We start from the raw sequence: 45,208 nt of genomic DNA, 5'->3' as shown, positions 1-45,208 counted from the left end.
TACAAAAACAAAGCAAAGGAAAATAAAATACTATTTTTTTATTTTCAAAACGAAATAAAAATGCCCTGAAAGCCAGTAAAATACTGGGGTTCAAGGGCATTTTAACTTTTGAAACTGTCAAAGACAGGATTATAGTCCAAATTTTACACTTTTACAAGACCTAAAATGGAAAAAGAAATTAATTAACAGGGGACATAAAATAATTTTAAAATAATATTTAAAATTCGCTTGACATATAAAAATAAGTCTGTTATAGTACGTGTATAACAAAGATAACAAAGGTGGTGATTTAATGAATATAAGCAAATTTACACAAAAGTCAATTGAAGCTGTCCAAAACATGGAAAAGGTGGCGGCTACTCATGGCAATCAGCAAATAGAACAAATACATTTGTTGGCATCACTATTAGATATAGATGGTTCATTGATAGTTAATCTTATAAAAAAGATGGGTATCAATGAAAATGAATTTAGAAACGAAGTGGAATCCGCTATAGAAAAACTTCCGAAGGTAAGCGGCGGAAATGCCTATATCAGTAATGATTTAAATAATGTGCTTATTACTGCAGAGGATGTAGCAAAAGGCATGGGAGATGAATATGTTTCAGTAGAGCATATTTTCCTAAATCTTTTGGAAAATCCGTCTTCTAATGTGGCACAGATTTTCAGAATGTATGGAATAAACAAAAATAAGTTTTTACAGGTACTCTCCGAGGTAAGAGGTAACCAAAGAGTGGTTTCTGATAATCCCGAAGCTACTTATGATACTTTAAATAAATACGGATATGACCTTGTTGAGCGTGCAAGGCAGCAAAAACTTGATCCTGTTATCGGAAGAGACAGTGAGATAAGAAATGTTATAAGGATATTAAGCCGTAAGACAAAGAACAATCCTGTACTTATAGGTGAGCCGGGTGTAGGTAAAACTGCAGTAGTAGAGGGACTTGCAGGAAGAATTGTGGCAGGAGATGTTCCGAATAATCTTAAAGATAAGAAACTCTTTGCCCTTGATATGGGTGCGCTTATAGCAGGTGCGAAGTATAGAGGTGAGTTTGAAGAAAGATTAAAGGCGGTTTTGGATGAGGTGAGAAAGTCCGAAGGTGAGATTATTCTTTTCATAGATGAGCTTCATACAATAGTAGGTGCAGGTAAAACAGAGGGCAGTATGGATGCCGGAAATATGTTAAAGCCTATGCTTGCAAGAGGTGAATTGCATTGTATCGGTGCTACAACTCTTGATGAGTATAGAAAGTACATTGAAAAGGACCCTGCACTTGAGAGAAGATTCCAGCCTGTTCTTGTAGAGGAACCTACAATAGAGGATACAATATCAATACTTCGTGGTTTGAAGGACAGATATGAGGCATATCACGGAGTTAAAATAACTGACGGTGCTTTGGTAAGTGCAGCTGTACTTTCAGACAGATATATAAGTGACAGATTCCTTCCTGATAAGGCCATCGACCTTGTAGATGAAGCCTGTGCTCTTATAAAGACTGAGCTTAATTCGGTGCCTACAGAGATTGATGAACTCTCAAGACGACAGATGCAGCTTCAGATTGAAGAAACCGCACTTAAGAAAGAAAACGATAATCTTTCAAAGGAAAGACTTGAAGCTTTGCAAAAAGAACTTGCAGAGGTTAATGATGAGTTAAATGAAGCAAAGTCAAAATGGGAAAATGAGAAAAAGAGTGTTGAAGGTCTTGCAAAACTCAGAGGTGAGATTGATGAGGTCAACAGACAGATAAATGCCGCAAAGCAAAGCTATGACCTTAACAGAGCTGCAGAGCTCCAATACGGAAAGTTGCCTGAGCTGCAAAAACAGCTTCAGATTGAAGAGGAAAAGGTTAAAAAAGAAGACCTCAGACTTCTTCGTGAGTCTGTAACAGATGAAGAAATTGCAAGAATTATCTCAAGATGGACAAATATTCCTGTATCAAAACTAAGTGAGAGTGAAAGAGAAAAGACTCTTCACCTTGGAGACACTCTCCATGAGAGAGTAATCGGACAGGATGAGGCTGTTGAGAAGGTTACCGATGCTATAATCCGTTCAAGAGCCGGTATTAAAGATCCTTCAAAGCCTATAGGTTCATTCCTTTTCCTTGGACCTACCGGTGTAGGTAAGACTGAGCTTGCAAAATCTCTGGCAAAGTCTCTGTTTGATGATGAAAACAATATGATAAGAATCGATATGAGTGAGTACATGGAGAAATTCTCCGTGAGCAGACTTATAGGAGCTCCTCCGGGATATGTAGGATATGATGAGGGCGGACAGCTTACAGAAGCTGTAAGAAGAAAGCCATATTCAGTAGTGCTCTTTGATGAGATAGAAAAGGCACATCCTGATGTATTTAACGTACTTTTACAGGTGCTTGATGACGGTAGAGTAACCGATTCACTTGGAAAGACTGTAGACTTTAAGAATACCATCATAATAATGACATCAAACTTAGGCTCCGCATACTTACTTGACGGTATCAATACATATGGTGATATCAGCGAAGAAGCAAGAAATAAAGTAATGGATGAGCTTAGAAACAGCTTCAGACCTGAGTTCTTAAACAGACTTGATGAAATCATTATGTTTAAGCCGCTTACAAAGGATAATATCGGAAATATTATAAATCTGTTAATGGATGAGCTCAATGAGAGACTTGAAAGTAAGGAACTTAAAGTTGAACTTAGCGATGCGGCAAAGAACTATATCATTGATAACGGATATGACCCTGCATATGGTGCAAGACCGCTAAAGAGATATCTGCAAAAGAATGTCGAGACCATGGTTGCAAAGCTTATCCTTTCAGACAGCGAGTTGAAAGCGAAAGATATAATATATATCGACTTGGATCCTTATAATGAGCTGACTGCAGTTGTACAAAAATAAATATTAAAGAGTCGGGCAACCGGCTCTTTTTTATTTAATGTAAAAAAACAATATTAGTGGTATAATAGACAGGATTATAGAAATTTTCAGAGCTATAGTAACGGATATTACTATAGTATACTGCTTATTGTGATAGAATTAATTGAACAGGAGTTTTATGTTTAATTTTTTGACTTCAAGTCATTTTGGATTTGTACATTTATTTTACCTGAATTTGATACTTTCGCTGATAATTGTTTTTTTTCAAAGAAGAGATCCCAGAACGGTTTGGACATGGATTTTAGTACTTAATTTTCTGCCGATTATAGGAATAATACTGTATTTATTTATAGGTCAGGATTACAGAAAATCCAGAATGTTTAAATTAAAAAGTGTTGAGGACAGCATAAGGAGAGCCACCATCAGGCAGGAAAAATTCTTCACAAAAAGTGAAATGATGAAGAATGATTTGTATGCCAAAGAATATCACAGATTGATGCAGTACAACCTGATGTCCGGAGGCTCACTTTTGACAATGAAAAATTCTTTGGATATATTCACGGACGGAAATAATAAATTTGATGCACTGATTGAAGATATTAAGAATGCTGAAAAATATATACATTTGGAATATTATATTATAAAGCAGGACTATCTTTTCCTTAATATAGCCAAGGAGCTTATAAAAAAAGCTGATGAAGGTATTGAGATAAGGATTATGTTTGACGGAATGGGCGGAAGGTTTATGTCAAAGAAGATTTTAGAAAATTTAAAATCTCACGGCATAAAGTTGGGCGTATTTTTCCCTGCAACTTTGGGAAGAATCAACTTCCGTATAAACTACAGAAACCACAGGAAAATAGCCGTAATTGACGGCAAAATCGGTTATGTAGGGGGCTTTAACATAGGAAAAGAATATGTTGACGGCTCAAAGAAATTCGGACACTGGAGAGATACACATCTTAGAATAGTAGGAGAGGCTGTAAACGGACTTGAACTTAGATTCGGACTGGACTGGAAGTACGCGACAAAAGAAGACATTTTCTTAAATGACAAATATTTTACTCAGTTGGATGATATGGATTTTGTACCTGAGGAAGGTGACAATATTCTTAGAATGCAGATAATTTCAAGCGGACCCGATTCCGAGACTAAACTTATACGAGATAATTACATAGAGATTATAAATCATGCAAAGGATCATGTGTATATTCACACGCCTTATTTTATACCTGATGAGGCTTTTATAAGTGCGCTCAATATTGCGGCAAGATCAGGAGTTGATGTAAGGCTTATGATTCCATGTATGCCGGATCATCCGTTTGTATACTCCGCTACACTCAGCTGGGCGGGAACTCTTCTTGAAGCGGGTGGAAAGGTATATACTTATGAGAAGGGATTCTTACATGCAAAGTCCGTAATGGCTGACGGCAAGGTAGCCTGTGTGGGCACGGCAAATATGGATATAAGAAGCTTTGAGCTTAATTTTGAGGTCAATGCAATGATTTACGATGAGGATATTGCAATAGAACTTGAAGACAATTTTATGAGAGATATTTATGATTCAAAGGAGTATACGCTTTCCATGTATAAGAATCGTTCACTTATTCAAAGAGTTAAAGAACAGGTGAGCAGACTCCTTAGTCCATTATTATAACGAGAGGTTTTTTCAAATGATTAGATTTATTTTGGTAGCACTGTGTCTACTTTTATACCTGGTACTTTTTATACCGACAATGCTTGTTTTACTTATAGTAAAAAGGTTTAAACCTGTTACTTCTTCCGCTATTGCACAAACAATGGTGCGTATAACTTTCAGAATCTTACTTTTTTTGGCAGGTGCAAAAGTGGAAGTAAGGGGGAGTGAAAATATTCCAAAAGACGGTGGAGTTTTATTTGTAAGTAATCATAGAAGTTATTTTGATATACTTGCAGGATATGCATATACTCATAAACCGCTCGGTTTTGTTGCAAAGTATGAAATGATAAATGTTCCGCTTCTTAAACAGTGGATGGATTTGCTCAATTGCCTTTTCTTAAACAGGAAAGATATAAAACAGGGACTTAAGACAATATTACAGGGTGTAGAAAAGGTTAAATCAGGTGTTTCGATATGGATTTGTCCTGAGGGAACAAGAAACTTAAATGATGATGTCACAAATGTAAAGGATTTTAAAGAAGGCTCATTGAAGATAGCCGAAAAAGGAAAGGTTCCTGTTATACCTGTAGCTATTTACGGTACATATGAGATATGGGAACAGCATTTACCTTTTATGAAAAAGAGCAATGTAATAATTGAGTATGGTGAGCCGATAATAATATCGGAATTGTCTGATGAGGAGAAGAAAAAGCTTGGTGCATATGCAAGAAATAAAATTGTAAATATGCTTGAAAACATGGTGAAAGAAAAAAGATAAAACTGTGGGAGTACTATGCAAAGACTTGAGGAAATTAAATTTAACGATATGCCAAGCGGATTTAAATGCAAAGAATATACGGATTCCGATATAAAAAAAATAGTGTATCAGGGTGTGGAAGGTGCATATTCACATATAGTAACACAGACATTATTTCCGGATGCAGATACAGAGAATGTAAATACTTTTGAAGATGCTATAAATTCCGTTTTAAACGGTGAAGCGTCATACTGTGTTGTACCGATCGAGAATTCATCTGCCGGGATTGTTACAGATATTTTCGATTTGCTTTTAAAAAAAGATGTAGTAATTGTAGCGGAATATGATTTACATATCAGTCACTGTCTTTTGGGTATAAAGGGGGCAAAATTTTCTGATATTAAAAGAATATATTCGCATCCCCAGGCCTTAATGCAATGTGCTTCTTATTTGAAAGAACATCCTGAATGGAGTCAGATCAGTCTTTTAAACACTGCCGTGTCTGCAAAAAAAGTAAAAAATGAAGGCAATATCGAGCAGGCGGCAATTGCTTCTGAGCTTTCAGCAAAGCTTTACGGTCTGGATATTTTAGACATGGGAATTAACAGAAATTCCAATAATACAACAAGATTTGTAGTACTAAGTAAGGAAAAGATTTTTTCGAAAGGCTCAAATAAACTCAGCCTTATATTGGAACTTCCACATGAAAAAGGTATGCTGTATAATATTCTCGGAATATTTGTCTTAAACGGATTGAATCTTTTAAAGATAGAATCAAGACCTATACCCGAGAAAACATTTGAGTACAGATTTTTTATAGATATTGAGGCGAATCTAAACTCGGAAAATGTTTCAAACGTACTTGAAACACTTAAAAATAAAGTACTTTTTTTAAAGATTTTGGGAAACTATTGTTCAAATAATTAATGTAGCCTAAGGAGGAAATATGTACAGTATAAAAGCATGCAAAGATTCAAAGATAGACGATTTGATATTATACAGAGACTTGAAGTTTGAAGACACAATAAGAATGTTTTGTGCTTTGGATAAGAACAGCACCAATGTAAGTAAAACCATATCAAAGATGCTTGAAGTTGCCGGTGAGTACGGTCTTCACGGAAATCTTTGGGCTAATATACTTGCATTGGCACTTGCATATAATGAGAATGTATACTCAAAAGCTACAGAGATTGTAGGTGAAACTTCAGGAAGTATAAATACGTTTGCAATACATGATTTTAAAATATTAAGAGAGTTGATTCAATTTGTACCTAATATTAACGGCGATTTGTTAAGAGAGATATATCATTATGAAGGTAACGGAAGAGATTCAAAGCTTGTAAACACCAGAGTAAGAGACAGAATTCTAAGACTTTCAAAGCAACTTATTGAGGCGGGCTCAGACAATGAGTTTAAAGATATAATAACTGAATTTTATAAGGAGTATGGTGTAGGGAAGTTTGGTTTAAATAAAGCTTTTCGTATAGAAGAAGGTACTGATTTAAAGACTGCAAATATAATACCGATAACCAGAGTCGAGCATGTGTATTTGAATGATATAATCGGTTATGATCTTCAAAAGAAAAAACTCACAGACAATACAGAGAGTTTTATAAACGGTAAACCTGCAAATAACTGTTTATTGTACGGTGATGCCGGAACCGGAAAATCTTCAAGTGTAAAAGCTATTGTAAATGAGTACTATGATAAAGGGCTTAGGATTATTGAAATCTATAAGCATCAATTCAGATATTTATCCGATATACTTGAACAGCTTAAAGACAGGAATTACAAGTTTATAATATATATGGATGATTTAAGCTTTGAAGAGTCGGAGCTTGAATATAAATATTTAAAGGCGATTCTGGAAGGAGGATTTGGAAGAAGACCTGAGAATGTATTGATATATGCTACAAGCAACAGAAGACATCTTATCAGAGAAAGTTTCAGAGATAAGACTGAAACAGATGAAGAACTTCATACAAGAGATACTGTTGAGGAGAAGCTTTCATTATCTGCAAGATTCGGTGAAAAAATCTATTACGGTTCACCTGATAAAAGAGAGTTTAACTCTATTGTACTTTCTTTGGCAAAGAAGCATAATATAGATATGGATGAGGGTGAAATACTTTCAAAAGCCAATATGTGGGAATTGTCTCACGGAGGTATGTCAGGAAGAAGTGCAACACAATTTATAACTTATTTACAGAGTCAATAGACTTGGAGAGCGTATGGAAAAGAGTGGGATAAAATATTTTGCAGCAATTGATGTAGGCTCATTTGAGCTTGAACTTGGAATTTATGAGATATCAAGTAAATCAGGAATAAAGAGAATTGATTATGTCAAGCATACTATTGCGCTTGGGAGCGACACCTATAAATTCGGAAAAATCAGTTATGAAATGATAGATGAGCTATGTGATATTTTATCGGATTTTAAGAAAATAATGCATAGCTATAAGGTGGATGCGTATAAGGCATATGCAACCAGCGCCATGAGAGAAGCCTCAAACAATATGCAGGTGCTTGACCAGATAAAGGTAAGAGCAGGGATTGATATAAGTATAATATCAAACTCCGAGCAAAGATTTATCAATTATATGTCTATCGATTCAAAAGGTGAGCTGTTTGAGAAATATATAAGGAGCGGTACCGCTATTGCCGATGTCGGATTTGGAAGTATGCAGCTTACTCTTTACGATAACGGTGCAATACAGAGCACACAAAATTTATCACTTGGAGTTTTAAGACTTCGAGAGATGGTGGAAGAGATTGATAATATCAACGAAAAAAAGCATAATGTACTTACAGAGCTTATAGATAACGACCTTAATACATTTAAGAAGATTTATCTTAAGAATAAAAAGGTAAAGACTATAATCGGTATCGGAGAACCTCTTATGCATGTATTCAGATATATGGATCATGAATCCACAGATATGATAATAGATTATGAGAGATTTATTAAATTATTCGATAGAATACGCGGAAAGAGTGTTGAGGAAATAGAGAATATACTTGGTGTAAGTAAAAATTATGCAAAGATGATTTTGCCTAGTGTGCTTATTTTTCAAAGAATTTTTGATCTGTTTAATGCTAAGGAAATATGGATGCCGGGTACGCTTTTAATAGACGGTATTGCGGCGGAGTATGCAAAGAAAACCGGAATCATAAGTGTAGGTCATAATTTTGAAGAAGATATAATTGCGGCATCAAAAAATCTTGCCAAAAGATACAGAGGAAACAGCAAACATACCGGTGCGGTGGAAAAGAATGCTCTTCTTATATTTGATGCCATAAAAGAGGTCAGCGGCTTAACGGAAAGAGACAGACTCTTGGTACAAATAGCCGCCATACTTCATAATATCGGTAAGTTTATAAATATGAAAAACAGTGATACAGCCACATACAATATCATATCATCAGGAGAGATTATAGGTATATCTCATGATGAGAGAATGCTTATGGCGGAAATATCAAATATTGATAATGAAGAAAATATTTATAATAAAAGAGATATCAGGCTTGCAAAATTAAGTGCAATACTGCAAATGGCAAATGCACTTGACAGATCTCATAAGCAGAAAATAAAGAATTTTATATTGAAATTAGATGAAAATAAGCTGAAACTGGAAGTGAATTACATGGGTGATTTGAGTCTTGAAATATTAAGCTTTAATTCTCACAGAGATTTTTTCAGAGAAATCTTCGGAATAGAATTTATTTTGAAGCAGATAAGAACTTTTTGATAGGAAGGAGTGGCTATTATGGAAAAGTTTGATAATGTAGAATATTTTACAAACAGGGAGCTGTCCTGGCTGAAGTTCAATATCAGAGTTTTAAATGAAGCTGAGGATGATGATGTTAAACTTTTTGAAAGATTGAAATTTTTAAGTATAACATCTTCAAACCTTGACGAGTTCTTTATGGTAAGGATTGCTTCATTAAAGGATATGGTGGATGCTGATTATAAGAAAAAAGATATCTCGGGAATGAGTGCGGAAAAGCAACTTGGTATACTGACTAAGGAGACTCACGATTTTGTTAAAAAGCAGTATGAGGTTTATAACAAATCTTTGGTTCCGCTTTTAAAGAAGGAAAATCTGCATATAATAAGTCATGGTGATGAACTTGATGCAAATGAAAAGAAATTTATAGATGAATATTTTGATGAATTTGTATATCCGGTACTTACACCTATGGCAGTGGATGCTTCAAGACCTTTCCCGCTTGTCAGAAATAAGACTTTAAATATTGCAGCCCTTATAAGAAAGAGAAAAGAAGAAAACTCTAAAAAGAAAAAGAAGGATGTGTATCTTGGAAATGTAGATGCCGATCTTGATTTTGCTATGGTGCAGGTACCGTCTGTACTACCAAGAATTGTAGAGATCCCTTGTGAGTCTGAGGAGAGAAAGATAATCTATCTAGAAGATATCATAGAGAAAAATATTGATAAACTTTTCTTAAACTATGAAGTAATATCCGCAGCAACATTCAGAGTAATGAGAAATGCGGAGTTTAAGCTTGATGAGGATGATGCATCGGATCTGTTAGAGGAAATAAAGAAAAAACTTAAGAAGAGACAGTGGGGAGAGGCTATCAGACTTGAAGCCGAAGAAAGAATGGATGCAAGCCTTTTAAATTTCCTGAAGAGTGAGCTGAATGTTGATGAAGAGGATATATTTAAGATAAACGGACCTCTGGATTTGACAGTTCTGATGAAAATATATTCTCTCGAAGGTTTTGAGAGGCTAAAGGATAAAAAGCATGTTCCTGTAATGAACCAAAGGCTTATAGACTGTGAAGATATATTTGAGGAGATAAAAAAGAAGGATATTTTGCTTTCACATCCATATGAGAGCTTTGATCCGGTAATAGATTTTGTTTCAAAGGCGGCGGCAGATAAAAATGTTCTTGCTATAAAGCAGACTTTATACAGAGTCAGCGGAAACTCGCCTATTATTAAGGCGCTTGCAAATGCTGCTGATAACGGTAAGCAGGTTACAGTTTTGGTGGAGCTTAAGGCAAGATTTGATGAGGAGAATAATATCAACTGGGCAAGGATGCTTGAAAAAGCAGGTTGTCATGTAATCTACGGACTTGTAGGATTAAAGACGCACTCAAAGATAACTCTTGTAGTGAGAAGAGAAGAAGACGGTATCAGAAGATATGTACATCTTGGCACCGGAAACTATAATGATTCTACTGCAAAGCTTTATACAGACCTTGGTATGTTTACAGCAAGAGAAAGCTATGGTGAGGATGCTACGGCAGTCTTTAATATGTTAAGCGGATATTCAGAACCTCCGTTTTGGAAAAGATATGTGGTTGCACCGCTTTGGATGAAGGATATATTCTTAAAGAAGATAAGCCAATGTGAAGAGGCGGCCGGAAGAGGATCCGAGGTAAGAATCATAGCAAAGATGAACTCGCTTTCAGATAAGGATATTATATGCGCGCTGTATTCGGCAAGCTGTGCAGGAGTAAAGATAGATTTAATTGTCAGAGGCATATGCTGTCTTAAGGTAGGAATAAAAGGAGTGTCTGAAAATATTACGGTCAGATCGATTGTCGGAACATTCCTTGAACATGCCAGAATATTTGATTTCCGTATAGACGGTGAAGAGGAGATTTTCCTTGGCAGTGCCGACTGGATGAACAGAAATCTTGAAAAGAGAGTAGAGATAGTATTCCCTGTAGCCGATGAGGATATCATAAAGAGTATAAAGCATTATTTGGATGTGGAACTTGAGGATAATGTAAAGGCATCCATCCTCTTACCTGACGGAAGATATGAGAAGATAAGAAGAGCAGGAAGTGAAAAGAAAAACTCACAGGAAATTTTTATTAAAGAGGCAAAGGCTGAATATGAGAGTACCATAAAGGCCGGAAAAACTGAAGACGGCAGAACTTTTATACCTTTAAAAGGAGAATAGAATAAAAACAGCCACTGCATAAGCAGTGGCTAAAACTTTATAAAAAATTAGTTGTTGATAAGCTTCTCATCATCATTGTTCCAGCTGTAAAGCTTTCTAATCTCTGCACCAACCTTCTCTGAAGGATGCTCAGCTGCAAGCTTTCTCATAGCCTTGAAATGAACCTGGCGACCTGCATTAGACATATCAAGTAAGAAGTCCTTGGCAAATGTACCGTCCTGGATATCTGTAAGAATCTGCTTCATAGCCTTCTTTGTATCCTCTGTAATAATCTTAGGACCTGTGATATAGTCACCGTACTCGGCTGTATTTGATATAGAATATCTCATTCCCTCAAATCCTGACTGATATATAAGATCTACAATAAGCTTCATCTCATGGATACACTCAAAGTATGCATTTCTTGGGTCATAGCCTGCCTCACAAAGAGTCTCAAAACCTGCCTGCATAAGTGCACAAACACCGCCGCAAAGAACAGCCTGCTCACCGAAAAGGTCAGTCTCAGTCTCTGTACGGAATGTTGTCTCAAGAAGACCTGCTCTGGCACCACCGATACCCGCACCATAAGCAAGTGCAAGCTCAAGAGCCTTACCTGTAGCATCCTGCTCTACAGCTACAAGACAAGGTGTTCCCTTACCCTCAAGATACTCTGAACGAACAGTATGTCCGGGAGCCTTAGGAGCAATCATTGCAACATCCACATCCTTAGGTGCTGTGATACAACCGAAGTGAACATTGAAACCATGAGCGAACATAAGCATATTTCCTGCTTCAAGATTCGGCTCGATATCATTCTTATATAAATCAGCCTGAAGCTCATCGTTTATAAGAATCATTATGATATCTGCTTTCTTTGTAGCCTCTGCAGCTGTGTAAACCTTAAGTCCCTGTGCCTCTGCCTTTGCCCATGACTTACTTCCTTCATAAAGACCGACGATTACATTGCATCCGCTTTCCTTTAAGTTCAATGCATGTGCATGTCCCTGGCTACCATAACCGATGATTGCGATAGTTTTACCCTCAAGCATTGAAAGATTACAATCCTCTTGATAATAAATTTTAGACATATAAATACCTCCTAAGTAACTTCTATTTTAACCCATTTAGGCTGGGGAACCATCAAATAAAAACTAGTTGAAAACAACTACATCATCACTTCCTCTTGAAAGAGCAGTGAGTCCTGTTCTGGCAAGTTCCAAAACTTCATAATCTGAAAGAAGGTTTGAAAGTGCTTCAAGTTTTGAATTATCACCTGTAAGCATAACTGTCAAACAATCCTTAGCCACATCTACAATAGTAGCTCTGAAAATATCACAAAGAGCCGCAATATCCTGTCTCTGTGAAGCATCGGCTTTTACCTTTATCATTATAATTTCACGGAAAACACTTTTGCCTTCCTCTAAAACCTTGATATCTCTTACATCTTCAAGTTTTCTAAGTTGCTTTACTATCTGATCAAGAGTGTCCTCGTCCCCGATAGAAACAACTGTCATTCTTGAAAAGCGCGGATCGGCTGTCTCTCCGACAGTGAGAGAGTCTATATTATATCCTCTCCTTGAGAACAGACCTGATACACGACTTAAAACACCTGCAGAATTATCTACAATAAGTGAAAATACTCGTCTCATTTTACCTCCCAATATTAAAAGTAGTAAATAATAAAATCATATTGGTTTTCATTTTACTATAGCACCATTATGATAAATGTCAATTTATTATATAATATAATTGTTATAACCTGAGGTTATAATACAAAAAAACAGTATCTATTTTACCTGTGATCTTCTCCAAAATCAATAGTTGATAAATCATATTGTGCAGGTTGATCATTATCATCCAATTCATAGGCATATAAAACGGTTCTTGTATCATCACCCTCATATGAACAGGTTATAAAAGACCAAATCTTATTCACACCTGCTTCCGGAATCTCTCTGAAGGTACATTTTTCTGTCATCCTGTCCACATAGTTGTGGAAATAATCCATATCATCAAAATATGTCTGTCTTCTTTCAGGTGCGGAATCTGTATAAAGAGCGGCAACAGTCTTTAATCTATAAGTTTTATTCGGAGTATAAATATATATCATTCTATGTTCCTTGAAAAAATCTTCATTTTTGAACTTAGTGATATCGGTAAACATTTTACCGTCTTTCATATGATGACCGTAGATAATATTGTTAAGTGTTGAAAAATCCGAATTACTGTAGCCGTCCATGTACACGGAATAATATGATTCCTGATGGTTTATATCATGGTGTAAATAATATTCTATATCATATTCTTTCCATAATACCGGATAATCAATTACAGTTCCGGGAATATACACCCATGCTATCACATCGGGATTTGTAGCCTTAAGCGAATCAAAATCAATTTTCCTTGTATAATTTTCATCAGTCTCATAAGCTTTTGTAGGCGGCTCGGTTGTAGTTTCTTCTTGAGTGGTTGTAGTTTCAAGAGTAGTTTCAGGTTCTTTATTTTTGCTTTTTGTATTTGAAAATATGACGGCAATCGCTGTAAGTAATACTGCGAAAGCCAAAATAGGTAATAAAATTTTCTTTTTCATATATCTCCTAACGACTTTTAGGTAGAAGTATAGCATTTTTTTTTACTATTGTATATAAATCTTATGAATTAGATTGATAAAAAAAATTTCCTCTACTATAATTAGTGGGAAGACGGAGGAGAAAAATGAACGACTTAAATTTGAATCAGAGAGATGAAATTATAATGGATAAAAGGGCAATATTTGCTTTATCTTTTTTAATACCGGTTTTTATAATGATATTAATATTCATTCAAAGAGGAATATTCCCGTTTGGTGATGAGAGCTTTTTGAGAACTGACATGTATCATCAGTATGCTCCGTTTTTTTCAGAGTTTAAATATAAGCTGAGTAATGGCGGTTCACTTCTTTACAGTTGGGACCTCGGTATGGGAATAAATTTCTCGGCACTTTATGCCTACTATCTTGCCAGCCCTCTAAACTGGCTTATTATTCTATGTCCGCAAAAATATGTGATAGAGTTTATGACATATATGATAGTTGCAAAGATAGGACTTTCAGGACTTGGTTTCACATATTATTTATCTAAACATACCTCAGGAAACAAAGCCGGAATATTATTCTTTGGAATATTCTATGCACTTTCAGGATATATGGCGGCATATAGCTGGAACATTATGTGGCTGGATTGTATTATACTTTTTCCGATAGTATGCTTGGGTATTGAAAGACTTGTAAAAACAGGAAAAGGTTTACTGTATACACTTATACTTGGGCTATGTATACTGTCAAATTATTATATTTCAATAATGATTTGTCTGTTTATGGTAATATACTTCATTTCTCTTAATCTAATGGATAATGAAAACAATTGGAGAAAATTTGTAATTGCTTCAATCAGATTTGCTGTTTATTCATTGCTTGCAGGAGGACTGAGTGCACTTGTTTTATTGCCTGAAATATATGCACTTAAGCTTACAGCCTCGGGAGACTTTGACTTTCCAAGTACATTTAATTCATATTTTTCTATTTTCGATATGATTGCCAGACATATGGGCAATGTGAAAGTTGAAATCGGACTTGATCATTGGCCGAATATATTCTGTGGTGTCGGAATATTTTTATTTGTTGTTCTGTACATATTGAACAGAAAGATTTCCAAGAAAGAAAAAGCGGTTTATATTTCATTGCTTGTATTTTTTCTTGCAGGTTTTTCAATAAATGTATTGAATTATATATGGCACGGACTTCATTATCCGAACTCACTACCTGCGAGACAGAGTTTTATCTATATATTCCTTGTACTCTTTATATGTGCAAAGGCATATGATAATTTCAGTGCGAATACAACAAAGGATCTTGGATTGGCATTTGGAATCAGTATGATATATATTTTGCTTGCACAAAAGATAGTAAATAATGAGGATTTCCATTTTGCAGTATTTTATGCGGCAATGATTTTTATAAGCATTTATGCAATGTTAATGTATTTGCATATGGCAAAGAGAATATCAAAAACATATTTATTTTTGATTACACTTGCAATAGTGGTAATTGAATCAAGTGTCAATATGTCGGTTACAAGTGTGACAACAATAAACAGAAGTAATTATATAAATGACAATGCCGATGTAAGAGCTTTACTTAAGAAATTGCCGATGGATGATTTTTATCGTATAGATAAGGTGGACAGAAAAACAAAGGATGACGGTGCATGGTTGAATTTTAAATCGGTATCTATTTTTTCATCTACAGCAAATGCTTCACTTACCGAATTATTTGAAAAACTTGGAAATGAAGCATCTACAAATGCATATTCTATAACCGGAGAAACACCTCTTTTAGATATGCTTTTTGCGGTAAAATATGCAATATATACCGGTGAGTCAAGAAATACAAATATTTCTTATGTGGATATATCAGGAAACAGTTATTTATATGAAAATCCTTATACTCTGCCGCTTGGATATATGGTTGATGAAAGATTTACAGATGATTGGAACTTGAATCTCGGAGATCCTATAGATGTTCAAAATGATTTGGCCGCCGTTTACGGTTTACCTGATATATTTGAGCAAATAGAGACTATAAAGGAGTCTACTTCCGTAAACTTTCAGACTGATATAGACGGTGAATACTATGCCTATGTTACAAATCCGGCCATTGACGAAGTGGAATTCAGTTATGGAGACGGAGATGTTAAAAAGTCATTTAAGAATCTGAAGAGACATTATATATTGGAGCTTGGAACTCTTGAGGGAGAGAAAAACGGAAGATTTGTAAGTACGGATGATAAGGATGAATCAATTGATGCAAGAGTTTATAGAGTCAACTATGATTCGCTGAAGAAATTGTATTATATCCTAAATAAGAATCCTTTATATCTCAGTAAGATTTCAGATTCATACCTGTCAGGAAATGTTCATGCGGTAGAAAATACCACATTGTTTACTTCTATTCCATATGATGAAGGATGGAGTGTTTATGTGGACGGAAAGAAAGCTGAAAAGATAAAGATTATGGATGCCTTTATCGGCTTAAAACTTGAAAAAGGACAGCATGAAATAGAATTTAAATATTTAAGTTCAGGTATTATTGAAGGTGCAATAATAAGTGTGGCTTCATTGGCTTTATTATTACTGATATGCCTTGTGAAAAAAGTTATTGAAAACGGCGGAATCAAATTCAAAAAGAAAGAAGTTATTGAAGACGATGAGTTTGAAGAACTTGATATAGAAGATTCGGATGATGATGAAGATAACGATGAAGACGATGATGACGAAGAAGACGATGACGAATCTGAAGAAAAAAACGGTGAAAATAAACGTGTATACGTTGATATAACCACAGGCGGTGGAAAAGGTGTAGTTGAACTGCTTACAAAAAACTATAATTCTGAAACTGATGAAAATACAAATGATGAAGATTTGAAATAGAAAGACGGTGTATATATGAAACTTTGGGGTGGAAGATTTACAAAAGAAACAAATAAACTGGTGGAGAGTTTTAATGAATCACTTTCATTTGACCATAGATTCTATAAGCAGGATATCAGAGGAAGCATAGCTCATGTAAAGATGCTTGCAAAACAAAATATACTTACAGATGATGAGAGAGATAAAATCATTGAAGGACTGAATTCTATAGAAAAGGATATAGAAAGCGGTGTATTAAAATTTGATGACGGTTCAGAGGACATTCATTCATTTGTTGAAGCACATTTGATTGAGAGAATAGGTGATACAGGAAAGAAGCTTCATACCGGAAGAAGCAGAAACGATCAGGTGGCACTTGATATGAAACTCTATGTAAGAGATGAGATTGATGAGCTTAAGGACCTTCTATATGAACTGCTTAGTGAAGTTCTTCGTATAATGGAAGAAAATACTACAACATATATGCCGGGATTTACACATTTACAAAAGGCACAGCCTACAACTCTGGCACATCATTTCGGTGCATATTTTGAGATGTTTATAAGAGACTTTGACAGGCTTCGCTCTACAAGAAAGAGAATGAATCTTTCACCTTTGGGCTCAGGAGCTTTTGCAGGAACGACATATGATCTTGACAGAGATTATGTGGCAAGCCTTTTGGAGTTTGAGACTGCTACAAGAAACAGTATGGATTCCGTAAGTGACAGAGATTATCTTTTGGAGTTGTTATCAGACCTTGCTATAATCTCAATGCATCTTAGCAGGCTGTCAGAGGAAATTATCATATGGAATACAGATGAATACAGATTTGTGGAGATGGATGACACATATTCTACAGGTTCATCTATAATGCCGCAGAAGAAAAATCCTGATATTGCAGAGCTTATAAGGGGAAAGAGCGGTAGAGTATACGGAAGTCTGATATCTCTTCTTACAACAATGAAGGGCTTACCGCTTGCATATAACAAAGATATGCAAGAAGACAAGGAGATGTCTTTTGATGCTATAGATACTGTAAAAAGTTTGATAAAACTTATGAGCGGAATGCTCTCAAGTATGAAGTTCAATAATGAAAGAATGGCAGAAAGTGCAAGAGGAGGCTTTACAAATGCAACCGATGCGGCAGATTATCTTGTAAAGAAAAATGTTGCATTCAGAGATGCACATGAGATTGTCGGCAGGCTTGTACTTTACGGAATTGAGCATGGAAAGGCACTTGATGATTTCTCACTTGAGGAGTTTAGAAATATATCTGAATATTTTGATTATGATATATATGATGCTATTTCTTTAAAAACTTGCGTGGAAAAGAGAAATACCAAGGGAGCTCCGGGACTTACAGCTATAATGAATGAAATAAAAGAATCAAAAAAGCTTTTGGAGTCTATAAAGAAATAGGAAATTTATGAAATTAAGAAAGAATGATATATATCTGATAATTGTTGCAGTTATTCTTGGAATTGTTGCAGGACTTTATATTTACTTAAATAAGAAGCCGGGCGGCAAAGCCGTTTTAAAGTACGGAAATAATCAAAGTATGGATATCGATCTGTCAAAGGACAGGGAAATCAATCTGGAAAGTAACGGAATAGATATACATCTTGATATAAAGGACGGTGCAATAGCATTTATTCAAAGTGAATGCCCCGATCACATCTGTGAAAGATTCGGTTATATAAAAAATATCGGTGAGTCGGCAATCTGCTTGCCGGCACAGGCTTCAGTCACGATTATCAGTGAATAGGAGAGATTATGGTTTCAAAAAAGATGCTTGACCTCGGTACAAAGAGGTCGGTTATTAGAGATATATTTGAGTATGGAAGTATGCTTGCAAAGGAGATCGGAGCGGAAAATGTACTTGACTTCAGCCTTGGCAATCCAAGTACTCCGGCTCCGAGAGAGGTCGCAAATACTATAAAATATATGGTGGAGGAGCTTTCACCAAAGGAGTACAACAGTTATACATCATCAGCAGGAAACACCGATACAAGAATTGCAGTTGCAAAAAACTTGAATAAGCGTTTTGCTACAGACTATAATGAAAACAATATTTTTATGACTTGCGGTGCCGCCGCTTCACTTAATATAATATTTAAGGCAATTATAGAGTCGGATGATGATGAGATAATAGTAAATATTCCGTACTTCCCTGAATATAAGGTATTTATAGAGGGACAGGGCGGTAAACCTGTATTTGCAAAATGCAGTGAGAATCTTCATCTTGAGATAGACGAAATCGAAAGCAAGATAAATGAAAATACAAAGGCTGTACTTATAAACTCTCCAAACAATCCTTCAGGTGTAATCTATCCTAAGGAGAATTTGGAAGCACTTGCAGAGCTTTTGCAGGAAAAACAAAAAGAGTATTCACATCCTATATTTTTAATAAGCGATGAGCCGTACAGAGAACTTGTGTTTACAAATGAGAAACCTGAGTTTTTACCGAATATATATGATAATACACTTGTAGCATATTCATGGTCAAAATCTCTATCACTTCCGGGTGAGAGAATCGGCTATATCCTGGTTCCAAATAAGGTTAAAAGTCATGAAGATGTTTTCGCGGCGGTAGGCGGAGCGGCAAGAGTACTCGGGTATGTCTGTGCGCCTTCCATGTTTCAGTATGTGATAAAAAACTGTGTAGACGCACAGCCTAATATTGAAGTGTACAGGACTAACAGAAATATCTTGTTTGAGTCACTGCCGAAGTTTGGGTATACGGTAGCAAATCCGGGAGGAGCTTTCTACATGTTTATCAAGTCACCAAGCGGCGACGGAAACGAATTTTGTGAAAGAGCAAAAAAATATCATATGCTTTTGGTTCCGGGAGAAGGATTCGGAATGAAAGAATATGTCAGACTGTCTTTTTGTGTGGATACAGAGAAGATAGAAAAGTCAATAGATGTATTTAAGAAGTTAATGGATGAGTACAATCTCTGATATGTATAAAATAAACTAAAACATTTGTAAGAATATACTAATTAATACTATTGTTAGGGCTATAGAACCTGTAATGTTGAACAGTTCTATAGCCTTTTATTGTGCATTACCCCGAATTTATACTTTATTGGTAAAGTATATTGACTATTATATATAATGTTTTATACTTTACTATAAGAGTAAACTTTTTAAAAATACATATAATCAGATATGTGTTTATTACATTATAGTAAGTTTTCTATAATGTATCGGAGTTGTAATATACAGCTCAAAATATCGACTTTATGTCGATACAACAATATAAGTGGAGGGAATGTATGTCTTATCAAACAACAAAGGAACATGAGTTGCTTAGAGAGAAGGTTCGTGAGTTTGCAGAGAGAGAAATAAAGCCTGTAGCTTTCAGTCTTGATGTAAAGAGCGAATTTCCTACTCAAATCGTGAAGAACATGGGAAAGCTTGGCATTATGGGACTGCCATATGAAAAGAAGTATGGTGGAGCAGGTCTTGATGTTATAAGCTATGCCATAGCGGTAGAAGAGCTTTCAAGAGTTGACGGCGGTGTAGGTGTTATACTTTCAGCACACACCTCGCTTGGTACTTATCCTATAGCGGCTTTCGGTAATGAAGAGCAAAAAAAGAAGTATTTACCGGGATTATGCAGCGGTGAGCTTCTTGGAGCTTTCGGACTCACGGAACCGAATGCCGGATCCGATGCGGGAGGCACGGAAACTACCGCTGAGGATATGGGAGATTATTATCTCTTAAACGGAAACAAGATATTTATCACAAACGGTGGTGAAGCCGATGTTTATGTAATCTTTGCACTTACCACACCAAATATAGGTACAAGAGGTATCTCAGCACTTATAGTGGAAAAGGGTATGGAAGGATTTACATTCGGTGATCACTATGACAAGCTCGGAATCAGATCAAGCGCTACATGTGAGCTTAACTTTAATAATGTAAAGGTTCCAAAGGCGAATTTACTTGGAAAAGAGGGTCAGGGATTTAAGATTGCAATGGCTACACTTGACGGCGGTAGAATAGGAATTGCAGCTCAGGCACTTGGTATTGCACAGGGAGCTTTTGAAGAAGCTGTTGAATACAGTAAGGAAAGAGAACAGTTCGGAAAGCCTATAGCCGCACAGCAGGCAATTGCATTTAAAATTGCGGATATGGCTACAAAGCTCAGATGTGCAAGAATGCTTGTATATTCCGCTGCGGAACTTAAAGAAGCTCATGCTCCGTACGGAATGGAATCGGCTATGGCAAAGCAGTATGCATCCGATGTTGCACTTGAGATAACTTCAGAAGCACTTCAGATTTTCGGCGGAAACGGATACTTAAAGGGTATGCCTGTAGAGAGAATGTATCGAGATGCCAGAATTACTCCTATATATGAGGGAACAAATGAGATACAAAGAGTTGTAATAGCCGCTCATATATTAGGTAAGATATCAAGAGGTGAAACTGCTGCCGTTAAGAAAACAAAGGGACCTGAGACCGGTGAGAGAAAGAGAATGATCATAGGAGAAGGTTCATTAAAAGAAAAAATTGATGTACTTGTATCAAATCTTAAAAAGGACGGATATGACTTCAGTGTCGGTATCCCTATGGATACACCTATCGTAGCTGCCGAAAGAGTTGTCAGTGCAGGACAGGGCATAGGTTCAAAAGAGAATATGAAACTTGTAGAGGATTTGGCCAAGGCTGCAGGTGCCGCAATAGGTTCTTCAAGACCTGTAGCGGAGACTCTTGGATATTTGCCGCTTGACAGATATGTAGGTATGTCTGGACAGAAGTTTAAAGGAAATCTATATATTGCCTGCGGTATTTCAGGTGCATTACAGCATCTAAAGGGCATCAAGAATGCTTCTACAATAGTTGCAATAAATAAAGACCCTAATGCAAGAATCTTTAAAAACTGTGATTACGGTATAGTCGGTGATGTAAATGAGGTATTGCCTGCGCTTACAAAAGCACTTGATACAGGTGAGAAGAAGCCCGCGCCACCAATGAAGAAAATCAAGAGAGCTGTAGCTAAGAAGCATACACCTTCAAGAAAGCTCTATCTGTGTAACGGTTGTGGTTATGAATATGATGTACTTCTGGGAGATGAAGAGGGAGATGTAAGACCGGGAACGGAGTTTAAAGACCTTCCAAAGGAATGGGTATGTCCACACTGTGGTGAAGCTGCAGACAATTTCATAGAGATTGAAGTATAAGAGGAGGAGAGTATGTATAATTACCGTAAAGTTACAGATGATTTGTATTGGGTAGGTGGAGACGACCACAGATTAAGTCTTTTTGAAAATATTCATCCTATATATCATGGAGTATCTTATAATGCATATCTTCTTATGGATGAAAAAACGGTTCTGGTAGATACAGCAGACTGGTCAGTTGGGAGACAGTTCCTTGACAATGTAGAGGGAGTTTTAGGTGAGAGAAACTTGGATTTCTTACTTATAAACCATGTAGAGCCGGATCATGCGGCTTCTATTCCTGAGATTTTACTTCGTTGGCCTAATGTAAAGATAATTACAACAGAGAAGGCTGCAATGATACTTCGCCAATTCGGATTCAATATCAGGCCGGAGCAGGTGGATGAGGTTACGGAAGGTGACAGCAGATGTTTCGGAAAGCATACAATTGCATTTGTAAAGGCACCAATGGTTCATTGGCCTGAGGCAATGGTAAGCTTTGATACTACAAACGGAGTACTTTTCTCGGCAGATGCCTTCGGTTCATTCAGAGCACTTGACGGAAAACTTTTTGCGGATGAAGTAGAGTTTGATAAAGAATGGCTTGATGATGCCAGAAGGTACTATACAAATATAGTCGGAAAGTATGGTCCGCAGGTTTTACAGGTATTAAAGAAGGCTTCTACTCTGCCTATTAAGTATATCTGCCCGCTTCACGGTCCGGTTTGGAGAAAGGATATTCCTTATATCTTGGATAAATATATGCACTGGGCAAGCTATGAGCCGGAAGAGAAGGGTATCATGATAGTATATGCTTCTATGTATGGAAATACTGAGGCCGCTGCAGAAGTTTTAGCAAGAAAGCTCTGTGAAAAAGGAATTACAAAGACAAGACTTTATGATGTTTCAAGTACACATATGAGCTATCTTATCTCGGATTTGTTCAGATACAGCCATTTGGTGCTTGCATCTGTGACATATAATCTTGGAATATTCCCTCCGATGCACAACTTCCTTATGGATCTTAAGGCTCTCAATCTGCAAAAGAGAACATGTGCCATAGTTGAAAACGGCTCATGGGCACCAAATTCCGGTAATCTTATGAAGGCAGAGCTTGAAGAGATGAAGCATATGGATATTTTGGATGATGAAGTGAATATAACATCTTCATACAGAGAGAACAATGAAAGTGATATGGATGCATTGGTAGACGCTCTTGTTGCTTCATTTAATAAAAAATAATTTAATATAATTATAGTTTCGGGTCGGGGAGTATTCTCCGACCTTTTTATATTGACAAAAAGGATTTTTGGTTTAAGAATATGACCAGGTAATAAAATATTTTTGGAGGAGTAGTATGAACTCATTTGACAACTTTGATGATAATAAAGAGAATGTTACAACTGTGCATAACAGTAAGAAGGAACTTGATAAAGTCGGAGCCGGAAAAACCTATGCAAAAATAACTGTAGAGGATATTGAAAAAGCGGATGAATTTTGGGATATTTTGGATCCGATATACTGGACTGTAGATATTTACAGTTCATATGAGGAGTACTTAAATTCCGCCAAGGATTTCACATTGGAGCAAAGATATCTTAACGCAATATCATGGTATCTTATGGAAGTAAATAACGGAGGACATTTACAGTTTTTTGACAACTCCACAGGAATAGTATGGGAAGATGCCCTAAACGGACTTAAAGAGTTCGGAATGGAAGAGTTGGCTGATAACTTTAAAAAGGTTGTAGATCTGTTTGGAGGCAGTATTCCATTTGACAGAGAAGAGCGATGGGAAGCTATGGATAAAATGAGTGAAGGCTTTGAAGAACTTTTGGATAAGGCCGACAGTGTTGTATACGATCTGTATGACTATGACTACACATTTGAAATGAAATATATAAAATCTCATCCTGACAAGTTTGTATTTGAGGGATATTATAATAAGATAGTCTAACAGTATGGATAATATATAAGTAAAGATAAGGCTGAGATCATTTTTACATGTATTCTCAGCCTTTAAAAATATATTATTCAAGCAGATATTTTAAGTATCCATATCCTCGTTCATCCATTTTTTCATATGGAATAAATTCAAGAGATGCACTGTTGATACAGTATCTTTTGCCACCTGATTCTTTGGGACCGTCATCAAAAACATGTCCTAAGTGGGCGTTACCGCTTCTGCTTCTTACCTCTGTTCTGTTCATATTGAAGCTGTCATCTTCACTGTATTTTACTACATCCTCATTTATAGGTTTTGAAAAACTTGGCCAACCGCAACCTGATTCAAATTTGTCTGTTGAGACAAAGAGTGGTTCCTTTGTTGTAATATCTACATAAATTCCCTTTTCAAAATTGTTCCAATATTCATTTGCAAAAGGTCTTTCAGTATCACTGTTAATAGCAACTTGGTATTGCTCATCTGTAAGCTGTTTTTTGAGTTCATCATTTGAAGGTCTTGGATATTTGTAAATATCTATCTTTGGCTCCTTACTTTGTGTTTCAGTTTTCTTATCCAATGGTTTATCTGCAAGAGATAAGTCTATATGACAGTATCCACCGGGGTTTTTAGCAAGGTAATCCTGATGATAATCTTCAGCATCAAAGAATTGAGCTAAAGGTAAAACCTCTATTGCGATAGGTTTGTCATATTTAGTTTGTTCAGCTGCCAGAATCTTTTCTATTATAGTTTTATCTTCTTCATTTGTATAATATACTCCGGTTCTATACTGAGTACCTGTATCATTTCCCTGTTTATTTACACTTACAGGATCTACTACACGAAGGTAATACTCCAGAAGATCTTCAAGGCTTACTATATCGGAATTATACATTACTTTTACAGTTTCAGCATGACCGCTTGTATGAAGATCTTGGTACTTCGGATTTTGGGTTTTACCGTTTGCATATCCGCTGACAGCATCCTCAACACCATCTATCTTTTGCATATAGGCTTCAAGCCCCCAAAAGCAACCACCTGCAAGATAGATCTCTTTTATATTACCGGACTGAGATATATTACTTACTTTACCGGAATATTGTGTGGTTTCATCATTTGAAAGCGTTTCTTCTTTCTTTTTCAAACCCGCAGTAAATACATATAAACTTACTGCAACAATAAATATCGGTATTATCAAAAATAATTTATTTTGACTCATATCTATTCCCTCCTGTTATATTAAAATGCAACCATATTGGAATTGGTTGTAATATAGATTATAATACGACTTATAAGGTAAAGAATCGGTAAAATTTTGGATTTAAAAGGAGTCTGATATGAACTCAAATGAGATAAGAGTGGAATTGTTTAAAATGCAGGATATGGATTATAGAGATTTTAACAGTAAGTTGATACCTACGGTTGATAAGAGTCTTTTTATAGGGGTAAGAACACCTGAACTTAGAAAGTATGCCAAGCAACTTGCTAAAAGAGAAGATATCGAAGAATTTTTGCATTCATTACCACATAAATATTTTGATGAGAATCAGCTCCATGCATTTATTTTATCTGAAATAAAGGATTTTAAGAGCTGTGTTGATAAAGTGAATGAATTTTTACCTTATGTAGATAACTGGGCAACTTGTGACCAGCTCTCACCGAAAGTATTTAAAAAAAATCATAAGGAGTTGATTGCATATATAAAAGAATGGCTGGAATCTGATAAAGTATATACTGTTAGATTCGGTATCGGTATGCTTATGGAACATTTCTTGGATGAGGATTTTGATATAAGTTACCTCGAGACAGTTTCAAATATAAGGTCAGATGAATACTATGTAAATATGATGATTGCATGGTATTTTGCAACGGCACTGGCAAAGCGGTATGAGAGTGTACTTCCATTTATTGAAAACAGAAGGCTTGAAATATGGACTCATAATAAGGCTATACAGAAGGCGGTAGAGAGTTATAGAATAAGTACAGATAAAAAAACTTATTTAAAAGAACTGAAAGTAAAGAAGGGGTAAGGTGTTTTATTGAGGACAAGAGAAGAGGCCTGTAGTTTCGGGCTGGGATTTGAAAATACATACTTGGATAAGCCCTTTAGAAAGGCGGATTGGCAGCTGATCAGAGTAAAGGACAGCAAGAAGGCCTTTCTTTGTATTTATGAAAGAGACGGTTTTGTAAATTTAAATGTAAAAGTTGACCCTGCGTGGAGAGACTTTTGGAGAAGTACATATGCTTCAGTCATTCCCGGGTATCATCAGAATAAGGAACATTGGAATACAATAATACTTGACGGCAGTATAAAGGAAGATGATATAAAGAGGATGATTGCTGAAAGCTATGATTTGGTAACGGATTCACCTACAAAAAGGATATATGAGGCGGTAAAGAGAATACCTAAAGGCAAGGTTGCAACCTATGGCAAGGTGGCAGAGATGGCGGGAAATAAAAAGATGTCAAGAGCGGTAGGAAATGCTCTTCATAAAAATCCCGATCCTGACAATATCCCTTGCTTTCGTGTAGTCAATTCAAAAGGTGAGCTTGCACCTGAATTTGCCTTTGGAGGAATCGGCGAACAGAGAAAGCTTTTAGAGGCTGAGGGAATAGAAGTTAAAGATAATAAAGTGGATTTATCAAAGTATGGTTTAGAATAGGAGTCTTATGAAGTTATTTAGCGGTGAGGACCTAATTATATATTTCTTTATATACGGGCTTTTGGCTTGGGTACTGAATACGGTCATATACAGTTTAAAAGAACAAAAGTATATAAATACGGGTGTTTTAAATATTCCGATTCTTATATGTCCTGCCTTAATTATGATTTTGATGATAATAGTATCATCAGGAAAAAATGTCAGCTATTACGGAATGCTTATGATGGCTTTTATAGATTATTTTATACTGGATAAGTTAGGACTGTTCTTCTCACAAAGGCTTCTTTTAAAAAAGGAAATAAGCCCTGAAAGGCTGGGATATGGTAAGAACCTGAGGATTAGTTTAATAAATGCGATTATTATAACAGCTGTATGTTTTACCTGTTTAAAAACTTTACAGCCTATTATATTTTCTTTGGTATCGCTGATTCCAAGAATAATAGTAAATATAATTGCCATTGTTCTTTCACTGCTTTTAATTTCGGATATTGTGTTTACATATATTTTTGTCAGAAAATACCCTATGCAAAGCATGGACAGCAATATAGCCAAGAGAAAAAATACTTTCGGAGAATGGATTTCAAAAAACATCTGGAAGAGAATTTATAAAATTTACCCAAGTCTTTTATCAGATGATTTTGAAGACAGCAATAAAGGTATTTCAGATGCGGATAAATTACTTGAAGAACAGGGCATTATATTTGCAAGAGGAATAAATGCCGCTAAGCTTATTTGGGTACTGTTTATATCCTCGCTTATCGGAGATATCGTAGAAACCATATATGTGCTTATTGTAGGACATGAACTTATGAGACGCTCAAGCTTTGTACTCGGACCTTTCAGCCTTGTGTGGGGACTTGGTGCGGTAATACTTACCTTAGCACTTTCAAAAGTAAAAAGGCAGAATAATCTGTCTATATTTATATCAGGCTTCTTTTTTGGAGGAGTATTTGAATACTTGTGCTCCGTATTTACTGAAGTATTCTTCGGTATGAAGTTTTGGGACTATTCACATATGCCTTTTAATATTGACGGCAGAACAAATCTTTTGTTTATGTTATTTTGGGGCATAGTGGCTTTGGTATGGTTTAAATTTATATACCCTCCTTTTTCAAAGTTTATAGAGAAAATTCCACCGGTAACCGGCTCGGTACTTGCGGTATTTATAGCGCTGTTTTTTATCTGCAACGGAACGGTCACTTCAATGGTAATGATAAGGACTACGGACAGAAAAAAACACCCTGAAGCAAGGAATGTGATAGAGCAGTTCATAGATGATGAATATCCGAATAAAGTGGTAAGAAAGCTTTGGCCGAATATGAATTTTTTGGAGGAGTAGATATATGAATGAGAGCAAAAAAAGTATGGCTGTAATAATGGCATTACTTGCGGCAACATTCTATGCGATAAATACTCCTTTTTCTAAAGTACTCTTAAAAAATGTCACACCGACATTTATGGCTTCATTTTTGTATCTGGGAGCCGGAATCGGTGTAGGTATAATGTATCTGCTTAATTCAAAAAGAGAGAAGAATATTGAAAAGCTGTCAAAGACAGACTTGCCATATACTCTAGGGATGATTGTTCTTGATATTTTGGCACCTATATTTTTAATGATCGGAATAAATATAGGTTCGGCTTCAAATGCATCATTACTTGGAAATTTTGAAATCGTAGCGACCACACTTATCGCTCTTTTGATATTCAAAGAGGTTGTAACATCAAGGCTGTGGCTTGCCATAGGATTTATTACATTATCAAGCATAGTTCTATCATTTGAAGGAAGCGGAAGTTTTAAATTCTCTTTGGGCTCATTGTTTGTAATAATTGCAACATGTTGTTGGGGGCTTGAAAACAACTGTACAAGAATGATTTCAAATAAGAGTACTTATGAGATAGTGATATTAAAAGGGATATTTTCAGGTACAGGTTCATTTATAATTGCAATAATACTTGGGGAGAGGATACCTGATATAAAATATATTTTGATTTCAATGTTGCTTGGGTTTGTGGCATATGGTCTCAGTATATTTTTATATATCAGGGCACAGAGAGATTTGGGTGCCGCCAAAACAAGTGCATATTATGCAATAGCTCCTTTTATAGGTACATTCTTATCATTTGTGGTAGACGGTGACAGATTGACGGAAGTTTATTTTATCGGACTTATATTTATGATAACAGGAAGCGTGATTGTTGTATATGATACGATGTTAAAAAATCATATTCATTACCATATACATACGATTGTTCATACACATAACGGCTCAACACATAAGCATGTAATTAAGCATGAGCATACTCACTCTCATTTGGTTTCAGAAGAAAAACATTCTCACAGTCATGATGATTATATAAACAGTGTGGAGCATAAGAGGATGCATGAGACGGGTGTGTAGATTTATATTTAATGTAAATGTTGACATTACATTAAATAGGCTATATTATTTTATTAAAAAAGGAGTATGCAAATGCAGATATCAAGCAGATTTACAATAGCATTACATATTTTTGCATGTGTAGAATATTTTAAAGATAAAGAGAAGATAACCAGTGACTTTCTGTCAGGCAGTATAAGGTCAAATCCGGTAATTATCAGAAATATTCTTTCTCAGTTAAAGAAAGCCGGACTTATAAATGTAGTCAGAGGAACCGGAGGTATAGAGATTTTAAAAGATCCGTCTGAGATAACATTTTATGATATTTATAAGGCGGTTGAAGCAGTTAAAGAAGAGGGGCTGTTTCATTTCCATGAGGAGCCGAATCCTGCTTGTCCTGTAGGGAAAAATATACATGGAATATTGGACGGTAAGCTTGGTGAAATACAGGAAGCGATGGAAAACAAGATGAAAAGCTATACTCTTTTGGATATTGAAAAGGGTATAAAAGAGATTTCAGACTGAAAGATGCTTATAACGGCATCTTTTTTTAATATAAAGTATTGACAAGTTTGATGTAATTATTTATATTACAACTATTATATGTTCTGTTTTTGAAGGAGGCAAGTATGAATCAAAATGAAAGACTTGATTATCTCATAGAAGCTTTTAAAGAAGATTCCGGTGAGTATAAAAACTTAAAAGTACCTGTTGATACAGAAGGGAAGAAAAGAATACTGCGTTCTCTTATGAATATCAGAATGCCAAGGGAAATGAATACTGAGGTATTAAAAATACAAGATGAATATCTTAGAGAAGCTATAAATGAAAACGGTATAGTATATCTTTCGTATATAGATACAGTGGAAGATAATATCTCTATATGGCAGGGAGATATTACAAGGCTGAAGGTGGATGCAATAGTTAATGCTGCAAACTCACAGATGCTCGGTTGCTTTATTCCTATGCATACCTGTATTGATAATTGTATACATACATTTGCCGGTGTGGAGCTTAGAAATGAATGTAACAAAAAAATGAACCGGCTAAGGATTCGTTATGGCAGGGATTATGAACAACCTACAGCAATTCCTATGCTCACAGATGCTTACAATCTTCCCGCAAAAAAGATTGTTCATATAGTCGGCCCTATTGTACAAGGGGGACTTAGCAAAAGGAATGAGGAAGATCTTAAAAACTGTTATAAAAACACTTTAGATCTTTGCGTTGAAAACGGATTGAGAAGCGTGGCATTTTGCTGTATATCTACCGGAGTATTTCATTTTCCGAATAAAAGAGCTGCTGAAATTGCAGTAGCAACTGTAAGAGAATGGTTAAAAGAAAATCAAGGTAAAATTGATAGAATAATATTTAATGTATTTAAGGATGAGGATAAGAAATATTACGAGAGGGAACTATGGATAAAAAAGAATGTTGGTTACAGTGGGCAATAGAATTACAGAGTCTGGCACAGATAGGTCTTAATTATTGTAAAGATGTATATGATAAAGAAAGATATCAGAGAATCAGAGATATTTCTGCAGAAATGGTTTCATTTATGACGGATATTCCAAATATGAAAGTTAAAGATCTTTTCTGCAATGAAAGTGGTTATCAGACACCAAAACTTGACACCAGAGCCGCCATTTTTAAAGATGAAAAAATTCTTCTTGTACATGAAAATGACGGCAAATGGTCTTTACCCGGAGGATGGGTGGATGTTAATGTATCAGTAGGTGAAAATGTAGTAAAAGAGGTTAAGGAAGAATCAGGATTGGATGTTATCACAGAAAAAGTAATAGCGATTCAGGACAGATCAAAACATAATCTACCCGTCTATGCATATGGAATATGTAAAATTTTTGTCCAATGTTCTGTAATTGGTGGTAAATTTGAAGAGAATAATGAAACGACGGAATATCGTTATTTTTCAATATCAGAATTACCTGAACTTGCAACAGAGAAAAATACTGTAGAACAAATCAAAATTTGTTTTGAGGCTTATAAATCAGATAATTGGAAAACATTATTGGATTAATTATTTTAGAAAATTCACAGAAAGGAGCAGAACTATGGATATGGACTTTTTTAAAATATCTGACGGTTACAGAGAGTCTATCAGCAAAGGAATAGCTGCAATGCAGTATTTTAAGGGCAGAGTCAATTATGTAACCGGCGACAGAGAAGAGCAGTTACAAAGATTAAAGAATGAAATTAGAAGTTGTGATGCAATTTTGATTGGAGCCGGTGCAGGCCTCTCCACATCTGCCGGATTATCATACTCCGGTGAAAGATTTGATAAGTATTTCTTTGATTTTGGAAAGGCTTTCGGTATAAAAGATATATATTCAGGCGGTTTTTATCCTTTTCCAAAGAAAGAGATGTTTTGGGCATGGTGGGCAAGGCATATTTATTTTAACAGATATGTTGATGCTCCAAAACCTGTATATAAGGACTTACTTGAATTGGTTAAGGATAAGGACTATTTTGTAATTACCACAAATGTAGACCATCAGTTTCAAAGAGCAGGATTTGATAAGAAAAGACTTTTCTACACTCAGGGAGATTACGGACTTTTTCAAAGTACAAATCCGGATTGTAAAGATACCTTTGATAATAAGGAGTGGGTAGAAAAAGCCTTAAAAGCACAGGGATTCATTCAAGATGAGAGCGGTGCATTTACAGTACCTAATGATCGAGAGATTCTTATGGAAATACCTACTGACCTTATACCGAAGACTCCAAGCGGTGATGATGTGACTACAAATCTTCGAGCTGATAATACTTTCGTAGAGGATAAAGGCTGGCATAATGCTTCAAGTAATTATGCTGATTTTATAAGAAGACATGAAAACCTGCATATACTCTTTTTGGAACTTGGAGTAGGAGCAAATACACCTGTTATTATAAAATATCCTTTTTGGCAGATGACATATGACAATAAAAAGGCGGTATATGCCTGTTTAAATTATGGAGAAGCCTTCTGCCCTGAGAAGATAAATGATAGAAGTATATGTATTGACGGGGATATTGGTGAAATTCTGTCACAGATTAAATAAAAGTAATAGTTATAAGGCTACTTTATTACAGATATAATATCCTTTTTGGCAGATGACATATGACAATCAAAAAGCGATATATGCCTGTTTAAATTATGGAGAAGTCTTTTATCCGGAAATTCTTAATGACAGAAGTGTACCCCATCAAATCAACAGAAGTTAATAATATCTTTATGCAAATCTTTTCTTAAATTTTAAAAAAAGTGTACTAAGCAGTATAGAATCAGGCTTAGTACACTTCATTCCTGTGTTATTTAATTAATATTTTAGTAGTTCGGGTACCACTTTAAATCATGAACCGCTTTTGCCATATCTGTTTCTTGTGAACGGGCAAGACCTTGTTCTTGTGCTTTTTTAGCTACCGCTTCGGCAACTTTAATAGAAACATCGGCTACATACTTAAATGGTGGTAAGACAGGTGCACCGGCTTGCCCGGGATTTACAATACCACTCAATGAATGTGCGGCTGCTCCAATCATTTCATCTGTCAAAAGACTTGCTTCAGAGGCCAACATACCAAGTCCAAGACCTGGATAGATCAAGGCATTATTAGCCTGGCCAATAATATAGTCCACACCTTTATAAGAAACGGTACCGGAAGGAATTCCCGTTGCAACAAATGCTTTTCCGTCCGACCATTCAATTAAATCTTTAGCACTTGCTTCTGCCAGAATTGTAGGGTTTGAGAGAGGGAAGATCATTGGACGTTCGGTATTCTTACACATAGCTTCTACAATTTCTTTAGTGAAAGTATTAGGTTGAGTTGAAGTTCCTACAAGAATAGTCGGCTTGACTGTCTTCACCACTTCCAAAAGATCTGTCAACTTATCTGCATTAGCAAAGTCTGAACGCTTCTTGGCAAAAGGCTTTTGCTCAGGGGTTAAGTCTTCCATGTCATCAAAGAGAAGACCTTGTTTATCAACCATAAAGAAGCGTTTATAGGCTTCTTCTTCTGATAGACCTTGATTTATCATTTCACGTAAAACACGAGAGGCAATTCCTGCTCCGGCAGTACCGCCACCATAACAGAGATAAATTTGATCCGTTAATTTTTCACCGGTAATATCAAGAGAACCGAAGATACCTCCCAAAGTTACAATTCCTGTACCCTGAATATCATCATTAAATGTTGGAATTTGTTTACGATATTTTTCAAGGATATTTGCAGCATTTAAGCGACCGAAATCTTCCCAGTGAAGATAGAGCTTAGGAAATAAACGTTCTGCAGTTTTGACAAATTGGTCAATGAAGTTGTAGTAACGATCACCACGGACACGTTCGTGACGATTTCCTAAATAATTTGGATTGTTCCGAAGTTCGTCACGGTTAGTACCTGCATCAATAACTAAAGGAAGCACCATAGAAGGATCGATCCCTGCTGCAGCAGTATAAACCATCAATTTTCCAACAGAAATATCCACACCGTTTGTTCCCCAGTCACCAATACCAAGTATTCCTTCTGCATCTGTTACAACAATCAAACGAATCTCACGTTCACCCGCCGCATTTTTTAAAGTATCCTCTATATTTTCAGGGTGGTTAATATCCAAATATCCGGCGTACTGAGGATTTACAAAGAGATCACTATAACCTTCAATAGAATCTGCAATAGTCGGGTCATACACAATAGGATTGAATTCTTCCAAATGTTGAGAAAAAAGGTAATAGAAAAGTGTACGATTTGTATTAAAGATTTCCATCAAAAAAATTCTTTTTTCCAAATCATTTACCTTTGTTTGCATTTGTGCATAAGTTTGCGCCGCCTGTTCTTCAATAGTTTGAACATAAGGCGGCAACAGTCCAATCAGCCCAAGTTTTTTACGTTCCTCCAATGTAAAGGCAGTTCCTTTATTAAGGAAAGGGTTATTTAAAATATCATGTGCAGTCATAATAATACCTCCTTTTGTACACGATAATTTTTCTCTTTCTAACCAAGCCATTAATGCTGACAGAAAAATTGAAATTGCAATAATAATTGTCATAGTGGCCGCAGTTTTATCTGCAAATACAGCCAAAAGCACTGACGGTACAACGCCGCTTCCATATTGGAGGGATCCTAAGAGGGCTGCGGCAGAACCTGACATATCACTTGATACAGTATTTAGTGCGGCGGCATTTGCACATGCCGCAACGATTCCGTTCATACTGAATACCAAAAACATAGGTATAACAATTCCTAACAGTCCAAATGAATGTGTTACTCCCATTATAGCCAAAATCACAGAAAAAATAAAGGCCGGAGAAGTTGATATGGCAAGAAGCCGGCTTATATTAACAAGTGCAAATCCGATAACAAAACCTGTTACAGTCAATTCCGCACGACCTCCTAAATCCGCCTGCATAGAAGGCATAGCAGGTAAATAAATATCGGTTGACAAAGATGTAAATGCCATAAAAGCACTTAAGATAATCAAAAAAGATAGCGATGTTTTTTCCTTATTCATAACATATTCTACTTACAGTTGTTACGGACGGTTTACAATGATTTTCAGATAAAGTACAATATAAAAATTAGAAGTCTGTATGCAAAAAATAAATAGTGAAGGAAGCAAGTAAGGATTATTATTTATCCTTTTACCCGAGATTTAAAGATAAGCTTTTATTCTTATTTTATAATGATAAAAGTGAGATGGAAGAGTAAAGGAGTGGAGAAAAAATGAGTATATTTACACCTGAAGCAAACATAATAATAAAAGAAGCAAAACCTGAAGATGCAGCTAAGCTGATTGAATACACAAAGCTTGTAGGTGCACAAACCGATAATTTAAGCTTCGGTAAAGAAGGGATAGGAGATACACTTGAGGTAGAGAAAGAGTTTATCAAAAGAATTAATTCAGATCTGAAGTCTGTGATGTATTTTGCATGGAAAAATGATGATATAGTCGGATGTGCAAATATAAGCGGTATGAAGCGAAGAATGAGTCATAGAGCAAACTTTGCTATAAGTGTTGCTAAATCGGAATGGGGAAGCGGAATTGGAAGTGCACTTTTAGAAAAATGTATTTCCTTTGCAAAAGACAATGAAATAGAAATAATTAACCTTGATACAAGGAGTGATAATATCCGTGCTATCAGCCTATATAAAAAGTTCGGATTTGTAAAAATCGGCCGGATGCCTGCTTTTTCAAAAATAAACGGTGAATATATAGATGCGGATTTGATGTATCTGGATTTGAGAGAGAAATAGATACAATAACAATAATAGATAAAAGAGTATACCCCCACACCGGATAAAAAATCTGATGTGGGGGTATTTTATATGTTTATCTTGGCAGCAGGAGAATTATTTAAATTTTTCTACGCCTTATAGATATCAAGATAGTCATCAACAGCACCATGAAAATCATCTAACAGTTCTTTAGCATTTTTACCCTCATAAGAAATTAATGATCTTATACCTAGAACTTTTCCAAAGAAAATACAGTCTTCTTCAGAAAATTCGACGCTTCCTATATATCCTTTATACATAATAGTATTATTCATATAAGTCCCTCCTAGTCTATATTGTATATTATTAAAGTTGATTGAACAACACAAAATATATGCAATATTATTTTCGATAATTTGAAATCTATAGCTTGCTATTTGATTCAAATAATGAGATAATTGAGTCAAAATAAGAAAAGGAGAAATCTATGAAGACTATAAGTATTAGACTGGAAGATTCAATTTATGAAGAGTTAGGAAATATGCTTGATGAAATGGGGCAGACTAAGCAAACTTTCTATGAGACATTTACAAGAACTGCATTGAGAGAGAGAAGTATTCCTTTTATTATAAAAGCTCCCTTAGCAGATCAAAGTAATAATAATAACAGAAAAATAGAAGCATTTGAAAGATTAGAGGCAATAAGAAGAGAAAATAAAAAGGAAATTGATTTTAATAAAGAAAGAGAGGAGGCAATGAATGAAAAGTATGGTATTGTTGATTGATACAAATGTTCTCTTAAATTATCTGACAAATAGAGATGCCATGTACAGTCAACAATCTTGTGATATTGTTAGATTATGTGCAACAGGAGAATGTATAGGGTATATTGCCTTTCATACATTACCTACAATTTGGTATGTACTTAGAAAATGGGATGAAAGTAAAAGAAGGCAGAGTTTAAGAGATATATGTGAGATTTTTACAGTTGCATCTGCCACACAATCAGAAATACTCGATGCAATAGAAAATAATTCTTTTTCAGATTTTGAGGATTGCTTACAAGATAAATGTGCGAAGGATATTGGAGCTGACTATATTATTACTTGTAATATTAGAGACTTTGAAAATTCTGAAGTTCCGGCAGTAACACCGGATGAATTTTACCGAATATTTAAATAGAATAGCCATTTGTTTTATGTTTGTTATTTTGAATAAAAAACATAAAATACAGCCTTAATCTCAATAAGTATCAAGACTGTATTTTTGTTAAATACTCCTCTACCTCCCCGTTTTTATATCGGTTCTGTTCAGATAAAGTAATCCTATAGCAAAAGAAATAAAAATATAAAGTAAACAAGTTATTATTACAACAGGTAGATTTATTTCACCGGTTATATTTGTGCTGCCCATAGAGTATATGAGCATTGAAAACGGCGTTGCATAGAAAAATCCCTTTACAGTGAGGAGAAGTCCTAAAATATTTCCAAGGAAGGATAGTCCTACAGGTATTGCAAATGAAGGTATGATCAGTGAAAGCATACACTGAAAGCTTGAAATAGCAATTATACAAAGTATACTTGCAAGGATTCTTAAATAAAATTCTTTCGGTATGCTTCCGGTAATCCCGATAAGCTTTCCTGAAACAATATAGATAAATGCAATCCATAACATACAAACAGTTGAAATGACAGCTACAGTAAGCCACTTGTCCTTTAATACTTTGAAGCGTGAGCTTGATGTAAGCATTATATTCCAGTTGGTTCCAAGATGTTCCATACGAAAATCAAGGCTTGCAAGTATGGCAATTAATGGTGAGAGGAAAAACATACCTAAAAATAATGACTCCTGTGTCCAAAGGTCTGCCCAGTCAAATGATAATACTCCTTGATTTGAAAGGAAATTTATAATACCGATACCGGCAGATATTAACGGAATCAATGCAAAGGGAATCCATACAGGGTTTCTCTTCATCTTGATAAGTTCGGCCGGCAATATGGTATGAGCATTTTTGCTTTTCCTATGTACATGAGCAATCTTAAAATTACCTGTTTCAGGATCATTAAATACAGACAGGCTCAACTTATATGTAACAAAGAAATATAAAAAGCTTATAAATATCGCTTTTATATCTATTGCATTCCATGAAAGCAGCATATTTCTTGTAGCAGAGTCATAACCCATAGTAACTGTACTTAAAGAAAAAAGTACGGACCATGGAGTAAGTGCCGATTTACTTACAAAAGCAATGAATACACCTGCAAGTGTGCCTCCGAATGCGATTGAAAGTGCTGCAAATTGATTCCTGAACTTTAATGACAGCAGACATTGAAGCTGAAATATAATCATTCCGAAAATAATCTCTGCAAATTCAGTCTGAAGTAATGCAAAGATTGGGAATCCTCCACCAATCATAAATTTAATACCTAAATATAAAATCATTATTGTCTGTATAAAACAAAATAAAGCTATATGTATTAAGCCGAATAATAGTTTGGAAGAAAAGAGCTTTTTCCTGCTTTCCAGTGTGGGAAGAGTATTCCACATATTTCCTTTATTTTCTATATCAATACATCTGCTTGCCAGTACCGACATCATAATGGAAATCAACATTGTATTCAAAAACGGAATTGAACTGAAGATCATTTGCCATTCCTGTCCTTTAGGTAAATCTCCATATGAGATGTAGAAATAGTTTAGTCCTGTTACAATAAATAATAATGATGCGGAAATCAGGAATTTATTTTTTGTAAATTCAATGGATAGAGATTTGTTTAAACTTATTTGTTTCATAACGACTCCTTTTCCCCTGTCAGCTTAAGGAAAATCTGCTCCAAACTCTGACCCGATGATTCAAGACTTGAGAGCTTTCCCTGGTACAGCATTTGACCGTGATTTATTATACCTACATAGTCAGCCATTTGTTCTATCTCATTTAGCAGATGGCTTGAGATAATTACAGTTATATCTCTTTCTTTCGGTAGGGAAGTTATTAGTTTTCTAATCTCCATTATTCCGGCAGGGTCAAGGCCGTTGGTAGGCTCATCCAATATAAGTAATTTCGGATTTCCAAGAAGTGCCATAGCTATGCCGAGCCTTTGCTTCATACCGAGTGAATAAGCGGCAAGCTTTTTATCTCTTTGTTCATACAGTCTTACTGTTCTCAGAGCTTTTTCTATTTCAGCTTCTTTGACACCTTTTAACTTTGCTATGATTTGCATATTTTCAAGTCCGGTTAAATGAGGATATCCGCCGGGATTTTCTATAAGGCTACCTGTTTTATGAAGCAGATTTAAAAGATTCTTGTTTGAAACTTTTTCACCAAAGAGTTTAATCTCTCCCGAGTCTTTCTTTATAAGTCCTAAAATCATTTTCAATGTAGTACTTTTTCCTGCTCCGTTAGGTCCGAGAAATCCGTATACACAGGATTTAGGTACACTCATTGATAAGTCATGTACACGATTTTTTTTAGATAAATTTTTTGTTTCAAGTATTGTATCAGTCATTGTTTTTCTCCTTTTGCTTGATATGTGAATATGATAATGAATGAAGATTAAATGAAGATTATCTCTACATTATGATTACATTAAGAGTTTAAACTTGAAACTAAAAAACGATATGGAATATTCCATATCGCTTAGTTTTATCTTATGAAGTTTGTGTGTGCGTCTTTTTTAGTATCAGGATAAGGGATACCGTGTTCTTTTGCCAGTGCAAAGCTTCTCATCATCCAAATCATGTTTTTGGCAAGATTTCTCATTGTCTGCATTCCTTCAAGGTCTTTAGCGGCATCTTCAGCTACTGCCCCATGTGAGATATTCCAATAGGTTGAGCCTGCTATAGGCATCTCGGAAATACCGAAGTATTTATTGAGCACATCAAAAGATGCTGTTGTTCCGCCTCTTCTTGCTACAGCAACAGATGCCCCCGGCTTAAACTTAAAAGGATTTTCTTCAATACCTCCTGCCGCATAGAAGACGCGATCAAGGAATGAGAGTATTCTTCCTGACGGGTGAGCATAGTATACAGGTGTTGTAAAGATAAAACCGTCAGCTTCCTTTGCCTTTTCTATAAACTCGTTCACATCGTCATTAAATACGCATTTAGCATGTGTATAGCAGTATCCGCATTGAATACAGTCTTGTATAGGCTTATTTCCAAGCTGAATCACTTCGGTTTCTATATTTTGTGATTCAAATACTTTTTGCATTTCTTTTACAGCCTGCATTGTAGTACCGTTTTTGTGACTGCTGCCGTTTACAAATAAGACTTTCATTGATTTTCCTCCTAAAAATTTGAGCAAATTTATAGTGAAACATTATAGTATAAGTCTGTCCGGACAACAAGTATAATTCTTGTTTTATTCTAAGAACAATTTGATCCGATTATCTTCACATTATGTTTACATTAAGAAAAGTATTTTTATATAGAGACTTTACTTAAATGCGATATAATAAGAAAACAAAATAATTTAGGAGTATATATGGAAAAGAAAGATTGTAAAATCCTGATAATAGATGATGAAACAGAACTGTCAAAGGTTTTAGGAGATATTTTAAAAAGTGACGGATATACTGATATAGAATATGCCGATAATCTAAAGGAAGGAAGAGAGAAAATAGACAGCACTCAGATTCATCTTATTTTACTTGATGTAATGCTTGGGGACGGCAACGGATTTGATTTTTATAAAGAATTAAAAAAAGCAGGTATATTTCCAAAACTTCCTGTGATTTTCCTGTCTGCAAGAGATGAAGATGAAGACAGACTTCACGGTCTTGGACTGGGAGCAGATGACTATATAACAAAACCCTTTCTACCCAAAGAATTGTTACTACGTATCGGTGCGGTACTTAGAAGATGTTATTCACTTGATGAAAACACATCAGATATTATTTTAGGTGAAAGCAGAGTTTCTATAGAGGGAGGTATTGTAAAAAAGAATGGAGATGTCATAACCTTGACAGCCAAAGAACTTGCATTATTTTCAATTCTTTATAGAAACAGAGGCAGGATAGTAACCACAGATATGCTTTGTGAAGAGCTTTGGCCGGACGGCAGTTTCGGACTTGAAAATTCCTTGATTGTGCATATGCGCCATTTAAGAGAAAAGATAGAAAAAGATCCTTCAAAACCGATTTTTTTAAAGACGGTAAGAGGTCTGGGATATAAGATGGAGAAGATATGAGAAAAAGTCCGGAGAGAAGATTGCAATTTATACTATGGGTACTTGTTTTTGCCATAGCCATATTGTTTGTGGATTTCATAATCTGTATGGCTGTGATGTATAAAAGCTCAGATATAAACTATACGGATGCAAGCGAAATAATGGAGGGTTTATCATACAATAGCGGTGAATATATTTTAAGTGATGAAGAAAGTACACAGTTACAAAAGAATAACGAATTTGCTTTTTTACTTGATAGTACCGGAAATATTACATGGTCTGAAAATATGCCTGAATCTTTAAAAAAATCAAAGTATACTTTACAGGATGTGGCCAAGTTTACAAGGTATTATCTGGATGACTATCCTGTACGTACTTATATAGTGAGTGAAGACAGATTACTTATAGTCGGAAAGTTGAATGCGGATATATGGAAATATACTTTGGAGTATGATGCAAATAATGTTTTGACATTCTTGGAAATAACACCTGTATTATTTATTTTTAATATCATTTTGTTTATCTTTGTTTCAATAAGGATGTATAAGGCAAGACAAAGAAGAATAGAGGAAGAAAGGGTAGAGTGGATTGCCGGAGTTTCTCATGATATCAGAACACCGCTTGCTGTTATTTTAGGTAATGCACAAATGATTCCTAAAGAAAGCAGTATTGATGAAATAAAAAGAAAATCCGAGATTATTGAAAGTCAGGGGCTTCGTATCAGAGCATTGGTAGAGAATTTAAATATTACAAGTAAGCTGGATTTCGGTACAAAAAGATTTGAAAAAACTAAGGTTTTTCTAAGTGTACTCATTAGAAAGATTGTAAGTAATATGATAAATGCACTTGATATTGATGCACAGTCTAAGTATGATTTTGAACTGAACATAGATGACGAAATGCAAAAATATGAAGTTTTATTAAATGAAGAACTGTTTGAAAGAGCTGTTGTAAATCTTTTAAATAATACTATTCGTCACAATCCCGACGGATGCCAAGTATATATAAACCTATATAAAGAAAATAAAAAAACGATTTTGGAGATAGGAGATAGCGGAAGCGGGGTACCGGCTGAAATTTTACGAAGGCTGAATCAAAATGCATATGCTGAGACCAAAAGTGTAGGAAAACATGGACTTGGACTTAAGATAGTTAAGAAAGTAGCAGCATTTCATAGATGGAAGGTGAGATTTTATAACGGTGAGGATGTGGGATTTGTATGTAGGATGGAAATAAAATAGGTAGTAGCGAAGATTGACAGGGATTTATTATAATGTTATTCTATAGACACAGGTGGGAATTCCCACAAATTAAGCGTTTATTTTAGAGGAACTTATGAATACAAGTGTAAGAGAATATGATGCAAAGCTAGATTCAAAGAAAAGAATTACTTTAAGAGGATGTATATTTGAGTACTACCATGTGAAAGAGAAAGAAGACGGAACAATACTGCTTGAGCCTCGTGAACTTAGAGAGCCTTTCAGGATTTCTGAGAATACATTACATATGATGGATACAGCAGTTGAAAATATTAAAGCCGGGATTACATCAGATGAAATCGACCTGTCTGAGTTCTAAGGTGAGACATGTATAAAATAAAATTGGGTGTACCTGAGATGAAAAGTCTTTGGGAGAATCTCTCATCAAAGGTAAAGAATAAAACTGCAAATAAGGATGAAGAAAAGCAATATAAAAAGATAGGTAAAGCACTTAAGTTATTGTCGGAAAATCCAAGATATCCGGGTCTGCAAACACATGAGATAGACTCTTTGTCAAAGAGATACGGATTAAAGGTATGGGAATCATATTTGGAAAATAATACTCCAAGAGCAGGTAGGATTTTTTGGGTGTACGGACCGGAAAAAAACGATATTACTGTTATCGGCTTGGAACCGCACCCTAATGATAAATCTAATGCATACAAGAAGATTACATTATCTAAGTTTGGCGAAGAAGTAGGTTAAAAAATAAGAGGGCAAGCACCCTCTTATTCTTCTTCCCAGAATAATTCATCCAAAGTCTTATCAAGTGCGCGGCAGATGGATAGACATAGGCGAATTGTGGGATTGTAGTCTCCCTTTTCTATAGCATTTATTGTTTGGCGGCTGACACCTACCATATCCGCAAGCTGCTGTTGGGACAGGTCTTTAGCGGCTCTGGCGGATTTTAATTTAAGGTTTTTCATAGTTACCCCTTATTCCTCATCTTTTTTACATTTGTCTATCACCAGTTTTATTACCAAGTTTAAAGCTAAGATAATAATAGTAACAGCTGCAATAAGATTTATGCCTTCTCTAAACTGTAATACTCCGTCTTTAAACAATGTGTGATCTGATACAGACCTTATTAAGTAGTAGTCATTTAATAAAAATATAATGATATAGGCGATAAATTGCTTTATATAATTATTCTTTTTATAACTGCCGCAGGCGTCATTAAAAATAATATAAGTATTCAGCACAATACCTGATATAAAAAGTATTATAACACTTATGAGATCATTTGAAACAGGTAATGATAGAGTATCTTTTGTGAATACATGTAAAGTTAAAAGTATCATTACGGTAAAGTATGCATAAGTATAACCGCGTCCTCTGACAGCCAACTGTCTTTCATCATATTCTTCTTTCGACTTTTTTGAATTAAAAGCCAAAACTCCAAATACACCTGCAAAAAACAAACCAATCATAAAATATTCCATAAAAACTCCTTTCAGACAAAATGTCACATATGTTTTACATCATCAATATAACTCTATAATTACATTATGTCAAGTATATTTTACCTTATGTAAGATTATATACTTGATTAAAACATTTATAATTGATATAAATAGGATGTATCAATTATAGAAAGGAGTTTTCCTATGAAGAAATTCGTGCTTATCGTAGTGGCTGTTGTCTGCGGTCTTGTTCTTTTTGCTTTTGCTAAAGCTGATTTTATGGCGGATAAATATTACGGTGTATTTATAGGCATCAGCAAAGAAAATGGGATGAAGCTTAATAATTACGAAGTCATTGTACTTGAACCGACTGAATTTAATAAAGATGATATAAAGAAACTACATGAGAAAAATAAAAAGATATATGCCTATCTTAATATAGGATCTCTTGAAAATTCTCGTACATACTATGAGGAGTTTAAAGATAAAACACTTGGTGCATATGAGAACTGGGAAGATGAGTACTGGATGGACGTATCTGATAAGAACTGGCAAAACCTTATAGTAAATGATCTTGGGAAAAGTATCGCAGATAAAGGCTTTGACGGTTTTTTCATTGATAATTGTGATGTGTACTATCAGTTTCCCGAAGAGAAAATATATGACGGACTTTGTTCTATACTTAAGGGAATTCGAAAATATAATCTTGATATTATAATAAACGGCGGAGATACATTTGTAAGCAAATGTATAGATGAAAAAAATGCAAAGGAAATGTTTGACGGAGTCAATCAGGAATGTGTATTTACAGATATAGATTTTGAACATAAAACATATACTGAAAAGAGCATGGAAGAAAGAGAGTACTTCATCAAATATCTGAAAGATGTTAAATCACAGGGACTTAAAGTTTATATTTTAGAATACGGTGCAAACAAAAGTATGTTAAGGGAAATTGAAAACTTTTGCAATGAAAACGGATTTCACTTTTATAATGCAAAAAGTCTGGAATTAAGTTAATTGATAATACCCAAAGGGGTATAGCCATATTGCATAAAAATATAGAATTATATATTGACTTTATTTATTAGAATGCTAAAATATCTATTTGTTACAAATCTTTATTTTTATATACTAATTTGAATTACGTGAAGGGAGAAAAATGAAAAAAATAGTATTATTTGCCGGAATCGGCATATCGTTACTTGCATTGGCAGGATGTAGTAATCAAAAGAGAGTTGTAGGTTCCAAGGGAGATCAATATACAGTAAATAAGGATGTACAAAAGGTTGACAATGACTCTTCAGAAAAGGAATATGAGCCATACACTATTACGTTAAATCTTGAGAGATCGGGTGCCGGACAAAATATGGAAGAGACATTTACCTCAGCACCAAAGAGGGTGGTAGCAGACGGTGATCAGATGGTTGATTTTTTTCTGGATTTAGGGCTTGAAGATCATATAGCAGGATTTACAAGAGGTTCATGCCTTGATATGGTAAATGATTTTCCTGCAAGAGATAAATTAAATAAGATTCTACCTGACGGACAAAATCTTAATAAAGCATCTAAGGAGCAAATCCTAAGTTTAAATGCGGATTTTATGATAGGATGGGATTCTCTTTTCTCAGATGACAATTTCTCTGTAGACTGGTGTTTAAAGAATAATATTATTCCTTATTTCCCATATTCATGTTCAGATAAGGCAACTATGGAAGACGTATATAAGGACTATGATACTCTGGGACATATCTTTGGAGTAAGTGATGTGGCAGAGCAAAGAGTTCAGGCTATGAAGAATACAATAGAAGAAGTAAAGAGTACGCTTGGTGAAGATGTTTATAAAAACCCTGTTTCAGTATTTGTATATGACTCGGGTGAGGATGCACCTTTTACAGCTTGTCAAGGAATACCTGGAGATATGATTAAGCTTGCAGGCGGTATTTCAATCTTTAATGATATTGATAAGGGATGGGCTACTCCTTCATGGGAAGAGGTTGTTGCAAGAGATCCTGATGTAATTCTTATACTTGACTATGATCATGATACTGAGGCAAAGAAGAAGTTCCTTGAGACAAATGAATTTACAAAAAATCTTCGTGCAGTAAAGGAAGGGAGAATTTACAGTGCAAGTTGTTCAGATATGCAGGGCTCTGCCGGTTCTGCAAATGCCGTAAAGCTTATGGCAAATGAATTCTATCCTGATAAATTCAAATAATATTTTAACATTTAAAGCTGTCACTGATTGTGGCAGTTTTATTTTAGGAGTTAGTGTGAAAGAAGGTAGAGGTAAGCCATAAACCGGCGCACTTAAATAAGCTGTCTTAAGTAGGCAACTTATTTGAGGATATAGATTTAGTAGATTGATCAAGAAGCTAAAGGTTTATCAGGAGGAAGTAAGCC

At 35.3% G+C, this 45,208-nt stretch carries 42 protein-coding genes; 31 read left to right on the top strand and 11 right to left on the bottom strand.

Going from position 1 to position 45,208, the window contains the following annotated elements:
• Positions 1–292 precede the first annotated feature (292 nt).
• The 7 genes from clpB (at position 293) to SBH76_RS12405 (ending at position 11,195) form a co-directional block, all read left to right on the top strand.
• Positions 293–2,884, top strand: coding sequence for an ATP-dependent chaperone ClpB (clpB, locus tag SBH76_RS12435; protein WP_317978037.1), 2,592 nt, complete (start codon positions 293–295; stop codon positions 2,882–2,884).
• Positions 2,885–3,041: 157 nt separating this feature from the next.
• The gene (cls, locus tag SBH76_RS12430; protein WP_317978036.1) at positions 3,042–4,520 is read left to right on the top strand and encodes a cardiolipin synthase; all 1,479 of its coding nucleotides are present in this window, start codon (positions 3,042–3,044) and stop codon (positions 4,518–4,520) included.
• Positions 4,521–4,536: 16 nt separating this feature from the next.
• The gene (locus SBH76_RS12425) at positions 4,537–5,280 is read left to right on the top strand and encodes a lysophospholipid acyltransferase family protein (RefSeq protein WP_317978035.1); all 744 of its coding nucleotides are present in this window, start codon (positions 4,537–4,539) and stop codon (positions 5,278–5,280) included.
• A gap of 15 nt (positions 5,281–5,295) precedes the next feature.
• Positions 5,296–6,186: a prephenate dehydratase gene (gene pheA, locus SBH76_RS12420; protein WP_317978034.1), complete on the top strand. Its 891-nt coding sequence runs from the start codon at positions 5,296–5,298 to the stop codon at positions 6,184–6,186.
• Positions 6,187–6,205: 19 nt separating this feature from the next.
• Positions 6,206–7,477, top strand: a complete 1,272-nt coding sequence (locus SBH76_RS12415; RefSeq protein WP_317978033.1) for an ATP-binding protein — start codon at positions 6,206–6,208, stop codon at positions 7,475–7,477.
• A 13-nt stretch (positions 7,478–7,490) separates the two neighbouring features.
• Entirely contained in the window at positions 7,491–9,008 is a 1,518-nt protein-coding gene (locus SBH76_RS12410) for a Ppx/GppA phosphatase family protein (protein WP_009662815.1), read from the top strand.
• An 18-nt stretch (positions 9,009–9,026) separates the two neighbouring features.
• Positions 9,027–11,195, top strand: coding sequence for an RNA degradosome polyphosphate kinase (locus SBH76_RS12405; RefSeq protein ID WP_317978032.1), 2,169 nt, complete (start codon positions 9,027–9,029; stop codon positions 11,193–11,195).
• Positions 11,196–11,242: 47 nt separating this feature from the next.
• Here the strand turns inward: SBH76_RS12405 and ilvC are convergent, their stop codons facing one another.
• From ilvC to SBH76_RS12390, 3 genes are all read right to left on the bottom strand, one after another.
• Complete coding sequence (gene ilvC, locus SBH76_RS12400) at positions 11,243–12,262, bottom strand: ketol-acid reductoisomerase (protein ID WP_007591793.1); 1,020 nt, start codon at positions 12,260–12,262, stop codon at positions 11,243–11,245.
• A 63-nt stretch (positions 12,263–12,325) separates the two neighbouring features.
• Positions 12,326–12,823, bottom strand: a complete 498-nt coding sequence (gene ilvN / locus SBH76_RS12395; protein ID WP_007591794.1) for an acetolactate synthase small subunit — start codon at positions 12,821–12,823, stop codon at positions 12,326–12,328.
• Positions 12,824–12,966: 143 nt separating this feature from the next.
• Entirely contained in the window at positions 12,967–13,764 is a 798-nt protein-coding gene (locus SBH76_RS12390; protein ID WP_317978031.1) for a class B sortase, read from the bottom strand.
• Positions 13,765–13,889: 125 nt separating this feature from the next.
• Between SBH76_RS12390 and SBH76_RS12385 the strand changes: the two genes are divergently transcribed.
• From SBH76_RS12385 to SBH76_RS12355, 7 genes are all read left to right on the top strand, one after another.
• A complete protein-coding gene (locus SBH76_RS12385) occupies positions 13,890–16,640 on the top strand; it encodes a YfhO family protein (RefSeq protein ID WP_315084412.1) in 2,751 nt (916 codons plus the stop codon).
• A 15-nt stretch (positions 16,641–16,655) separates the two neighbouring features.
• Positions 16,656–18,038, top strand: coding sequence for an argininosuccinate lyase (gene argH / locus SBH76_RS12380; RefSeq protein ID WP_315084410.1), 1,383 nt, complete (start codon positions 16,656–16,658; stop codon positions 18,036–18,038).
• A 7-nt stretch (positions 18,039–18,045) separates the two neighbouring features.
• Entirely contained in the window at positions 18,046–18,384 is a 339-nt protein-coding gene (locus SBH76_RS12375) for a NusG domain II-containing protein (RefSeq protein WP_009662821.1), read from the top strand.
• An 8-nt stretch (positions 18,385–18,392) separates the two neighbouring features.
• A complete protein-coding gene (locus tag SBH76_RS12370) occupies positions 18,393–19,580 on the top strand; it encodes a pyridoxal phosphate-dependent aminotransferase (RefSeq protein WP_317978030.1) in 1,188 nt (395 codons plus the stop codon).
• A 317-nt stretch (positions 19,581–19,897) separates the two neighbouring features.
• Positions 19,898–21,808 carry an acyl-CoA dehydrogenase family protein gene (locus tag SBH76_RS12365; protein ID WP_315084404.1) on the top strand — a complete coding sequence of 637 codons (1,911 nt, stop codon included), beginning with the start codon at positions 19,898–19,900 and terminating at the stop codon, positions 21,806–21,808.
• A 12-nt stretch (positions 21,809–21,820) separates the two neighbouring features.
• Positions 21,821–23,029, top strand: a complete 1,209-nt coding sequence (locus tag SBH76_RS12360) for an FprA family A-type flavoprotein (RefSeq protein ID WP_009445931.1) — start codon at positions 21,821–21,823, stop codon at positions 23,027–23,029.
• 115 nt (positions 23,030–23,144) lie between these two features.
• The gene (locus SBH76_RS12355) at positions 23,145–23,744 is read left to right on the top strand and encodes a DMP19 family protein (protein WP_317978029.1); all 600 of its coding nucleotides are present in this window, start codon (positions 23,145–23,147) and stop codon (positions 23,742–23,744) included.
• Positions 23,745–23,817: 73 nt separating this feature from the next.
• Here the strand turns inward: SBH76_RS12355 and msrAB are convergent, their stop codons facing one another.
• On the bottom strand, positions 23,818–24,948 hold the full coding sequence (gene msrAB, locus SBH76_RS12350) for a bifunctional peptide-methionine (S)-S-oxide reductase MsrA/peptide-methionine (R)-S-oxide reductase MsrB (protein ID WP_317978028.1): 1,131 nt from the start codon (positions 24,946–24,948) through the stop codon (positions 23,818–23,820).
• A 118-nt stretch (positions 24,949–25,066) separates the two neighbouring features.
• Here msrAB and SBH76_RS12345 point away from each other — a divergent pair, with 118 nt between their 5' ends.
• From SBH76_RS12345 to SBH76_RS12310, 8 genes are all read left to right on the top strand, one after another.
• A complete protein-coding gene (locus SBH76_RS12345; RefSeq protein WP_317978027.1) occupies positions 25,067–25,759 on the top strand; it encodes a DNA alkylation repair protein in 693 nt (230 codons plus the stop codon).
• A 9-nt stretch (positions 25,760–25,768) separates the two neighbouring features.
• A complete protein-coding gene (locus tag SBH76_RS12340; RefSeq protein ID WP_317978026.1) occupies positions 25,769–26,392 on the top strand; it encodes a methylated-DNA--[protein]-cysteine S-methyltransferase in 624 nt (207 codons plus the stop codon).
• A 7-nt stretch (positions 26,393–26,399) separates the two neighbouring features.
• Entirely contained in the window at positions 26,400–27,731 is a 1,332-nt protein-coding gene (locus SBH76_RS12335) for a putative ABC transporter permease (protein ID WP_317978025.1), read from the top strand.
• Positions 27,732–27,735: 4 nt separating this feature from the next.
• Entirely contained in the window at positions 27,736–28,791 is a 1,056-nt protein-coding gene (locus tag SBH76_RS12330; RefSeq protein ID WP_317978024.1) for a DMT family transporter, read from the top strand.
• Between the two features lie 72 nt (positions 28,792–28,863).
• Entirely contained in the window at positions 28,864–29,295 is a 432-nt protein-coding gene (locus SBH76_RS12325) for an Rrf2 family transcriptional regulator (RefSeq protein ID WP_317978023.1), read from the top strand.
• Positions 29,296–29,399: 104 nt separating this feature from the next.
• Complete coding sequence (locus tag SBH76_RS12320; RefSeq protein ID WP_317978022.1) at positions 29,400–30,224, top strand: protein-ADP-ribose hydrolase; 825 nt, start codon at positions 29,400–29,402, stop codon at positions 30,222–30,224.
• Positions 30,188–30,808: an NUDIX hydrolase N-terminal domain-containing protein gene (locus SBH76_RS12315; protein WP_317978021.1), complete on the top strand. Its 621-nt coding sequence runs from the start codon at positions 30,188–30,190 to the stop codon at positions 30,806–30,808. The genes SBH76_RS12320 and SBH76_RS12315 overlap by 37 nt, the downstream gene beginning before the upstream one ends.
• Before the next feature lie 34 nt (positions 30,809–30,842).
• On the top strand, positions 30,843–31,829 hold the full coding sequence (locus SBH76_RS12310) for an SIR2 family NAD-dependent protein deacylase (protein WP_317978020.1): 987 nt from the start codon (positions 30,843–30,845) through the stop codon (positions 31,827–31,829).
• A 266-nt stretch (positions 31,830–32,095) separates the two neighbouring features.
• Here SBH76_RS12310 and SBH76_RS12305 read toward each other — a convergent pair whose 3' ends face one another.
• Positions 32,096–33,718: a malolactic enzyme gene (locus SBH76_RS12305; RefSeq protein ID WP_035619952.1), complete on the bottom strand. Its 1,623-nt coding sequence runs from the start codon at positions 33,716–33,718 to the stop codon at positions 32,096–32,098.
• Positions 33,719–34,485: 767 nt separating this feature from the next.
• Between SBH76_RS12305 and SBH76_RS12300 the strand changes: the two genes are divergently transcribed.
• Positions 34,486–35,016: a GNAT family N-acetyltransferase gene (locus tag SBH76_RS12300; RefSeq protein WP_317978019.1), complete on the top strand. Its 531-nt coding sequence runs from the start codon at positions 34,486–34,488 to the stop codon at positions 35,014–35,016.
• A gap of 110 nt (positions 35,017–35,126) precedes the next feature.
• Here the strand turns inward: SBH76_RS12300 and SBH76_RS12295 are convergent, their stop codons facing one another.
• Positions 35,127–35,312, bottom strand: coding sequence for an antitoxin HicB (locus tag SBH76_RS12295; protein WP_317978018.1), 186 nt, complete (start codon positions 35,310–35,312; stop codon positions 35,127–35,129).
• 152 nt (positions 35,313–35,464) lie between these two features.
• Between SBH76_RS12295 and SBH76_RS12290 the strand changes: the two genes are divergently transcribed.
• Together SBH76_RS12290 and SBH76_RS12285 are read left to right on the top strand one after the other, a co-directional pair.
• Positions 35,465–35,761, top strand: coding sequence for an antitoxin (locus SBH76_RS12290; protein WP_009445945.1), 297 nt, complete (start codon positions 35,465–35,467; stop codon positions 35,759–35,761).
• Positions 35,736–36,158, top strand: coding sequence for a type II toxin-antitoxin system VapC family toxin (locus SBH76_RS12285; RefSeq protein WP_009445946.1), 423 nt, complete (start codon positions 35,736–35,738; stop codon positions 36,156–36,158). The genes SBH76_RS12290 and SBH76_RS12285 overlap by 26 nt, the downstream gene beginning before the upstream one ends.
• Positions 36,159–36,257: 99 nt before the next feature.
• Here the strand turns inward: SBH76_RS12285 and SBH76_RS12280 are convergent, their stop codons facing one another.
• The 3 genes from SBH76_RS12280 to SBH76_RS12270 form a co-directional block, all read right to left on the bottom strand.
• Positions 36,258–37,769: an ABC transporter permease gene (locus SBH76_RS12280; RefSeq protein ID WP_317978017.1), complete on the bottom strand. Its 1,512-nt coding sequence runs from the start codon at positions 37,767–37,769 to the stop codon at positions 36,258–36,260.
• Complete coding sequence (locus SBH76_RS12275) at positions 37,766–38,482, bottom strand: ABC transporter ATP-binding protein (protein ID WP_317978016.1); 717 nt, start codon at positions 38,480–38,482, stop codon at positions 37,766–37,768. Before SBH76_RS12275 ends, SBH76_RS12280 begins: the two co-directional genes overlap by 4 nt.
• 137 nt (positions 38,483–38,619) lie before the next feature.
• Complete coding sequence (locus SBH76_RS12270) at positions 38,620–39,252, bottom strand: flavodoxin family protein (RefSeq protein WP_317978015.1); 633 nt, start codon at positions 39,250–39,252, stop codon at positions 38,620–38,622.
• Between the two features lie 207 nt (positions 39,253–39,459).
• Between SBH76_RS12270 and SBH76_RS12265 the strand changes: the two genes are divergently transcribed.
• The 4 genes from SBH76_RS12265 (at position 39,460) to SBH76_RS12250 (ending at position 42,107) form a co-directional block, all read left to right on the top strand.
• Positions 39,460–40,164, top strand: a complete 705-nt coding sequence (locus SBH76_RS12265; protein WP_317978014.1) for a response regulator transcription factor — start codon at positions 39,460–39,462, stop codon at positions 40,162–40,164.
• On the top strand, positions 40,161–41,384 hold the full coding sequence (locus SBH76_RS12260) for a sensor histidine kinase (protein ID WP_317978013.1): 1,224 nt from the start codon (positions 40,161–40,163) through the stop codon (positions 41,382–41,384). Before SBH76_RS12265 ends, SBH76_RS12260 begins: the two co-directional genes overlap by 4 nt.
• A gap of 94 nt (positions 41,385–41,478) precedes the next feature.
• Positions 41,479–41,721 (top strand): hypothetical protein, encoded by a 243-nt coding sequence (locus SBH76_RS12255; RefSeq protein ID WP_314097785.1) that lies wholly within the window; start codon positions 41,479–41,481, stop codon positions 41,719–41,721.
• 8 nt (positions 41,722–41,729) lie between these two features.
• Positions 41,730–42,107, top strand: a complete 378-nt coding sequence (locus tag SBH76_RS12250) for a hypothetical protein (RefSeq protein WP_314097783.1) — start codon at positions 41,730–41,732, stop codon at positions 42,105–42,107.
• Positions 42,108–42,130: 23 nt separating this feature from the next.
• On the opposite strand, the gene SBH76_RS12245 is transcribed toward SBH76_RS12250, so the two are convergent.
• The gene (locus tag SBH76_RS12245; RefSeq protein ID WP_317978012.1) at positions 42,131–42,328 is read right to left on the bottom strand and encodes a helix-turn-helix transcriptional regulator; all 198 of its coding nucleotides are present in this window, start codon (positions 42,326–42,328) and stop codon (positions 42,131–42,133) included.
• A 9-nt stretch (positions 42,329–42,337) separates the two neighbouring features.
• A complete protein-coding gene (locus SBH76_RS12240; RefSeq protein WP_317978011.1) occupies positions 42,338–42,844 on the bottom strand; it encodes a hypothetical protein in 507 nt (168 codons plus the stop codon).
• A gap of 165 nt (positions 42,845–43,009) precedes the next feature.
• Here SBH76_RS12240 and SBH76_RS12235 point away from each other — a divergent pair, with 165 nt between their 5' ends.
• The gene (locus SBH76_RS12235) at positions 43,010–43,825 is read left to right on the top strand and encodes a glycoside hydrolase family 191 protein (protein ID WP_317978010.1); all 816 of its coding nucleotides are present in this window, start codon (positions 43,010–43,012) and stop codon (positions 43,823–43,825) included.
• 142 nt (positions 43,826–43,967) lie between these two features.
• The gene (locus SBH76_RS12230) at positions 43,968–45,023 is read left to right on the top strand and encodes an ABC transporter substrate-binding protein (protein ID WP_317978009.1); all 1,056 of its coding nucleotides are present in this window, start codon (positions 43,968–43,970) and stop codon (positions 45,021–45,023) included.
• The last annotated feature ends 185 nt before the right edge of the window (positions 45,024–45,208 follow it).

It is taken from the genome of Lachnoanaerobaculum sanguinis, assembly GCF_033242365.1.
Taxonomy (GTDB): Bacteria; Bacillota; Clostridia; order Lachnospirales; family Lachnospiraceae; genus Lachnoanaerobaculum; species Lachnoanaerobaculum sanguinis.
The sequence above is the reverse complement of the archived record's forward strand: the minus strand, read 5'-3'. Positions and strand labels throughout refer to the sequence as shown.

Coding starts and splice junctions, on each gene's coding strand:
- SBH76_RS12290 (WP_009445945.1), top strand. CDS start 35,465: ATGAAGACTATAAGTATTAGACTGGAAGATTCAATTTATGAAGAGTTA.
- SBH76_RS12320 (WP_317978022.1), top strand. CDS start 29,400: ATGAATCAAAATGAAAGACTTGATTATCTCATAGAAGCTTTTAAAGAA.
- ilvC (WP_007591793.1), bottom strand. CDS start 12,262: ATGTCTAAAATTTATTATCAAGAGGATTGTAATCTTTCAATGCTTGAG.
- SBH76_RS12335 (WP_317978025.1), top strand. CDS start 26,400: ATGAAGTTATTTAGCGGTGAGGACCTAATTATATATTTCTTTATATAC.
- cls (WP_317978036.1), top strand. CDS start 3,042: ATGTTTAATTTTTTGACTTCAAGTCATTTTGGATTTGTACATTTATTT.
- SBH76_RS12285 (WP_009445946.1), top strand. CDS start 35,736: ATGAAAAGTATGGTATTGTTGATTGATACAAATGTTCTCTTAAATTAT.
- clpB (WP_317978037.1), top strand. CDS start 293: ATGAATATAAGCAAATTTACACAAAAGTCAATTGAAGCTGTCCAAAAC.
- SBH76_RS12305 (WP_035619952.1), bottom strand. CDS start 33,718: ATGACTGCACATGATATTTTAAATAACCCTTTCCTTAATAAAGGAACT.
- SBH76_RS12345 (WP_317978027.1), top strand. CDS start 25,067: ATGAACTCAAATGAGATAAGAGTGGAATTGTTTAAAATGCAGGATATG.
- SBH76_RS12365 (WP_315084404.1), top strand. CDS start 19,898: ATGTCTTATCAAACAACAAAGGAACATGAGTTGCTTAGAGAGAAGGTT.
- SBH76_RS12300 (WP_317978019.1), top strand. CDS start 34,486: ATGAGTATATTTACACCTGAAGCAAACATAATAATAAAAGAAGCAAAA.
- SBH76_RS12230 (WP_317978009.1), top strand. CDS start 43,968: ATGAAAAAAATAGTATTATTTGCCGGAATCGGCATATCGTTACTTGCA.
- SBH76_RS12415 (WP_317978033.1), top strand. CDS start 6,206: ATGTACAGTATAAAAGCATGCAAAGATTCAAAGATAGACGATTTGATA.
- SBH76_RS12355 (WP_317978029.1), top strand. CDS start 23,145: ATGAACTCATTTGACAACTTTGATGATAATAAAGAGAATGTTACAACT.
- SBH76_RS12325 (WP_317978023.1), top strand. CDS start 28,864: ATGCAGATATCAAGCAGATTTACAATAGCATTACATATTTTTGCATGT.
- SBH76_RS12245 (WP_317978012.1), bottom strand. CDS start 42,328: ATGAAAAACCTTAAATTAAAATCCGCCAGAGCCGCTAAAGACCTGTCC.
- SBH76_RS12410 (WP_009662815.1), top strand. CDS start 7,491: ATGGAAAAGAGTGGGATAAAATATTTTGCAGCAATTGATGTAGGCTCA.
- SBH76_RS12280 (WP_317978017.1), bottom strand. CDS start 37,769: ATGAAACAAATAAGTTTAAACAAATCTCTATCCATTGAATTTACAAAA.
- SBH76_RS12260 (WP_317978013.1), top strand. CDS start 40,161: ATGAGAAAAAGTCCGGAGAGAAGATTGCAATTTATACTATGGGTACTT.
- SBH76_RS12425 (WP_317978035.1), top strand. CDS start 4,537: ATGATTAGATTTATTTTGGTAGCACTGTGTCTACTTTTATACCTGGTA.
- pheA (WP_317978034.1), top strand. CDS start 5,296: ATGCAAAGACTTGAGGAAATTAAATTTAACGATATGCCAAGCGGATTT.
- SBH76_RS12265 (WP_317978014.1), top strand. CDS start 39,460: ATGGAAAAGAAAGATTGTAAAATCCTGATAATAGATGATGAAACAGAA.
- msrAB (WP_317978028.1), bottom strand. CDS start 24,948: ATGAGTCAAAATAAATTATTTTTGATAATACCGATATTTATTGTTGCA.
- SBH76_RS12250 (WP_314097783.1), top strand. CDS start 41,730: ATGTATAAAATAAAATTGGGTGTACCTGAGATGAAAAGTCTTTGGGAG.
- argH (WP_315084410.1), top strand. CDS start 16,656: ATGAAACTTTGGGGTGGAAGATTTACAAAAGAAACAAATAAACTGGTG.
- SBH76_RS12405 (WP_317978032.1), top strand. CDS start 9,027: ATGGAAAAGTTTGATAATGTAGAATATTTTACAAACAGGGAGCTGTCC.
- SBH76_RS12235 (WP_317978010.1), top strand. CDS start 43,010: ATGAAGAAATTCGTGCTTATCGTAGTGGCTGTTGTCTGCGGTCTTGTT.
- SBH76_RS12240 (WP_317978011.1), bottom strand. CDS start 42,844: ATGGAATATTTTATGATTGGTTTGTTTTTTGCAGGTGTATTTGGAGTT.
- SBH76_RS12270 (WP_317978015.1), bottom strand. CDS start 39,252: ATGAAAGTCTTATTTGTAAACGGCAGCAGTCACAAAAACGGTACTACA.
- ilvN (WP_007591794.1), bottom strand. CDS start 12,823: ATGAGACGAGTATTTTCACTTATTGTAGATAATTCTGCAGGTGTTTTA.
- SBH76_RS12310 (WP_317978020.1), top strand. CDS start 30,843: ATGGATATGGACTTTTTTAAAATATCTGACGGTTACAGAGAGTCTATC.
- SBH76_RS12275 (WP_317978016.1), bottom strand. CDS start 38,482: ATGACTGATACAATACTTGAAACAAAAAATTTATCTAAAAAAAATCGT.
- SBH76_RS12295 (WP_317978018.1), bottom strand. CDS start 35,312: ATGAATAATACTATTATGTATAAAGGATATATAGGAAGCGTCGAATTT.
- SBH76_RS12330 (WP_317978024.1), top strand. CDS start 27,736: ATGAATGAGAGCAAAAAAAGTATGGCTGTAATAATGGCATTACTTGCG.
- SBH76_RS12375 (WP_009662821.1), top strand. CDS start 18,046: ATGAAATTAAGAAAGAATGATATATATCTGATAATTGTTGCAGTTATT.
- SBH76_RS12385 (WP_315084412.1), top strand. CDS start 13,890: ATGAACGACTTAAATTTGAATCAGAGAGATGAAATTATAATGGATAAA.
- SBH76_RS12370 (WP_317978030.1), top strand. CDS start 18,393: ATGGTTTCAAAAAAGATGCTTGACCTCGGTACAAAGAGGTCGGTTATT.
- SBH76_RS12360 (WP_009445931.1), top strand. CDS start 21,821: ATGTATAATTACCGTAAAGTTACAGATGATTTGTATTGGGTAGGTGGA.
- SBH76_RS12255 (WP_314097785.1), top strand. CDS start 41,479: ATGAATACAAGTGTAAGAGAATATGATGCAAAGCTAGATTCAAAGAAA.
- SBH76_RS12390 (WP_317978031.1), bottom strand. CDS start 13,764: ATGAAAAAGAAAATTTTATTACCTATTTTGGCTTTCGCAGTATTACTT.
- SBH76_RS12315 (WP_317978021.1), top strand. CDS start 30,188: ATGGATAAAAAAGAATGTTGGTTACAGTGGGCAATAGAATTACAGAGT.